Annotated in this window: 51 protein-coding genes, 1 tRNA gene, 3 pseudogenes and 1 riboswitch (2 of these 56 running past the window's edge); of the genes and pseudogenes, 32 read left to right on the top strand and 23 right to left on the bottom strand. The window is 73.0% G+C overall.

What is annotated here, in order from left to right; translation table 11 throughout:
* From ACZ4MU_RS24090 to ACZ4MU_RS24015, 16 genes and pseudogenes are all read left to right on the top strand, one after another.
* Window positions 1-560: the 3' portion of a CDP-alcohol phosphatidyltransferase family protein gene (locus ACZ4MU_RS24090; RefSeq protein WP_467880098.1), read on the top strand. It extends 220 nt beyond the left edge of the window; the window shows 560 of its 780 coding nt (coding positions 221-780); its start codon lies beyond the left edge, outside the window; the stop codon is at window positions 558-560.
* Window positions 557-1,441 (top strand): glycosyltransferase family 2 protein, encoded by an 885-nt coding sequence (locus tag ACZ4MU_RS24085; RefSeq protein WP_467880096.1) that lies wholly within the window; start codon window positions 557-559, stop codon window positions 1,439-1,441. The genes ACZ4MU_RS24090 and ACZ4MU_RS24085 overlap by 4 nt, the downstream gene beginning before the upstream one ends.
* A 99-nt stretch (window positions 1,442-1,540) precedes the next feature.
* Window positions 1,541-2,422 carry an ABC transporter permease gene (locus ACZ4MU_RS24080; RefSeq protein WP_467880093.1) on the top strand — a complete coding sequence of 294 codons (882 nt, stop codon included), beginning with the start codon at window positions 1,541-1,543 and terminating at the stop codon, window positions 2,420-2,422.
* Window positions 2,415-3,218 carry an ABC transporter ATP-binding protein gene (locus tag ACZ4MU_RS24075; RefSeq protein WP_467880090.1) on the top strand — a complete coding sequence of 268 codons (804 nt, stop codon included), beginning with the start codon at window positions 2,415-2,417 and terminating at the stop codon, window positions 3,216-3,218. The genes ACZ4MU_RS24080 and ACZ4MU_RS24075 overlap by 8 nt, the downstream gene beginning before the upstream one ends.
* A 429-nt stretch (window positions 3,219-3,647) precedes the next feature.
* Complete coding sequence (gene hpnC / locus ACZ4MU_RS24070) at window positions 3,648-4,541, top strand: squalene synthase HpnC (RefSeq protein ID WP_467880088.1); 894 nt, start codon at window positions 3,648-3,650, stop codon at window positions 4,539-4,541.
* Window positions 4,538-5,488, top strand: a complete 951-nt coding sequence (gene hpnD / locus ACZ4MU_RS24065) for a presqualene diphosphate synthase HpnD (protein ID WP_467880085.1) — start codon at window positions 4,538-4,540, stop codon at window positions 5,486-5,488. The genes hpnC and hpnD overlap by 4 nt, the downstream gene beginning before the upstream one ends.
* A gap of 136 nt (window positions 5,489-5,624) precedes the next feature.
* Window positions 5,625-7,007 (top strand): hydroxysqualene dehydroxylase HpnE, encoded by a 1,383-nt coding sequence (gene hpnE, locus ACZ4MU_RS24060; protein WP_467880083.1) that lies wholly within the window; start codon window positions 5,625-5,627, stop codon window positions 7,005-7,007.
* A 41-nt stretch (window positions 7,008-7,048) separates the two neighbouring features.
* Window positions 7,049-8,107 (top strand): polyprenyl synthetase family protein, encoded by a 1,059-nt coding sequence (locus ACZ4MU_RS24055; protein ID WP_467880434.1) that lies wholly within the window; start codon window positions 7,049-7,051, stop codon window positions 8,105-8,107.
* Between the two features lie 111 nt (window positions 8,108-8,218).
* On the top strand, window positions 8,219-10,213 hold the full coding sequence (gene shc / locus ACZ4MU_RS24050; RefSeq protein ID WP_467880080.1) for a squalene--hopene cyclase: 1,995 nt from the start codon (window positions 8,219-8,221) through the stop codon (window positions 10,211-10,213).
* Window positions 10,213-10,869 carry a phosphorylase family protein gene (locus ACZ4MU_RS24045; RefSeq protein ID WP_467880078.1) on the top strand — a complete coding sequence of 219 codons (657 nt, stop codon included), beginning with the start codon at window positions 10,213-10,215 and terminating at the stop codon, window positions 10,867-10,869. Before shc ends, ACZ4MU_RS24045 begins: the two co-directional genes overlap by 1 nt.
* A 5-nt stretch (window positions 10,870-10,874) precedes the next feature.
* Window positions 10,875-11,897: an adenosyl-hopene transferase HpnH gene (gene hpnH, locus ACZ4MU_RS24040; RefSeq protein ID WP_406551138.1), complete on the top strand. Its 1,023-nt coding sequence runs from the start codon at window positions 10,875-10,877 to the stop codon at window positions 11,895-11,897.
* Window positions 11,898-11,997: 100 nt separating this feature from the next.
* Window positions 11,998-12,204: pseudogene (locus ACZ4MU_RS24035) on the top strand (flavodoxin-dependent (E)-4-hydroxy-3-methylbut-2-enyl-diphosphate synthase); the annotation flags it as partial.
* Window positions 12,205-12,248: 44 nt separating this feature from the next.
* Window positions 12,249-14,156, top strand: a complete 1,908-nt coding sequence (dxs, locus tag ACZ4MU_RS24030; RefSeq protein ID WP_467880075.1) for a 1-deoxy-D-xylulose-5-phosphate synthase — start codon at window positions 12,249-12,251, stop codon at window positions 14,154-14,156.
* Window positions 14,153-15,550: an aspartate aminotransferase family protein gene (locus ACZ4MU_RS24025; protein WP_467880072.1), complete on the top strand. Its 1,398-nt coding sequence runs from the start codon at window positions 14,153-14,155 to the stop codon at window positions 15,548-15,550. The genes dxs and ACZ4MU_RS24025 overlap by 4 nt, the downstream gene beginning before the upstream one ends.
* 62 nt (window positions 15,551-15,612) lie before the next feature.
* A complete protein-coding gene (locus tag ACZ4MU_RS24020) occupies window positions 15,613-16,221 on the top strand; it encodes a helix-turn-helix domain-containing protein (RefSeq protein ID WP_467880069.1) in 609 nt (202 codons plus the stop codon).
* A 10-nt stretch (window positions 16,222-16,231) separates the two neighbouring features.
* On the top strand, window positions 16,232-16,375 hold the full coding sequence (locus ACZ4MU_RS24015; RefSeq protein WP_467880066.1) for a DUF6126 family protein: 144 nt from the start codon (window positions 16,232-16,234) through the stop codon (window positions 16,373-16,375).
* A gap of 10 nt (window positions 16,376-16,385) precedes the next feature.
* Here the strand turns inward: ACZ4MU_RS24015 and ACZ4MU_RS24010 are convergent, their stop codons facing one another.
* Window positions 16,386-17,204, bottom strand: a complete 819-nt coding sequence (locus ACZ4MU_RS24010) for a tyrosine-protein phosphatase (protein ID WP_467880064.1) — start codon at window positions 17,202-17,204, stop codon at window positions 16,386-16,388.
* Between the two features lie 548 nt (window positions 17,205-17,752).
* A riboswitch (cyclic di-AMP (ydaO/yuaA leader) is annotated at window positions 17,753-17,919 on the top strand.
* Between the two features lie 4 nt (window positions 17,920-17,923).
* On the opposite strand from ACZ4MU_RS24010, the gene ACZ4MU_RS24005 reads away from it, so the two are divergent.
* Both ACZ4MU_RS24005 and ACZ4MU_RS24000 read left to right on the top strand, forming a co-directional pair.
* Window positions 17,924-18,862: a LysM peptidoglycan-binding domain-containing M23 family metallopeptidase gene (locus ACZ4MU_RS24005; RefSeq protein ID WP_467880061.1), complete on the top strand. Its 939-nt coding sequence runs from the start codon at window positions 17,924-17,926 to the stop codon at window positions 18,860-18,862.
* 171 nt (window positions 18,863-19,033) lie between these two features.
* A complete protein-coding gene (locus ACZ4MU_RS24000; RefSeq protein ID WP_467880058.1) occupies window positions 19,034-19,825 on the top strand; it encodes an SGNH/GDSL hydrolase family protein in 792 nt (263 codons plus the stop codon).
* A 76-nt stretch (window positions 19,826-19,901) separates the two neighbouring features.
* On the opposite strand, the gene ACZ4MU_RS23995 is transcribed toward ACZ4MU_RS24000, so the two are convergent.
* The 4 genes from ACZ4MU_RS23995 to ACZ4MU_RS23980 form a co-directional block, all read right to left on the bottom strand.
* Entirely contained in the window at window positions 19,902-20,894 is a 993-nt protein-coding gene (locus tag ACZ4MU_RS23995; RefSeq protein WP_467880056.1) for an NAD-dependent epimerase/dehydratase family protein, read from the bottom strand.
* 114 nt (window positions 20,895-21,008) lie between these two features.
* Entirely contained in the window at window positions 21,009-21,806 is a 798-nt protein-coding gene (locus ACZ4MU_RS23990) for a polysaccharide deacetylase family protein (RefSeq protein ID WP_467880053.1), read from the bottom strand.
* A gap of 127 nt (window positions 21,807-21,933) precedes the next feature.
* Complete coding sequence (locus ACZ4MU_RS23985; protein ID WP_467880050.1) at window positions 21,934-22,932, bottom strand: pentapeptide repeat-containing protein; 999 nt, start codon at window positions 22,930-22,932, stop codon at window positions 21,934-21,936.
* Window positions 22,933-23,204: 272 nt separating this feature from the next.
* Entirely contained in the window at window positions 23,205-23,384 is a 180-nt protein-coding gene (locus ACZ4MU_RS23980; protein ID WP_467880047.1) for a hypothetical protein, read from the bottom strand.
* A gap of 148 nt (window positions 23,385-23,532) precedes the next feature.
* Between ACZ4MU_RS23980 and ACZ4MU_RS23975 the strand changes: the two genes are divergently transcribed.
* From ACZ4MU_RS23975 to ACZ4MU_RS23945, 7 genes are all read left to right on the top strand, one after another.
* Window positions 23,533-23,973, top strand: coding sequence for a TIGR03618 family F420-dependent PPOX class oxidoreductase (locus tag ACZ4MU_RS23975; RefSeq protein ID WP_467880044.1), 441 nt, complete (start codon window positions 23,533-23,535; stop codon window positions 23,971-23,973).
* A gap of 96 nt (window positions 23,974-24,069) precedes the next feature.
* Complete coding sequence (locus ACZ4MU_RS23970) at window positions 24,070-25,263, top strand: MBL fold metallo-hydrolase (protein ID WP_467880041.1); 1,194 nt, start codon at window positions 24,070-24,072, stop codon at window positions 25,261-25,263.
* Window positions 25,264-25,529: 266 nt separating this feature from the next.
* Window positions 25,530-27,404 carry a sensor histidine kinase gene (locus tag ACZ4MU_RS23965; protein ID WP_467880038.1) on the top strand — a complete coding sequence of 625 codons (1,875 nt, stop codon included), beginning with the start codon at window positions 25,530-25,532 and terminating at the stop codon, window positions 27,402-27,404.
* A gap of 7 nt (window positions 27,405-27,411) precedes the next feature.
* Window positions 27,412-27,846 carry a roadblock/LC7 domain-containing protein gene (locus ACZ4MU_RS23960; protein ID WP_067166122.1) on the top strand — a complete coding sequence of 145 codons (435 nt, stop codon included), beginning with the start codon at window positions 27,412-27,414 and terminating at the stop codon, window positions 27,844-27,846.
* Between the two features lie 2 nt (window positions 27,847-27,848).
* Window positions 27,849-28,220 (top strand): DUF742 domain-containing protein, encoded by a 372-nt coding sequence (locus ACZ4MU_RS23955; RefSeq protein WP_467880035.1) that lies wholly within the window; start codon window positions 27,849-27,851, stop codon window positions 28,218-28,220.
* Entirely contained in the window at window positions 28,198-28,812 is a 615-nt protein-coding gene (locus tag ACZ4MU_RS23950; RefSeq protein ID WP_467880032.1) for a GTP-binding protein, read from the top strand. The genes ACZ4MU_RS23955 and ACZ4MU_RS23950 overlap by 23 nt, the downstream gene beginning before the upstream one ends.
* Entirely contained in the window at window positions 28,809-29,378 is a 570-nt protein-coding gene (locus ACZ4MU_RS23945) for a GAF domain-containing protein (protein ID WP_467880029.1), read from the top strand. Before ACZ4MU_RS23950 ends, ACZ4MU_RS23945 begins: the two co-directional genes overlap by 4 nt.
* Before the next feature lie 24 nt (window positions 29,379-29,402).
* Here the strand turns inward: ACZ4MU_RS23945 and ACZ4MU_RS23940 are convergent, their stop codons facing one another.
* Window positions 29,403-30,608 (bottom strand): acyl-CoA dehydrogenase family protein, encoded by a 1,206-nt coding sequence (locus tag ACZ4MU_RS23940; protein WP_467880026.1) that lies wholly within the window; start codon window positions 30,606-30,608, stop codon window positions 29,403-29,405.
* A 608-nt stretch (window positions 30,609-31,216) separates the two neighbouring features.
* Between ACZ4MU_RS23940 and ACZ4MU_RS23935 the strand changes: the two genes are divergently transcribed.
* From ACZ4MU_RS23935 to ACZ4MU_RS23925, 3 genes are all read left to right on the top strand, one after another.
* Window positions 31,217-32,440, top strand: a complete 1,224-nt coding sequence (locus ACZ4MU_RS23935; protein WP_467880023.1) for a Gfo/Idh/MocA family protein — start codon at window positions 31,217-31,219, stop codon at window positions 32,438-32,440.
* A gap of 69 nt (window positions 32,441-32,509) precedes the next feature.
* Window positions 32,510-32,586: transfer RNA gene (locus tag ACZ4MU_RS23930), tRNA-Pro, on the top strand.
* 179 nt (window positions 32,587-32,765) lie between these two features.
* Complete coding sequence (locus ACZ4MU_RS23925) at window positions 32,766-34,985, top strand: NADP-dependent isocitrate dehydrogenase (RefSeq protein WP_467880020.1); 2,220 nt, start codon at window positions 32,766-32,768, stop codon at window positions 34,983-34,985.
* 105 nt (window positions 34,986-35,090) lie between these two features.
* On the opposite strand, the gene ACZ4MU_RS23920 is transcribed toward ACZ4MU_RS23925, so the two are convergent.
* From ACZ4MU_RS23920 to ACZ4MU_RS23870, 11 genes are all read right to left on the bottom strand, one after another.
* Window positions 35,091-36,341, bottom strand: coding sequence for an MFS transporter (locus ACZ4MU_RS23920; protein WP_467880017.1), 1,251 nt, complete (start codon window positions 36,339-36,341; stop codon window positions 35,091-35,093).
* 112 nt (window positions 36,342-36,453) lie between these two features.
* Entirely contained in the window at window positions 36,454-36,816 is a 363-nt protein-coding gene (locus tag ACZ4MU_RS23915; RefSeq protein WP_467880013.1) for an ArsR/SmtB family transcription factor, read from the bottom strand.
* Window positions 36,817-36,891: 75 nt separating this feature from the next.
* Window positions 36,892-37,617, bottom strand: coding sequence for an SDR family NAD(P)-dependent oxidoreductase (locus tag ACZ4MU_RS23910; RefSeq protein ID WP_467880011.1), 726 nt, complete (start codon window positions 37,615-37,617; stop codon window positions 36,892-36,894).
* Between the two features lie 69 nt (window positions 37,618-37,686).
* The gene (locus ACZ4MU_RS23905; RefSeq protein WP_467880008.1) at window positions 37,687-39,063 is read right to left on the bottom strand and encodes an aldehyde dehydrogenase family protein; all 1,377 of its coding nucleotides are present in this window, start codon (window positions 39,061-39,063) and stop codon (window positions 37,687-37,689) included.
* Window positions 39,063-40,160, bottom strand: a complete 1,098-nt coding sequence (locus ACZ4MU_RS23900) for a phenazine biosynthesis protein (protein WP_467880005.1) — start codon at window positions 40,158-40,160, stop codon at window positions 39,063-39,065. Before ACZ4MU_RS23900 ends, ACZ4MU_RS23905 begins: the two co-directional genes overlap by 1 nt.
* A 215-nt stretch (window positions 40,161-40,375) precedes the next feature.
* On the bottom strand, window positions 40,376-41,257 hold the full coding sequence (locus ACZ4MU_RS23895) for an inositol monophosphatase family protein (RefSeq protein ID WP_467880002.1): 882 nt from the start codon (window positions 41,255-41,257) through the stop codon (window positions 40,376-40,378).
* Window positions 41,258-41,261: 4 nt separating this feature from the next.
* A complete protein-coding gene (locus ACZ4MU_RS23890) occupies window positions 41,262-42,119 on the bottom strand; it encodes an NAD(P)H-binding protein (protein WP_467880000.1) in 858 nt (285 codons plus the stop codon).
* Between the two features lie 44 nt (window positions 42,120-42,163).
* A complete protein-coding gene (locus tag ACZ4MU_RS23885) occupies window positions 42,164-42,850 on the bottom strand; it encodes an FmdE family protein (RefSeq protein ID WP_467879997.1) in 687 nt (228 codons plus the stop codon).
* 68 nt (window positions 42,851-42,918) lie between these two features.
* Window positions 42,919-43,536, bottom strand: a complete 618-nt coding sequence (locus ACZ4MU_RS23880) for an MPN domain-containing protein (RefSeq protein ID WP_467879995.1) — start codon at window positions 43,534-43,536, stop codon at window positions 42,919-42,921.
* Entirely contained in the window at window positions 43,533-45,002 is a 1,470-nt protein-coding gene (locus tag ACZ4MU_RS23875; protein WP_467879993.1) for a class-II fumarase/aspartase family protein, read from the bottom strand. Before ACZ4MU_RS23875 ends, ACZ4MU_RS23880 begins: the two co-directional genes overlap by 4 nt.
* Window positions 44,999-46,279: a Glu/Leu/Phe/Val dehydrogenase dimerization domain-containing protein gene (locus tag ACZ4MU_RS23870; protein WP_467879991.1), complete on the bottom strand. Its 1,281-nt coding sequence runs from the start codon at window positions 46,277-46,279 to the stop codon at window positions 44,999-45,001. Before ACZ4MU_RS23870 ends, ACZ4MU_RS23875 begins: the two co-directional genes overlap by 4 nt.
* A 174-nt stretch (window positions 46,280-46,453) precedes the next feature.
* Here ACZ4MU_RS23870 and ACZ4MU_RS23865 point away from each other — a divergent pair, with 174 nt between their 5' ends.
* Window positions 46,454-46,888 carry a MarR family winged helix-turn-helix transcriptional regulator gene (locus ACZ4MU_RS23865; protein ID WP_467879989.1) on the top strand — a complete coding sequence of 145 codons (435 nt, stop codon included), beginning with the start codon at window positions 46,454-46,456 and terminating at the stop codon, window positions 46,886-46,888.
* 362 nt (window positions 46,889-47,250) lie between these two features.
* Here the strand turns inward: ACZ4MU_RS23865 and ACZ4MU_RS23860 are convergent, their stop codons facing one another.
* Both ACZ4MU_RS23860 and ACZ4MU_RS23855 read right to left on the bottom strand, forming a co-directional pair.
* Window positions 47,251-48,426, bottom strand: coding sequence for a nitric oxide synthase oxygenase (locus tag ACZ4MU_RS23860; protein WP_467880431.1), 1,176 nt, complete (start codon window positions 48,424-48,426; stop codon window positions 47,251-47,253).
* Window positions 48,427-48,670: 244 nt separating this feature from the next.
* The gene (locus ACZ4MU_RS23855) at window positions 48,671-49,480 is read right to left on the bottom strand and encodes a helix-turn-helix transcriptional regulator (protein ID WP_467879986.1); all 810 of its coding nucleotides are present in this window, start codon (window positions 49,478-49,480) and stop codon (window positions 48,671-48,673) included.
* 54 nt (window positions 49,481-49,534) lie between these two features.
* Between ACZ4MU_RS23855 and ACZ4MU_RS23850 the strand changes: the two genes are divergently transcribed.
* On the top strand, window positions 49,535-50,776 hold the full coding sequence (locus ACZ4MU_RS23850) for an MFS transporter (RefSeq protein WP_467879984.1): 1,242 nt from the start codon (window positions 49,535-49,537) through the stop codon (window positions 50,774-50,776).
* 368 nt (window positions 50,777-51,144) lie between these two features.
* Here the strand turns inward: ACZ4MU_RS23850 and ACZ4MU_RS23845 are convergent.
* A pseudogene (locus ACZ4MU_RS23845) lies at window positions 51,145-51,239 on the bottom strand.
* Window positions 51,240-51,472: 233 nt separating this feature from the next.
* Between ACZ4MU_RS23845 and ACZ4MU_RS23840 the strand changes: the two are divergent.
* Window positions 51,473-52,144, top strand: a complete 672-nt coding sequence (locus tag ACZ4MU_RS23840; protein WP_467879981.1) for a GDSL-type esterase/lipase family protein — start codon at window positions 51,473-51,475, stop codon at window positions 52,142-52,144.
* 112 nt (window positions 52,145-52,256) lie between these two features.
* A complete protein-coding gene (locus ACZ4MU_RS23835; RefSeq protein ID WP_467879978.1) occupies window positions 52,257-53,186 on the top strand; it encodes a phosphatidylglycerol lysyltransferase domain-containing protein in 930 nt (309 codons plus the stop codon).
* A gap of 14 nt (window positions 53,187-53,200) precedes the next feature.
* Here ACZ4MU_RS23835 and ACZ4MU_RS23830 read toward each other — a convergent pair whose 3' ends face one another.
* From ACZ4MU_RS23830 to ACZ4MU_RS23820, 3 genes and pseudogenes are all read right to left on the bottom strand, one after another.
* Window positions 53,201-53,938, bottom strand: coding sequence for an AfsR/SARP family transcriptional regulator (locus ACZ4MU_RS23830; protein WP_467879975.1), 738 nt, complete (start codon window positions 53,936-53,938; stop codon window positions 53,201-53,203).
* 257 nt (window positions 53,939-54,195) lie between these two features.
* Window positions 54,196-55,088: pseudogene (locus ACZ4MU_RS23825) on the bottom strand (hypothetical protein).
* Window positions 55,085-55,920, bottom strand: the 3' portion of a protein-coding gene (locus ACZ4MU_RS23820; RefSeq protein ID WP_467879973.1) for an SPFH domain-containing protein. 175 nt of this gene lie beyond the right edge of the window; only the last 836 of its 1,011 coding nucleotides appear in the window; the start codon falls outside the window, past its right edge — the gene reads right to left on this strand; its stop codon occupies window positions 55,085-55,087. Before ACZ4MU_RS23820 ends, ACZ4MU_RS23825 begins: the two are co-directional and overlap by 4 nt.

Here is a 55,920-nt window from a genome sequence, read left to right as displayed (position 1 = left end):
TCTGGGGCGCCGTGCTCGGCGTGGTGATGGTCCAGCTGTACCTGCTGCTCGACTGCGTCGACGGCGAGGTCGCGCGCTGGAAGAAGCAGTACTCGATGACCGGCGTCTACGTGGACCGGGTCGCCGCCTATGTGTGCGACGCGGCGGTCCTGGTCGGCTTCGGTCTGCGGGCGGCCGACATCTGGGGCTCGGGCCGGATCGACTGGCTCTGGGCCTTCCTCGGCACCCTCGCGGCCCTCGGCGCCGTCATGATCAAGTCGGAGACCGACCTGGTCGGCGTCGCCCGCCACCAGCAGGGCAAGCCGCCGGTCAAGGAGACGGCCTCCGAGCCGCGCTCCTCCGGCATGGCGCTGGCCCGCCGGGCCGCCGGGGCGCTCAAGTTCCACCGGCTGATCCTCGGCATCGAGGCGTCCCTGCTGATCCTGGTCCTGGCGCTGGTCGACCACGCCCGCGGCGACCTGTACTTCTCCCGGCTGGGCGTCGCGGTCCTCGCGGGCATCGCGCTGCTCCAGAGCGTGCTGCACCTGGTGTCCATCCTCGCCTCCAGCAGGCTCAAATGAGTGCCCCGCTGAAGGTCGGCGCGGTCGTCATCACCATGGGCAACCGCCCCGACGAGCTGCGCGCGCTGCTCGACTCGGTCGCCAAGCAGGACGGCGACCCGGTCCAGGTCGTGGTGGTGGGCAACGGCGCCCCGGTCCCGGACGTCCCCGAGGGCGTACGGACCGTGGAGCTGCCCGAGAACCTGGGCATCCCCGGCGGGCGCAACGTCGGCATCGAGGCGTTCGGCCCGTCCGGCGCCGAGGTCGACATCCTGCTCTTCCTCGACGACGACGGGCTGCTGGCCAACAGCGACACGGCCGAGCTGTGCCGCCGCGCGTTCGCCGAGGACCCGAAGCTCGGCATCGTCAGCTTCCGCATCGCGGACCCGGAGACCGGGGTCACCCAGCGCCGCCACGTCCCGCGGCTGCGCGCCTCCGACCCGATGCGCTCCTCGCGCGTGACGACCTTCCTGGGCGGCGCCAACGCCGTACGGACGAGGGTCCTCGCGGAGGTCGGCGCCCTGCCCGACGAGTTCTTCTACGCCCACGAGGAGACCGATCTGGCCTGGCGGGCGCTGGACGCCGGCTGGATGATCGACTACCGCGCGGACATGGTCCTGTACCACCCGACGACGGCGCCCTCCCGGCACGCGGTCTACCACCGGATGGTGGCCCGCAACCGGGTCTGGCTGGCCCGGCGCAACCTGCCGGCCCTCTTGGTCCCGGTCTATCTGGGGGTCTGGATGCTGCTCACGCTCGCCCGCAAGCCCTCCGGGCCCGCCCTCAAGGCGTGGTTCGGCGGCTTCAAGGAGGGCTGGACCACTCCCTGCGGCCCGCGCCGCCCCATGAAGTGGCGCACGGTCTGGCGGCTGACCCGGCTGGGCCGGCCGCCCGTCATCTGACACTCTCGGGTCGGAGCACATCGGGCGTGGCCGTCCGGCCCCGGGCACTTCGGTCAACGGCCATCGGGCGTACTTCTTTGAAAGCGAAAGTTTCCTCTTGTGAGTGACACAACTCTGTCCCCGGCGGAACTCGCCGCCAAGCACGGCCTGGCGGTGAGCGGCGCCCGGCCGGGGCTGCCCGAGTACTGCCGCCAGCTCTGGGGGCGGCGCCACTTCATCCTGTCGTTCTCGCAGGCGAAGCTGACCGCCCAGTACAGCCAGGCGAAGCTCGGCCAGATCTGGCAGGTGGCCACCCCGCTGCTCAACGCGCTGGTCTACTACTTCATCTTCGGCGTGCTGATGAACGCCAAACGGGGCATCCCCTCGGACGTCTACATCCCGTTCCTGGTGACGGGCATCTTCGTCTTCACCTTCACGCAGAACTCGGTGATGGCGGGCGTCCGGGCGATCTCGGGCAACCTCGGCCTGGTGCGCGCGCTGCACTTCCCGCGCGCCTCGCTGCCGATCTCCTTCGCCCTCCAGCAGCTCCAGCAGCTGCTGTTCTCGATGATCGTCCTGGTGCTCGTGGTGGTCGCGTCGGGCACCATGCCGATGGCGTCGTGGCTGCTGATGGTGCCGGTCCTGGCGTGCCAGTTCGTCTTCAACACCGGCCTGGCGCTGATCATGGCCAGGCTCGGCAGCAAGACCCCGGACCTCGCCCAGCTGATGCCGTTCGTCCTGCGGACCTGGATGTACGCCTCCGGCGTCATGTTCAGCATCAAGGTGGTCCTCCAGGGCAAGCCGCACTGGCTCGCCCAGGTGCTCCAGGTCAATCCCGCCGCGGTCTACATGGACCTGGCGCGGTACTCCATGATCGACGGCTACGGGGCCCACAACCTGCCGCCGCACGTGTGGGCGCTGGCGGTCGGCTGGGCCCTCGCGGTGGGCGCCGCGGGCTTCGTGTACTTCTGGAAGGCAGAGGAGCAGTACGGCCGTGGCTGAGGACAACATCCGTATCGCCGACGCGAGCGGCGAGCGCATCCCGACCGTCATCGCCGACGATGTGCACATCGTGTACACGGTCAACGGCGCGGGCGGCGGACGCGGCAGCGCCACCGCCGCGCTCAGCCGGATCGTGCGCCGGGACACCGGCGAGTCGCGCGGCATGCGCAAGGTGCACGCGGTGCGGGGCGTCTCCTTCACCGCCTACCGCGGCGAGGCGATCGGCCTGATCGGCACCAACGGCTCGGGCAAGTCGACCCTGCTGCGGGCGATCGCCGGCCTGCTGCCGCCCGCCAGGGGCAAGGTGTACACCAACGGCCAGCCCTCGCTGCTCGGCGTCAACGCCGCGCTGATGAACGAGCTGACCGGCGAGCGCAACGTGATCCTGGGCGGCCTGGCCATGGGCATGTCCCGGGAGGAGATCAAGGAGCGGTACCAGGAGATCGTCGACTTCTCCGGCATCAACGAGAAGGGCGACTTCATCACCCTGCCGATGCGGACGTACTCCTCCGGCATGGCGGCCCGGCTGCGGTTCTCCATCGCCGCCGCCAAGGACCACGACGTCCTGATGATCGACGAGGCGCTGGCCACCGGTGACCGCAAGTTCCAGATCCGCTCCGAGGAGCGCATCCGCGAGCTGCGCAAGCACGCGGGCACGGTCTTCCTGGTCAGCCACAGCATCGGTTCCATCCGGGACACCTGCAACCGCGTGCTCTGGCTGGAGCGGGGCGAGCTGCTGATGGACGGGCCCACCGACGAGGTCGTCAAGGCCTACCAGAAGGAGACGGGCCGCTGACACCCGGTCACCGCCCGTACGCCGTCGAAGGCCTCCGTCGATCAACCCCGGCGGGGGCTTTCGCGTCCTTCGGGGCGGTGCTCGGGACGGCCCGGAACGTCAAGACCGCGTCAAGTCGCCCGGGCCCGGGGAAGGTTGGCGCGGATTGAAGTGTTCTTGTGATGCGCTCAACACCCCGACGTGTTGTCAGGCGTTGTACAACGTAAGCTGTACCGGTGTTGATCGTGACGGATGGGCGGTACCACCCCGGGCGCCGCGCGCGGGAGCCGTTCTCCACTCGGGAGGCTCGGCGGCGTGTCCGAAATGGGATGTTTTGGGTCGGCGGTGTAGAACGGGAGATGTGACGGCAATGGCTACGGGAAATCTCCACCTGCGCGAGACTTCCGCCGTTCCCGTACCGGGCGGCCCCCGGTGACAGGTGTCCGGGACGTGCGCACCGACTCCCCCTCGCGCACCACGCTCGACAAGGCCACGGCGGAGAACTTCCCGGTGGCCCCCTTCTTTCTGCCGCGCGCCTGGCGCGACGACCTGATGGCCGTGTACGGCTACGCGCGCCTGGTCGACGACATCGGCGACGGCGACCTCGCGCCCGGCGGCGCCGACGCCCGCCACCTCGGCCTCGCCCCCGCCGACGCGGACGACCGGCTCGTGATGCTCGACGCCTTCGAGGCCGATCTGCGCCGCGTCTTCGACTCCACCCCGCGCCACCCGCTGCTCGGGGCGCTGCAGCCGACCGTCCGCCGCCGCTCGCTCACCCCCGACCCCTTCCTCGCCCTGATCGCGGCGAACCGGCAGGACCAGCGGGTCCGGCGGTACGAGACCTACGAGGACCTGGTCGCGTACTGCGAACTGTCCGCCAACCCCGTGGGCCGCCTGGTGCTGGCGATCACCGGCACCGAGAGCCCCGAGCGCGTCCGCCGCTCGGACGCCGTCTGCACCGCGCTCCAGATCGTCGAACACCTCCAGGACGTCGCCGAGGACCTCGGCCGGGACCGGATCTACCTCCCCGCCGAGGACATGAAGCGGTTCCACGTCACCGAGGCCGAGCTGGCCGCCCCGCGCGGGGGCGCGTCGGTGCGCGCCCTGGTCGCGTTCGAAGCGGAACGCGCCGCGCGGCTCCTGAATGAAGGCACCTCCCTGGTGGGTAGCGTCCACGGCAGACTCAGGCTGCTGCTGGCCGGATTCGTGGCCGGGGGCCGTGCCGCGCTCGACGCGGTGGCGGCCGCCGGCCACGACGTACTCCCTGGACCGCCCAAACCCACCAAGACCAGTCTGCTGCGCGAAGTGGGAGCCGTGTTGCGCAGAGCGCGTAGAGAGGGGTGAGCCGGACCGTGGATCCACACGCACACGCGTCCGCGCCGGTACAGGCCGCGTACAGCTACTGCGAGGCGGTGACCGGACAGCAGGCGCGCAACTTCGCGTACGGCATCCGGCTGCTGCCGACCGACAAGCGCCAGGCGATGTCCGCGCTCTACGCGTTCTCGCGGCGCGTCGACGACATCGGCGACGGAGCGCTGGCCGCCGGGGCCAAGAAGCAGCGCCTGGAGGACACCCGCGCGCTGCTCGGCCGGATCGCCGAGGGCGCGGTCGAGGAGGACGACACCGACCCGGTCGCCGTGGCGCTCGCGGACGCGGCGCGCCGCTTCCCCATCCCGCTGGACGGGCTCGACGAGCTCATCGACGGCGTCCTGATGGACGTGCACGGCGAGACCTACGAGACCTGGGACGACCTGAAGGTCTACTGCCGGTGTGTCGCCGGTGCGATCGGCCGGCTCTCCCTGGGCGTGTTCGGTACACAACCGGGCGCACCGGGCGCCGAGCGCGCCGCGGAGTACGCCGACACGCTGGGCCTGGCCCTGCAACTCACCAACATCCTCAGAGACGTTCGCGAGGACGCGGGCAACGGACGCACCTATCTTCCCGCCGACGACCTGGCGAAGTTCGGGTGCGCCGAGGGCTTCCGCACCCCGGTCCCACCCGCCGGCTCCGACTTCGCGGGCCTGGTCCACTTCGAAGTGCGCCGGGCCCGCGCCCTGTTCGCCGAGGGCTACCGGCTGCTGCCCATGCTCGACCGGCGCAGCGGCGCCTGCGTCGCCGCGATGGCCGGAATCTACCGCCGGCTGCTCGACCGCATCGAGCGCGACCCGGAGGCCGTGCTGCGCGGCCGGGTCTCCCTGCCCGGCAGGGAGAAGGCGTACGTGGCGGTACGCGGGCTGTCCGGGCTCGACACCCGTACCGTCTCGCGACAGACCGCCAGGAGGCGCGCCTGATGGCCCATGGGCACCTGGAGGTGCGGCCGAGGAGCATTACGTGCCCAGGGCGTGCAACCCCGGCCCCTGCCGGGGCGTCCCTGACTGCGACGGCCGGCCGTGCGCACGACGCCGGCCCTGCCGAAGGGAAGGGCGCATGACAACCCCGCAGCGTGAACGCGCGGTGGTCGTCGGCGGAGGTCTGGCCGGCGTCACCGCCGCGCTGGAACTGGCCGGCGCGGGTCTGGCCGTGACCCTGGTCGAGGGCCGTCCCCGGCTGGGCGGCCTCGCCTTCTCCTTCCGGCGCGGCGAACTCTCCGTCGACAACGGCCAGCACGTCTATCTGCGCTGCTGCACGGCCTACCGCTGGTTCCTGGAGCGGATCGGCGGCGCCCACCTCGCGCGGCTGCAGCGCCGGCTCGACGTGCCCGTCCTGGACGTCGCCCACCCGCGCGGGCCCCGGCTCGGCAGACTGCGCCGCACCGCGCTGCCGGTGCCGCTGCACCTGGCCGCCGGCCTCGCCACCTATCCGCACCTCTCCCTGGCCGAGCGGGCCTCCGTCGGGCGCGCCGCACTCGCGCTCAAGGACCTCGACCCGGCCGACCCGGCGCTCGACGGAGTGGATTTCGCCACCTGGCTCGGCCGCCACGGCCAGTCCGCCCGTACCGTCGAGGCCCTGTGGGACCTGGTGGGCGTGGCGACCCTGAACGCGACCGCGCCGCACGCCTCCCTGGGGCTCGCCGCGATGGTCTTCAAGACCGGGCTGCTCTCCGAGCCGGGCGCCGCCGACATCGGCTGGGCGCGCGTACCGCTGGGCGACCTCCACGACACGCTGGCCCGCAAGGCGCTCGCCTCGGCCGGGGTCCGCGTCGAGACCCGTACCAAGGCCGACTCCCTCTCCCGTACCGAGAGCGGCGCGTGGCGGGTCGAGGTGAGCGGCGAGACGCTGGACGCCGAGGTGGTCGTCCTCGCCGTCCCACAGCGCGAGGCGCACGACCTGCTGCCCCACGGCGCCCTCGACGACCCCGGCAAGCTGCTCGACATCGGCACCGCGCCCATCCTCAACCTCCATGTCGTCTACGACCGCAAGGTGCTGCGCCAGCCGTTCTTCGCCGCGCTCGGCTCACCCGTGCAGTGGGTCTTCGACCGCACCGAGTCCTCCGGGCTCACCGGCGGCGGCCAGTACCTGGCGGTCTCCCAGTCGGCCGCGGAGGACGAGATCGACGAGCCGGTGGCCGCGCTGCGCGCGCGCTATCTGCCCGAGCTCGAACGGCTGCTGCCCGCCGCGCGCGGCGCGGGCGTACGGGACTTCTTCGTGACCCGGGAGCGCACCGCGACGTTCGCCCCCACCCCCGGCGTCGGACGGCTGCGTCCGGGCTCGCACACCCGTGCGCCCGGTCTCTACCTGGCCGGCGCGTGGACCGCCACCGGCTGGCCCGCGACGATGGAGAGCGCCGTACGCAGCGGACTCAGTGCCGCGGGCGCGGCCCTCGGCGTACTCGGCCGCTCCCACGTCCATCCGCTTCAGGAGGCGGCATGACCCTCAGCAGTACTGGAACAAGAGGAGAGACCGTGGCGACTGTGCCTTCGGCGAACCCGGCTGTCGACACCGTGGACGTCGCCGCACTTCTGGAGCGCGGACGGACGCTGTCCACGCCGGTGCTGCGCACGGCCGTGGAGCGGCTGGCCGCTCCCATGGACACCGTCGCCGCCTACCACTTCGGATGGATCGACGCCCAGGGCAACCCGGCGGACGGCGACGGCGGCAAGGCCGTCCGGCCCGCCCTCGCCCTGCTCTCCGCCGAGGCGGCCGGGGCCCGCCCCGAAGTCGGCGTGCCCGGCGCGGTCGCGGTCGAGCTGGTGCACAACTTCTCCCTGCTCCACGACGACCTGATGGACGGCGACGAGCAGCGCCGCCACCGCGACACGGTCTGGAAGGTGCACGGCCCGGCGCAGGCGATCCTCGTCGGCGACGCGCTGTTCGCGCTGGCCAACGAGGTCCTCCTGGAACTCGGCACGGTCGAGGCCGGGCGCGCCACGCGCCGGCTGACCACCGCGACCCGCAAGCTCATCGACGGCCAGGCCCAGGACATCTCCTACGAGCACCGCGAGCGGGTCACCGTCGAGGAGTGCCTGGAGATGGAGGGCAACAAGACGGGCGCGCTGCTCGCCTGCGCCTGCTCCATCGGCGCGGTCCTCGGCGGCGCGGACGACCGCACGGCCGACACGCTGGAGGCGTACGGCTACCACCTCGGCCTCGCCTTCCAGGCCGTCGACGACCTCCTCGGCATCTGGGGCGACCCGGAGGCCACCGGCAAGCAGACCTGGAGCGACCTGCGCCAGCGCAAGAAGTCCCTGCCGGTGGTGGCGGCCCTCGCGGCGGGCGGCCCGGCCTCCGAGCGCCTGGGCGAGCTGCTCGCCGCCGACGCCAAGAGCAACGACTTCGACAGCTTCTCCGAGGAGGAGTTCGCCACCCGGGCCGCGCTGATCGAGGAGGCCGGCGGCCGGGAGTGGACCTCGCAGGAGGCCCGCAGGCAGCACGCCGTGGCGATCGAGGCGCTGGGCACCGTGGACATGCCCGAGCGGGTGCGGGCGCAGCTGACCGCCCTGGCCGACTTCGTCGTCGTACGGAAGAGATGATCACCATTCGCATATGACGTGACGTCGCCGGAGCGGGCCCGCCGCCGGGCCGCCTCCGACGGAAACCCCAGCACAGCAGAAGTAGCACTGCACTTGCATTAAGGGGAAGCCATGACAGCGACGACCGACGGAAGCGCCGGGGCCACGCGGCCCCCCGCCACCGCGGCCAGAGGGACGACCGCGCCGCCGCCCGGCGCGGACGAGGGGCTCGAAGCCGCCCGGCGGGCGATGGACCGGGCGGTGGAGCACCTGCTCGCCGGGCAGGACGACCTCGGCTGGTGGAAGGGCGACCTGGAGACCAACGTCACCATGGACGCCGAGGACCTGCTGCTGCGTCAGTTCCTCGGCATCCAGGACGAGAAGACGGTCGCGGCGGCCGCGCTCCACATCCGGGGCGAGCAGCGCGAGGACGGCACCTGGGCCACCTTCTACGGCGGCCCGCCCGAGCTCTCCGCCACCGTCGAGGCGTATGTGGCGCTGCGGCTCGCCGGGGACCGGCCGGACGACCCGCACATGGCGCGGGCCTCGGCCTGGGTCAGGGGCCAGGGCGGCATCGCCGCCTGCCGGGTCTTCACCCGGATCTGGCTGGCCCTGTTCGGCTGGTGGAAGTGGGACGACCTGCCCGAGCTGCCGCCGGAGCTGATCTTCCTGCCCGCCTGGTTCCCGCTGAACATCTACGACTTCGGCTGCTGGGCCCGGCAGACGATCGTGCCGCTCACGGTGGTCTCCGCCAAGCGGCCGGTGCGGCCCGCGCCCTTCGCGCTCGACGAGCTGCACACCGACGCGCGCGACCCCAACCCCGCCAAGCCGCTCGCCCCCCTCGCCAGCTGGGACGGCGCCTTCCAGCGGCTCGACAGGGCGCTGCACCTCTACCACCGCCTCGCCCCGCGCCGGCTGCGCCGGGCCGCGATGAACGCGGCCGCCCGCTGGATCGTCGAGCGCCAGGAGAACGACGGCTGCTGGGGCGGCATCCAGCCGCCCGCCGTCTACTCGGTGATCGCCCTCCATCTGCTCGGCTACGACCTCCGGCACCCGGTGATGCGGGCCGGTCTGGAATCCCTCGACCGGTTCGCGGTGTGGCGCGAGGACGGCTCCCGGATGATCGAGGCGTGCCAGTCCCCGGTGTGGGACACCTGCCTGGCCACCATCGCGCTCGCCGACGCGGGGCTGGCCGCCGACCACCCGGCCCTGGTCAAGGCCGTCGACTGGATGCTCGGCGAGGAGATCGTCCGGCCGGGCGACTGGTCGGTGAAGAAGCCGCAACTGGCCCCGGGTGGCTGGGCGTTCGAGTTCCACAACGACAACTACCCCGACATCGACGACACCGCCGAGGTGATCCTCGCGCTGCGCCGGGTGCGCCACCCCGACCCCGAGCGGGTCGAGGGGGCGATCCGCCGGGCCGCGCGCTGGACGCTGGGGATGCAGTCGAAGAACGGGGCGTGGGGCGCCTTCGACGCCGACAACACCAGCCCGTTCCCCAACCGCCTGCCGTTCTGCGACTTCGGCGAGGTCATCGACCCGCCGTCGGCCGACGTCACCGCGCACGTCGTGGAGATGCTGGCCGTCGAGGGCCGCGCCCACGAGCCGCGCGCCCGGCGCGGCATCGCTTGGCTGCTGGCCGAACAGGAGGCGAACGGGGCCTGGTTCGGGCGCTGGGGCGTCAACTACGTCTACGGCACCGGCTCGGTGGTCCCGGCGCTCACCGCCGCCGGGCTTCCCGTGACGCACCCCGCGATCCGCCGGGCCGTGACCTGGCTGGAGTCGGTGCAGAACGAGGACGGCGGCTGGGGCGAGGACCTGCGCTCCTACCGGGAGCAGGAGTGGATCGGGCACGGCGTCTCGACCGCCTCCCAGACCGCCTGGGCGCTGCTGGCGCTCCTCGCGGCGGGGGAGCGGGAGAGTACGGCGGTCGAGCGGGGCGTGGCCTGGCTCGCCCGGACCCAGCGGGTGGACGGCTCCTGGGACGAGCCGTACTTCACCGGCACCGGTTTCCCCTGGGACTTCTCCATCAACTACCACCTCTACCGCCAGGTCTTCCCGCTCACCGCGCTCGGCCGCTATGTCCATGGAGAACCGTTCTCCCTCAACGGCCGCAAGGGGAAGTGATGGACGTACACCCCGCCGCCGTCCCGGAACCCCTGCCGCTGCTCGTCGCCTGCGCGCTCACCATCGAGGAGCTCGCGCTGCGCAGCGGCGGCCGGGGCCGGACGCCCGGCCAGGTGGTGACCGTGCTGCGCAGCGGCATGGGGCCCAGGGCCGCCGAACGGGCCGTGCTGCGCGGTCTGGGCACGACGGCCAACCGGGAGGCGGCCGTGATCGCCTCCGGGTTCTGCGCCGGCCTGTCCCCGGGGATGCACCCCGGGGACCTGGTCGTCGCCGAAGAGACCCGCGACCCGCGCGGCACGACCGCTTGCGTGGGTACGGAGGTGCTGGCCAAGGCGCTGAGCGTGGCGCTGCCCGGCCGCACCGTGCACACCGGTCCACTCCTCGGCTCCGACCACGTGGTACGTGGTCACGAACGGGCCGAGCTGCGAGCGACCGGGGCGATCGCCGTGGACATGGAGTCCGCGGCGACGCTGTGGAGCGCCGTCGGGGCCGGAGAGCGTCCGGTTGCGGCCGTACGGGTGGTCGTGGACGCTCCGGAACATGAACTCGTCCGTATCGGCACGGTGCGCGGTGGAATATCGGCTTTCCGTGTTCTCCGTGCCGTCCTTCCCGCTTTCTTTGAATGGCACCGTTCTTTGCCGCTCCCCAGGAGGTGAGCCAGATGGCCATGCCGCTTCGCCAGTCCATCAGGGTCGGGACCTATCTTTTTGAACAGAAGCTCCGCAAGCGCGAGAAGTTCCCGCTGATCGTCGAGCTGGAACCGCTCTTCGCGTGCAATCTGAAGTGCGAGGGCTGCGGGAAGATCCAGCACCCGGCCGGGGTCCTGAAGCAGCGCATGCCGGTGGCCCAGGCCGTGGGCGCCGTCCTGGAGTCGGGTGCCCCCATGGTCTCCATCGCGGGCGGCGAGCCCCTGATGCACCCTCAGATCGATGAGATCGTGCGGCAGTTGGTGGCGAAGAGGAAATACGTCTTCCTCTGCACCAACGCCCTGCTGCTGCGCAAGAAGCTGGAGAAGTTCACCCCGTCGCCGTACTTCGCGTTCGCCGTGCACATCGACGGGCTGCGCGAGCGGCACGACGAGTCGGTGGCGAAGGAGGGCGTCTTCGACGAGGCGGTGGCGGCGATCAAGGAGGCCAAGCGGCGCGGCTTCCGGGTCACCACCAACTCCACCTTCTTCAACACCGACACCCCGCAGACGATCATCGAGGTGCTCAACTTCCTCAATGACGACCTCCAGGTCGACGAGATGATGATCTCGCCCGCGTACGCCTACGAGAAGGCGCCCGACCAGGAGCACTTCCTGGGCGTCGAGCAGACCCGCGAGCTCTTCAAGAAGGCGTTCTCCGGCGGCAACCGCCGCCGCTGGCGGCTCAACCACTCGCCGCTCTTCCTGGACTTCCTGGAGGGCAAGGCGGACTTCCCGTGCACGGCCTGGGCGATCCCCAACTACTCGCTCTTCGGCTGGCAGCGGCCCTGCTACCTGATGAGCGACGGGTACGTACCGACCTACCGGGAGCTCGTGGAGGAGACCGACTGGGACAAGTACGGCCGGGGCAAGGACGACCGGTGCGCCAACTGCATGGCGCACTGCGGCTACGAGCCCACCGCCGTCCTCGCGACCATGGGCTCGCTCAAGGAGTCGCTGCGCGCGGTCCGCGAGACCGTGCAGGGGAACCGCGGGTGACGTGATGAGGGCCCCGGAGCCCGTCGCACCGGGCCTCCCCGCCCCGCCGGCCCGGCCCTGGCCGAGCGCCGCCCCTCGGCGGCGCATCCAGGCCGGGTCGGACGGGCCTGGTGAGGCGCGTGAGGCGGATCCGGGGGTGGCCTCCGGCCGGGGCAAGGGGCGGATCTCGGTGAAGGGGGAGGTCATCAAGACGTTCCCGGAGTCGGAGATCGTGGAGACGCCGACCGAGGAGGCGATGAAGGCCGCGGAGCGGAGGGAAGGAGCGGGCGTCGCCGCCGGCGTCCCGGGCGTCACCGCACGGGTCTGACCGCAACCACCGAGAGCTGAACGGGATCCGAAGGGGGCTCCAGCGTGACGATCTTGGAGAATGTTCGGGGGCCGCACGACCTGAAGGCGCTGGACGGCGCCGAACTCGCCGCGCTGGCGCAGGAGATCAGGGAGTTCCTGATCCAGGCGGTGGCGCGCACCGGAGGCCATCTCGGGCCCAACCTGGGGGTGGTGGAGCTCTCCATCGCCCTCCACCGCGTCTTCGACTCACCCGTCGACCGCGTCCTGTGGGACACCGGGCACCAGAGCTACGTACACAAGCTGCTCACCGGGCGGCAGGACTTCTCGAAGCTGCGCTCCAAGGGCGGCCTCTCGGGTTACCCCTCGCGCGCCGAGTCCGAGCACGACGTCATCGAGAACAGCCACGCCTCCACCGTGCTGGGCTGGGCCGACGGCCTGGCGAAGGCCAACGAGGTCCTCGGGAGGGACGACCACGTCGTCGCGGTCATCGGCGACGGCGCCCTGACCGGCGGCATGGCCTGGGAGGCGCTGAACAACATCGCCGCCGCCCGCGACCGGCCGCTGATCATCGTCGTCAACGACAACGAGCGCTCCTACGCGCCGACCATCGGCGGCCTCGCCACCCACCTGGCCACCTTGCGCACCACCGACGGCTACGAGCGCTTCCTGGCCTGGGGCAAACAGGTGCTCCAGCAGACGCCGGTGGTCGGACGGCCGCTGTACGAGTCGCTGCACGGCGCCAAGAAGGGGTTCAAGGACGCGTTCGCGCCGCAGGGGATGTTCGAGGACCTGGGGCTGAAGTACGTGGGACCCATCGACGGGCACGACATCGAGGCCGTCGAGTCGGCGCTGCGGCGCGCCGGGCGCTTCCACGGACCCGTCCTGGTGCACTGCCTCACCGAGAAGGGCCGCGGCTACCAGCCCGCCCTCGACGACGAGGCCGACCGCTTCCACGCCGTCGGCGCCATGGACCCGCTGACCTGCGTCCCGCTCACCCCCGCCGGCGGCCCCTCCTGGACCTCGGTGTTCGGCACGGAGCTGGCCGCGCTCGGGGAGGAGCGCGAGGACATTGTGGCGATCACCGCCGCGATGCTCCACCCCACCGGGCTCACCGAGTTCGCCGCGCGCTTCCCCGACCGGGTCTGGGACGTCGGGATCGCCGAGCAGCACGCCGCCGCCTCCGCCGCCGGGCTCGCCACCGGTGGCCTGCACCCGGTCGTCGCCGTCTACGCCACCTTCCTCAACAGGGCCTTCGACCAAGTCCTGATGGACGTGGCGCTGCACAAGTGCGGCGTGACGTTCGTCCTCGACCGGGCCGGGATCACCGGCGTCGACGGCGCCTCGCACAACGGCATGTGGGACCTCTCCGTCCTCCAGGTGGTGCCCGGGCTGCGCATCGCCGCCCCGCGCGACGCGGCCCAGCTGCGGGCCCAGCTGCGCGAGGCGGTCGATGTGGACGACGCCCCGACCGTGCTGCGCTTCCCCAAGGAGTCGGTCGGCCCGGACATCGCGGCCCTCGAGCGGATCGGCTCGATGGACGTGCTGCGCCGGGACGAGGACGCCGACGTGCTGCTGGTGGCGGTCGGGGTGCTCGCGCCCGTCTGCCTCCAGGCCGCCGATCTGCTCGCCGGGCGCGGCATCCGGTGCACGGTGGTGGACCCCCGCTGGGTCAAGCCCGTCGACGAGCACCTGGCGCCGCTGGCCGAGCGGCACGCGCTGGTCGCGGTCGTGGAGGACAACTGCCGTACCGGGGGCGTCGGCTGGGCCGTCGCGCAGGCGCTGCGGGACGCCGGGGTGGACACTCCGCTGCGCGCCTTCGGCATCCCCGACCAGTTCCTCGCGCACGCCAAGCGCGCCGAGGTCCTCGCCGACATCGGGCTCACCCCGGTGGAGATCGCGGGACGCATCAGCGCCGCCCTCGCGGCGCGCCAGGACGCCGCCGCTGCGGCCGAGAAGGGACACGACGGATGACCGACGGCGAACCCAAGGGCTTCGACCTGGCCCGGCTCCTCGCCGAACGCGGCGGCGAGCGCTACGAGCTGCACGCCAGGTACCTCAACCACCAGCTGCCGCGCATGCTGCACACCATCGGCTTCGACAAGGTCTACGAGCGGGCCGAGGGCGCGTACTTCTGGGACGCGGAAGGCCGGGACTACCTGGACATGCTCGCCGGGTTCGGGGTGATGGGCCTGGGCCGCCACCACCCCGTGGTGCGCAAGGCGCTCCATGACGTCCTCGACGCCTCGCTCGCCGACCTCACCCGCTTCGACTGCCAGCCGCTGCCCGGCCTGCTCGCCGAGAGGCTGCTCACCCACAGCCCGCACCTGGACCGGGTCTTCTTCGGCAACAGCGGTACGGAGGCGGTGGAGACCGCCCTGAAGTTCGCCCGGTACGCCACCGGCAGGCCCAGGGTCCTGTACTGCTCCCACGCCTTCCACGGGCTGACCACCGGCTCCCTCTCGGTCAACGGCGAGTCCGGCTTCCGCGACGGCTTCGCCCCGCTGCTGCCCGACACGGCCGTCCCCCTCGGTGATCTCGCCGCTCTGGAGAGGGAGCTGAAGCGCGGGGACGTGGCCGCGCTGATCGTCGAGCCCATCCAGGGCAAGGGCGTCCACGAGGCGCCCCCCGGCTATCTGCTCGCCGCCCAGGAGCTGCTGCACCGGCACAAGGCGCTGCTGATCGCGGACGAGGTGCAGACCGGTCTCGGCAGGACCGGCGACTTCTACGCGTACCAGCACGAGCAGGGCGTCGAGCCGGACCTGGTCTGTGTCGCCAAGGCGCTCTCCGGCGGATATGTGCCCGTCGGGGCGACGCTCGGCAAGGACTGGATCTTCAAGAAGGTCTACTCGTCGATGGACCGGGTCCTGGTCCACTCCGCGAGCTTCGGCTCCAACGCCCAGGCGATGGCGGCGGGCCTCGCGGTGCTCGCGGTGATGGAGGACGAGGAGGTCGTCGCCAACGCGCGCGCCACCGGCGAACTCCTGAAGTCCAGACTGGCCGCGCTGGTCGGCCGCTACGAGCTGCTGCACGACGTGCGCGGGCGCGGGCTGATGGTCGGCATCGAGTTCGGCAAGCCCTCCTCGATCCGGCTGCGCGGGCGCTGGACCATGCTCCAGGCCGCCCGCAAGGGCCTGTTCGCCCAGATGGTCGTGGTGCCGCTGCTTCAGAAGCACCGCATCCTCACCCAGGTCTCCGGGGACCACCTGGAGGTGATCAAGCTGATCCCGCCGCTGACCATCGGCGAGCGCGAGGTGGACCGCTTCGTGGAGGCGTTCACGGCCGTGATGGACGACGCGCACGGCGGAGGCGGCCTGATGTGGGACTTCGGGCGCACCCTCGTCAAGCAGGCGGTCGCCAACCGATAAGGGTTTTTGCCTCTGGGGCAAAAAAGTTGCCCCAGAGGCAAGCCGCTGACTGAATGGGGTGCATGAGCACTCCCTCCGCGGGCGCCGGGGAGCCGTCGGACCCCGCGCTCCCCGGTGTCGCCCCGCGCCTGCGCGACCTGCGCCGGCGCCGGGGTCTCACCCTGGAGGCCGCCGCCCCGCGGGCCGGTCTCTCACCGGCGCACCTCTCCCGTCTGGAGACGGGCGCCCGCCAGCCCTCGCTGCCGATGCTGCTCGCGCTCGCCCGCACCTACGGTACGACGGTCTCGGAGCTGCTGGGCGAGATGCCGCCCGAGCGCGAGCCCGTCATCCGGGGTGGCCGGGCCGGGCCCGCCGAGGCCGACGGCTGGACCTACCACCGGGCCGGGCACCCCGGCCGCGCCATGCAGGCCCTGCGCGTCGAGGTCCCGTACGGCACCCAGCGCGAGCTGGTCCGCGTCCACCCGGGCGAGGAGTGGCTGCACGTCCTGTCCGGGCGGCTGCGGCTCACCCTGGGCGACGCCACGCACGAGCTGGACCCGGGCGACAGCGCGCACTTCGACTCGCTCACCCCGCACCGGATCTCCGCCGTCTCACGTGGCGGGGCCGCGTTCCTGTTCGTCCACACCCTGCTCCAGAGCCCCGACCCGCATCCGCACCATCCGCACGGCTGAGAGGTACGACATGTCGCAGAACCAGGGACGGTCCGGCGTCGACACCCGGGAGACGAAGTTCCCCCGGGGTCTCGTGGTCCGGCTGTTCGCCTACTTGGTCGCGGGCCACATCTTCGCGGCCTTCCTCTACCTGCTGTTCACGGTCGGCAAATGAGCCGGCGCGTTCACCGCGCGGCGTCCTCGACCAGCCGCTCGCGCAGCCGCTCACGGGTCTCGGGGGAGAGCCCGAGGCCGTCGGAGAGGTAGCGCTCGGTGGTGCCCCAGGTCTCCTCGATCGTGTCGAAGGCGGCGTGGAGATAGTCGGCGCGGGCGTCGAAGAGCGGGTTGAGCAGCTCCACGACCTCGGTGCTCAGCCCGGCGGGGGAGCTGTCGCTGCGGTGCATCCTGTAACGGCGGTGCGGGTCGTTGGACTTGAGGTAGTCGGCCTCGATGGCGTCGCGCTCGACCCCGACCGCGAGCAGCGCCACCGCGATGGACAGACCCGCGCGGTCCTTGCCCGCCGCACAGTGCATCAGGGCCGGGACGCTGTCCTCGGCGAGCGCGTGCAGCACCCGGCTGTGCTCGGCCGTGCGCTGCCGGATGATCGTGCGGTACGAGTGCGCCATCCGGTCGGCGCCCCGCCCGTCGGAGAGCACCGACCGCAGCTGGGTGAGGTCGCCGTCGCGGACCATCTTCCAGAACTCCGCCCCGTCCGCCGGGTCCGTCAGCGGTATGTTCACGTTGCGCACCCCGGGCAGCTCCACGTCCGGGCCCTCCAGCTTCTGGTCCGCCGCGTTGCGGAAGTCGAAGATGGTGTGCAGGCCGAGCGTGGCGAGGAAGGCCGCGTCCTGCGCGGTCGCGTGGGCGAGGTGGCCGCTGCGGAAGAGCCGTCCGTACCGCAGCCGCCGGCCGTCCACGGTCGGCAGTCCCCCCACGTCACGGAAGTTGCGGACGCCGGACAGCTCGGGCTCGGTCGAAGGGATCTGCGGAGTCTGCTGGGTCACGTTGGCTCCTGATGGGGGTCGAAAGAAAGATCACGCCGCCTCGGTCCCGACGATACGACATGGGTTCCCGGGGCAATCATCTCGACCGCTTGACCGGAATGCGACCCCTTCGCATCCATTGCCCTGCGCGATGTCCCGCCCCGCTGCCGGTGCCACTGCTCGCGCCGGTGCGTATATGCCTATGGATGCGAGTAAACCGGGCAGATCGGGGCGATGGCGAGGGAGAGGGGCGAACGGGGTGAAGGCGGAGGAAGGGATGCGGAACTTTCGTCCTTATTGGGCGATTTGGTGGCTCCTGTCCATCTCCCGCTCGGGAAGGGCGGGTTACCCGTGAGCAGCGTCATATCCGTGACGTTCCGTGGTGGCGGTGCCGGAGGAATTACCCCGTCCGGCCAAGCCTGTTGGGAATGACGGTCCACGCAGGGTGACCGCAATTCCCGCGTGCATTCCCGGCCGGGAATGCCGAAAGGGAATCGGCACTTGTCGTGGCCCGCACGGCTCGCTTACGGTCACCGCAATCCGAGTGGACCGCCGAATCCTGCCACCGCTCGGAATCCGCACCCATCCACGTGTGGCAGGAGCGGGGGACCCAGGTAAGCGCCGTCCGGAATTCCGGCACGGCTCGGGGTGAAGCCGGAGCACCGTGACGCGGTGCCCGGCCGGGCAGCTCCAGCCCGAACCCGACAGCTCACCTCGCAGGCGCCGGAGAGGAATCCGCCATGCCCGCGAAGGGTAAGCACCGCCGTCCCAAGTCCAGCCCGATATCCCGGGGCATGGTCGCCGCCGGTACGGGTGGCGCCGCACTCGCCATCCCCCTGCTCGGCGCCACCGGCGCGCACGCCGCGGTGCAGACCGCCGCCCCCGCCACCGCGCCCCAGCAGGCCGCCCGCACCACCGCGACCGCCGCAGCCGCCGCGCCCCAGGCCGCCCCCACCACGTACAAGGTCAAGAGCGGCGACTGCCTCTCGCGGATCGCCGAGGAGCACCGGCTCGGCAGCTGGCAGCGGCTCTACCGGGACAACCGCGAGGTCGTCGGCTCCGACCCGTCGCTGATCCGCCCGGGCATGAAGCTGGTTCTGGGCGCCAAGGCCAAGACCGGCGCGCCGCACGGCTCCGGCACGGCGAGCACGCACGCGTCCGGCGAGAAGACGTCTTCCCCCGCGCCCCGCACCCCCGCGCCGCGCACCCAGGCGCCGTCCTCGCCCGCCCCCGCCACGAACACCTCCACCAGCGCGGACCAGGGCTCCTCCACCGGCTTCCGCGCGCCGCTCGACAGCGTGAGCATCGGCACCCCGTACCGCATGGCCGGGTCCATGTGGTCCAGCGGCTACCACACGGGCGTCGACTTCGCGGCCGAGACCGGCACCACGGTCAGGGCCGTCGGCGCGGGCACGGTCGTCTCGGCCGGCTGGGGCGGCGCCTACGGCAACCAGGTCGTGATCCGGCACGCCGACGGCATGTACTCCCAGTACGCCCACCTCTCGCAGCTCTCCGTCTCGGCCGGGCAGAGCGTGACCGCGGGCCGGCAGCTCGGACTCTCCGGCGCCACCGGCAACGTCACCGGCCCGCATCTGCACTTCGAGATCCGCACCACGCCCGACTACGGCTCGGACGTCGACCCGATCGCCTACCTCAGGCAGCGGGGCGCGAGCCTCTGACGGCCCGACCGGGGCCCGGGCCGGGCCCGGTCGGACCGGATTCTGTCCGGCGGGCCGGAGGTATTCGGCGTATTCCCGCTGAGGGAAACTGACCGGGTGGTCTATATCACCTACCGTCAACCCCCCCTTACGGTCGCGTAGGTCACACCGGTAAGGGAAAGATATGGTCCCGTGGCAGACGATTCGAGATCATTCAACAGCGGTACGTTCGGGTCGTACACGGCGATCGGCGACAGCTTCACGGAAGGCGTCGGCGACCCCGGCCCGGACGGGGCGTTCGTCGGCTGGGCGGACAGGTTCGCCGTGCTACTGGCAGACCAGCGACCGGAGGGGGCCTTTCGCTACGCCAATCTCGCGGTCCGCGGCAGGCTCCTCGACCAGATCGTCGAGGAGCAGGTGCCGCGGGCCAAGGAGCTCGCGCCCGACCTCGTGACCTTCTGCGCGGGGGGCAACGACATCATCCGGCCGGGCAGCGACCCGGACGACGTGGCCGAGCGCTTCGAGCGCGCCGTCGCGGACCTGAAGAGCACGATCCCGACGGTGATGGTGACCACCGGGTTCGACACGCGCGGGGTGCCGGTCTTCAAGCATCTGCGCGGCAAGGTGGCGACCTACACCGCGCATGTGCGCTCCATCGCGGACCGCTACGGGTGCCCGGTGCTCGACCTGTGGTCGCTGAGGTCCGTGCAGGACAGGCGGGCGTGGGACGGCGACCGGCTGCACCTGTCGCCCGAGGGTCACACCCGGGTCGCGCTGCGAGCCGCCCAGGTGCTCGGGCTCGCGGTGCCGGCCGACCCGGACCAGCCGTGGCCCCCGCAGCCGCCGCGCGGCACCCTGGAGGTGCGGCGCGACGACATCCAGTGGGCGCGCGAGCACCTGGCGCCGTGGATCGGACGACGGCTGCGGGGCGAGAGCTCGGGCGACCATGTGGAGCCCAAGCGTCCCGACCTGCTGCCTCTCTGACGGGTCATCAGCCCCGCTGCCCCTCCGGGGGCCGGGGGCGTCACTGGCGGAACGCCCCGAGTGCGGCGCCCACGGCTCAGCCGTGCAGCAGCTTCCGCTCCGTCTCCGGGTCCAGTCCGACCCGGGGGCGGTCCGGCCGCTGCGGCGCCTCGCCGCCGAGCGACCCGAGCCACGCCCAGGTGTCGGCGACCGTCTCCTCGACGGGGCGGCAGCTCAGCCCCGCGAGCACGGCCTTCCACACGTTCGAGCCGTGCATCGTGTCGTGCAGCTCACCCGGCGGAATCCACACCGGCAGATGGTTCCACGGCTCCACCCCGGCGGCCAGGATCGGCTCCGGGTCCGTCCAGCGCAGCTCCGCACCGCCGCCGGTGACCCGCGCACACGCGTCGAGCAGCGCGCCCATGGTGGTGTGGTCCGGCGGGCAGGCCAAGTTGTAGGGCCCGCAGAGCCCGAAGTCGGCGGCGCTGACGATCCACTCCGCCAGGTCCCGGACGTCGATGAATCGCACCGGAAGATCGCGCGGCCCCGGCGCGAGCACCTCACCGCCGCGCGCCATGCGCCCCAGCCACCAGGGCAGCCGGCCGATGTTCTCGTACGGGCCGAGGATCAGCCCGGCGCGCACCAGGAGCGAGCGGTCGGGCCCGAACTCCCGGACGGCGGCCAGCTCGCCGCCGCGCTTGGCCTGCGCGTAGGCCACCTCGCCCTCGGCGTCCGGCGAGCCGTCGACCAGCGGCGCGCTCTCGTCCGCCCCGGCCGGGACCGGGTGCTCGTAGACGGAACGGCTCGACACGTACACGTACCGGGCGACGCGTCCTCGCGCGAGCAGCCGCGCGGCGTCACGCACCGCGCAGGGCGCCCCGGACCAGGTGTCCACCACCACGTCCCAGCGCCCGCCGGCGAGCGCCGCCAGACCGTCCTCGGCCGTCCGGTCGCCGAGCAGCGCCCGCACGCCCGCCGACGGCTCATGGCGGCCCCGGTGGAAGACCGTCACCTCGTGCCCGCGCGCCACGGCGGCCTCGGCCACCGCGCGTCCCACGAACTCCGTACCACCCAGTATCAACAGCTTCATGGCCGCAACTCTGCCCGCCGGGAGGGCCCTTGAGAACAGGTCCATGCCCAGGGCGGAATCGCGGCCCCCGTCCCGGCGCCCGTGCGGGCGGCGGCAGAGCGGGGGCCCGGCGGGTCAGGGGCGGTAGAGCCGGCCCGGCTCGGGGGCGGCGGGGGCGAGGAGCTGGGGCACGGTCACGAAGGTGAACCCGCGCGCCTTCAGCGCGTCGATGATCCCGGGCACGGCGGGCACGGTCCCGTCGTAGATGTCGTGCAGCAGGATGATGCCGTCGCGGTCGGCCTGGTCGAGGATCCGCTCGGTGATCAGGGCCGAGTCGTTGGTGGAGTAGTCCTTCGCGGTCGCGCTCCACAGGATCTGCGAGAGCCCGAGCTCCTTGCTGACCTTGGTGACCTCCTTGTTGGTGCGGCCCTGGGGCGGTCGCATCAGGACGGGCTTGCGGCCGGTCAGCGCGGCCACCGCCTCCTGGGTGCGGTTGAGCTCGGCGCGTATCGCGGCGGGCTTGAGCTTGTCCAGGCGCTCGTGCGACCAGGTGTGGTTGGCGACCTCGTGCCCCTCGGCGGCGATGCGGCGCACGGTGTCGGGGTACTTCTCGACGTGGTTGGCGCCGAGCAGGAAGAAGGTGGCGGGCACCTTCTTCTCCTTGAGCGTGTCGAGCAGTCGGGGCGTCTTCGCGCCCGGCCCGGCGTCGAAGGTCAGGGCTATGCACTTGGCCTTGCGGCAGTCGACCCCGGCGGCGGTCCCCGCGTCGGCGCCGGCCGCCGCCTTGCTGTCGAACGCCTTGTCGCGGGCCGAGCGCGGCGAGACGGCGCCGTCGGAGCAGCCGGTCAGCGTCAGCCCGAGCGCGGCCACCGTCACCAGTGCGGCCGCGGCCCGCCCCCGGGCACGGCGGACTCCGGAATTGCTGCTGCGCATGAGGCGACTCCCCTTCGGCCTGGACCAGAACATGAAGAGGACTATAAGCGAGGTGTATACACGTAATGCATAGTGGGGTGGGGTGTGGGGCGAAAGCGTGTGGCGGGGGTGGCCGGGGCCGGGCCGACTACCTGCGGCGCGACCCGGCGGGGCCGGGGCCCCCGCGACGGGCGCCGCCGGGCTTTCGGGACGGGCCGCCCCGGCGGGCAGAGGTGGCCGGGGCCGTCTCGCCGCTGGACCGCGCCGCCGGACCCGTCGTCCCCGCGCGCCAGTGCGAGGGGCGGTCGAGCCCGCTCGGCAGGACGGTGGCGTCGTCGCCCCGCGCCGCGTTGACCTGCGTCTGGGTGAGGAAGAGGCAGTCCGTCAGGTCCGCCCCGGAGAGGTCGGTGTCCCGGAAGTCCGCGCCGATCACATCGGCGAGCCGCAGATCGGCCCCGCTGAGATCGGCCGCGATGAGGTACGCCCCGCGCAGGTCCGCGCCGCGCAGATCGGCGCCCCGCAGCCTGGCCCCGAACAGATCGGCGCCCCTGCGGTCCTTCTTCCTGCCCCCGACCTCGGCGCGCACGAGTTCGCTGGTGCGCAGCAGCAGGGTGTTCACCTCGCCACGGAGGGCCGCGACGTCCAGCTCCAGGAGCGTGTCCACATCACTGAGGGTCAGTCGCTCGATCCGCTCGCGCTCCGCCGCCACCCGCCGGTGGACCGGACGCGCGGCCGGGCGGCTCCCCGCCTCGGCGAGGTACCAGAGCAGCTCGTGCAGCTGGCGCATCACCGGGAGGGCCGCGAACATCTGCCGCGATCCGTCCGGCGAATCGCGCCAGTTCCGGCCGGCCAACGTGATCTGGGAGATCTTCTGGCCCGCGCCGAAACAGTCGTACACCGTGCACCCCTGGAAGCCCTGGGGGCGCAGCTTGTCGTGGATGCCGCAGCGGAAGTCCTGCTGGAGGTTGGCGCAGGGATCCCCGGCGGCCTTGTCGACGGCGAAGTCCGTGGAACGCGAGAACGCCAGTGCCACACAGCACAGGCCGAAGCAGTTCGCGCAGTCGGCCCGCAGCCCGGAGCGGTCGTCCGCCGGCCCGGGCGTCACGGCTGCCCGCTCCCGTACGCGGTTCTCGGATGTCTCGGACACGGCGGACGCTCTCCTGCGGTGTGCTGGCGGCCGCCGGGGGCACCGGGCGGCGGGCGGGACGCGGGCCCGGGGCGGGCGCGAAGGGAGGCCGAGCTTACCGCCGCAAGGTCATGCGGACCGAAACGCCGCAAGGTCCGCGGACGAAACGACGCAAGGTCGCGCGGACCGAAACGGAACACCAAGCACCGCGACGTCACCGGACGGGCGGGGACGGCGGCCAAGACCGCCGGGCCGCGGCCGGGGGCCGCCCCGGCCAGTCGGCAGGACCGGCGCTACGCGGCCTCGTCGAGATCGGCCGTCGTGGCCTGCGCCCACACCGTAAGCAGCCGTTCGTACTCCTCCGATGGCCAGCCGCCCTCGGGGTCCGCGCTCTCGACGAGGTCGCGGATCGCCGCGTTGGCGGCTTCCGCGTCGGGAAGTACGGAACCAGGCCGGTCGGAGGAAGTGGACATGTGTCCAGACTAGGGCCCCGGTCCGCCCATCCGCTCCGCACAGTCATGCCAGGTCCATCACACAGTCATCGGCCGCTCCCCACACGACCTTCACCACGCGGGCGCGCGGCCGGGAATCCGGAGCCGCCCGCGCGCTGTTTCCCTGGCCATGACGGCATTCGACGCACACGAGGAAGCCCTGCTCAGGCTGGTCGCGCAGGAGAAGGGCGGCGTTCTCGCCACCCTCAAGCGCGACGGCCGGCCCCAGATGTCCAACGTGAACCACGCGTACTACCCGGACGAGGGCGTGATCAAGGTCTCCCTCACCGACGACCGCGCCAAGACCCGGAACCTGCGCCGCGACCCGCGCGCCGGTTACCACGTCACCAGCGCCGACCGCTGGGCCTGGACCGTGGCCGAGGCGCTGGCGGACCTCTCCCCGGTGGCCGCCGATCCCTACGACGCGACCGTCGAGGAACTGGTCCGGCTCTACCGGGACGTCCAGGGCGAGCACCCGGACTGGGAGGAGTACCGGCGGGCCATGGTCCGCGACCGGCGTGTCGTGCTCCGGCTGCGGGTCGAGCGCGTCTACGGACAGCCGCGCGCCTGAGCCGTCCCCCACGGGCCACCGCCGCGTCACGGCGCGGCTCCCGCGTTGTCGTACCCGCCGCACATAATGGAATGACCCCGAGCCCCAGGAGGTGCCGTGACCGGCGCTGGTTCTCTGCTCCCACTCCGCTCCCGGCTGCGCGAGCTGCGCACCGCCGCGTTCGGGGCCGACCCGGCGGGGGACCGCCTGGAGCGGATCCGCCGCTCGCCGAACTTCGCGGACGGGGTCTTCCAGAACCCCGAGGGCGCGCGCACCCGCCCCTCGGGCTCGATGGTGGAGTTCGCCAAGATCTACTTCCAGAAGGAGCAGCGGGCCCTGCGCGCCCCGACGGGCAACGTCCCGGTGCACGCGACGACGCTCGCCGACCTCGCCAAGCCGCCCGTCACGGGCCTGCGGCTCACCTGGATGGGGCACTCCAGCGTCCTCGCCGAGATCGACGGCCGCCGGGTGCTCTTCGACCCGGTGTGGGGCGAGCGCTGCTCCCCCTTCTCCTTCGCCGGACCCAAGCGGCTGCACCCGGTGCCCGTCCCGCTGGCCTCGCTCGGCCCGGTCGACGTGGTGGTCATCTCGCACGACCACTACGACCACCTGGACCTGCCGACCATCCGCGCCCTGGCGGGTACGGGGACGGTCTTCGCGGTCCCGCTCGGGGTCGGCGCCCACCTGGAGCACTGGGGGGTCCCCGCCGACCGCCTCCACGAGCTCGACTGGAACGAGTCGACGAAGGTCAACGGCCTCACCCTCACCGCCACCCCCGCGCGCCACTTCTGCGGCCGCGGCCTGCGCAACCCGCAGCACACGCTCTGGGCGTCCTGGGCCGTCGCGGGCCCCGAGCACCGGATCTACCACAGCGGTGACACCGGGTACTTCGACGGTTTCCGCGACATCGGCGCCGAGCACGGCCCGTTCGACGCCACGATGATCCAGATCGGCGCCTACAGCGAGTTCTGGCCGGACATCCACATGACACCGGCCGAAGGCATGCGCGCCCACCTCGACCTCCAGGGGGGCCGCCCGCACGGCGTGATGCTCCCCATCCACTGGGGCACCTTCAACCTCGCCCCGCACCCGTGGTCCGAGCCGGGCGAGGGCACGATGGCCGCCGCCGCGGCGGCGGACGCCACGATCGCGCTGCCGATCCCGGGCGAGCCCTTCGAGCCCGCCTCGCGGACCGTGCCGTCCGCCCCCTGGTGGCGCCCGGTCGCACCGCCCCCGGCGGACGGCTGGCCCACCCACACCCGCAGGCCCGCCAAGGCGGGGGAGCAGGAGGCGGCGCCCGTCGTCTCCTAGGGCGGATCCCTTCGGATCGCGCCCGGTCCGCAGGACACGCCACGGGCCCGTGCCCCCGGTCTTCGCCGGGCGCGGGCCCGGTATTTCGTGCTGCCGTACGAGGCGTCATACCAGAGCGGGACACGTAAGGGGGGACTTTTCCAACTGCGCGCCGAGGGTGAGGGGTTGGCCCCTACTGTGAGTGGCCGACGATCAACGCGGGCCCTCATGGAACGAGCGGGGGCCCGGGACCACGATCTCTGGGACCCCACGTACCGAGGACGCAGATGTCTCATCTTCGCGCACCCGCCGCGCGGTCCGACCGCCGCGAGGGCGGGCGGCACGGACGTACGGCACACCGGGCGACCCCCCCGGCCGCACCCGCGGGCGCCCCGGCGGGACGTCCGCCGAGCGGGCAGCGCCCGTCCACCGAGAGCCGGATACGGCCCCAGCTGCTGCGCAGCGCGGTGCTGCCCGCCGTGGCCGCCGTGCTCTGCGGCGCGGCCGCCGTCGTCGCCACCCTCCACTCCACCCACGCCCACCCCTCGCGGACGCTCTGGGCCGCGCTCGCGGGCATGGCGCTGCTCGCCCTCGCGGCCGTGGCGGCCGCCGCCGTGGGCGCCGACCGGGCCGCCAGGACCGTGCTCGCACGCGCCAACGGACTGCGCCGGAGCAGTGCCCGCTCGGCCGCCGACCTGCGTACGGTGGTCGACGGACTGCGCCGCGGCGAGGGCCCGCCCGCCCGCCGCGCGCCCGCCCAACTGCCGCCGGACGCGGACGATTTCGCCCTCCTCGCGCACGAGCTGACCCGCTCCCACGAGGCGGCCGTCGCCGCCGTGGTGCAGGCGTCCCAGCTCTCCAGCAGCGTCGGCAACGAACAGAAGGTCGAGGTCTTCGTCAACCTCGCCCGCCGCCTCCAGTCCCTGGTGCACCGCGAGATCCAGCTCCTGGACGAGCTGGAGAACGAGGTCGAGGACCCCGAGCTGCTCAAGGGCCTCTTCCACGTCGACCACCTCGCCACCCGCATCCGCCGGCACGCGGAGAACCTCGCCGTCCTCGGCGGCGCCATCGCCCGCCGCCAGTGGTCCCACCCGGTGACCATGACCGAGGTGCTGCGCTCCTCGATCGCCGAGGTCGAGCAGTACCCCCGGGTCAAGCTGGTGCCGCCGATCGACGGCACCCTGCGCGGCCACGCGGTCGCCGACGTCATCCACCTGCTCGCCGAACTCGTCGAGAACGCCACCGTGTTCTCCGCCCCGCACACCCAGGTGCTGCTCCGTGCCCAGCTGGTGACCGCCGGGCTCGCCGTCGAGGTCGAGGACCGGGGGCTGGGCATGCCGGTCACCGAGCAGAACAAGATGAACGCGCTGCTCTCCGACCCCGATCAGGTGAATGTCGCCCACCTCCTCCAGGACGGCCGGATCGGCCTGTTCGTGGTCTCGGCGCTGGCCCGCAGGCACGGCATCGCGGTCCGACTCCAGACCAACATCTACGGCGGCGTCCAGGCCGTACTGGTGCTTCCGCGCGGCCTGCTCGGCGCCGACTCCGAGGCCCCCAAGGAGGGGCAGACGAACGAGCGGCAGCCGCTGCCCGAGCCCGCCCGCACCCCCCTCCCGGCCCCGTCCCAGCCCCCCGCGGTCCCCCCGCGCACCCCCCCGCCCGCCCCGGTCGCGGCCCCCATGACCGCGCCCGCGCCCCGCGCGCCCGAGCACGGCGACCCGCTGCTGCCGCCCCGCCCGCAGCACGGCGAGACCGTGTCGACCCGGGGCAGCGGACCGCTTCCGGTGCGCGCCGCCCACGAGGAGCGGCCCAACCCGGCCGCCGCCGTCCCCGGCGCCCACCGGGGCACGGGTGAGACCGCGGCGCCTCCCATACCCCCGGCGAACGGTACGGTGCGCGGCGCGGGCCGCCCGGACCTGCCTCGGCGGCGCAGCCAGGAGCACCTCGTCCCGCAGCTGCGCGACGCTCCGGCCGCCCGCAAGGAGGAGGAGCACGCGGTGCACGACCCGGGGCTGATGGCGGCGTTCCAGCGGGGCATCGGCCTCGCCGAGTCGCAGCCCGCCCCGCACGACCTCACCGCCGTACCGCAGCCGCACCCGCCCCACCCCGCCCAGTCGTTACAGCACCCGGCAGAAACTGACGCCGAACACTCCAAGGAGTAGATGCACCATGGCGAGCGATGCGCCGACCGGACACGTCTCGGACCTCGACTGGCTGCTCAGCGGACTGGTCCAGCGGGTGCCCTACACACGCAACGCGGTCCTGCTCTCCTCCGACGGGCTGGTGAAGTCCGTGCACGGTCTCGACGTCGACAGCGCCGACCACATGGCGGCCCTCGCCTCCGGGCTCTACTCGCTGGGCCGCAGCGCGGGCGCGCGTTTCGGTGACGGCGGTGAGGTCCGCCAGGTGGTGGTGGAACTCGACTCCACGCTGCTCTTCGTCTCCACGGCCGGCTCGGGCACCTGTCTCGCCGTGCTCGCCGGGCGCGAGGCGGACGCCGCGGTGCTCGGATACGAGATGGCGATGCTGGTCAAAAGCGTACGGCCCTACCTTGTGACGCCGGCCCGGCAAGGCGCCGGTACGCCGAGCGGCACGAGGCGCTGAGCGTGCCGGCCCCGCAGGACGGCCCATGGCTCGACGACGCGGCCGGGCGGCTGATCCGGCCGTACACCGTCAGCAACGGCCGCACCCGGCCGACCGCCACGCTGGACCTGCTCTCCCAGGTGATGGCGACCGGGCAGCCGCCCCAGACGCCGCTGGGGCCCGAGCACTCGCAGGCGCTCGGGCTCTGCGAGGGGCCCACCTCGGTGGCGGAGATCGCGGCCCATCTGCGGCTGCCCGCCGTCGTCACCAAGGTGCTGCTGTCCGACCTGGTGGACTGCGGAGCGGTGACGGCCCGCGCGCCCCGCTTCCACCACACCCCGACCGACCGTTCTCTGCTGGAGGCAGTGCTCGATGGCCTACGACGACGGCTCTGACGTCAGCCCCGCCGTGGATCTCTTCCCCACCGCGCTGAAGATCCTCGTCGCCGGCGGCTTCGGGGTCGGCAAGACGACCTTCGTGGGCGCGGTCAGCGAGATCGAACCGCTCTCCACCGAGGAGCTGCTCACCACGGTCAGCGTGGCGCACGACAGCCTCGAAGGGGTGGAGTCCAAGACCACCACGACGGTCGCCATGGACTTCGGGCGCATCACGCTCGACGAGCGGCATGTGCTGTACCTGTTCGGCACGCCCGGGCAGGAGCGGTTCTGGTTCATGTGGGACGAGCTCTCCGAGGGCGCGCTCGGCGCGGTGATCCTCGCCGACACCCGGCGCCTGGAGGACTGCTTCTCCGCCGTGGACTTCTTCGAGCGGCGCGGGATCGGCTTCCTCGTCGCGGTCAACGAGTTCGACGGTGCCTACCGCTACAGCCCGGACGAGGTCCGCTCCGCCATAGACCTCAAGCCGGAGGTTCCCGTCGTGCTGTGCGACGCCCGTATCGGCAGCTCCGGGATCGGGACCCTGGTCACCCTGGTCCAGCACCTGCTGTCCATCTTTCCGGCCGCCACCAGCCATGGAGCCCACACATGACGTACGACCCCACCGGCCATCTGCTGCTCACCCCGGTCGACCGGGAGGCGCCCGTCCGCGTCCAGCGGCTGCGCCAGCTAGGTATCGGGGAGCATGCCGACCCGGCCTTCGACGAGTTCGCGCACAAACTCGCGGAGGTCACCGGGGCGCCCTATTCGATGGTCAACTTCATCGACGAGCACCAGCAGTTCTTCGCCGGGCTGCACACCCCCGAGGGGGCCCACGCGGGCACCGATCTGAACGCGGTGGCCGCGTCCGGCGGAGTGAGCCGGTTCATGGCCCGCGACCACGGCTACTGCCCGCACGTCGTGGTGCGCCGCAAGGCCCTGGTCCTGGAGGACGTCTGCGACTACCCGAGGTTCGCGGGCAACCCGGTGGTCGACGAGATCGGCATCCGCTCCTATCTGGGCGCGCCGCTGATCGACCGCACCGGTATCGCGCTCGGCACGATCTGCGTCGTGGACACCGAGCCCCGGCCGTGGGGCCGGGCCGGTCTTGAGACGATCAAGTCGATGGCGGCCGAGCTGATCGAGCAGATCCACCACCGGGAGGACGGCGGCTTCTGACCGCCGCCCCCGTCGTCCGCGCGGTCAGTGGGCCGCCGCGAACTCGTCCGTGCGTACGACGTCGGAGAGCCGCTGGGACCACTGGCCCTTCGCCGTGCCCAGCGCCACCTCCGCCAGCCGCAGCAGCTGGACGTCCGTGGTGCCGGCCGGGGCGAAGATGTGGTGCGCGTCGCGCAGATACCGCTCGATGGGGCAGTCGGTGAAGAGACCGGCCGCCGCGTGGATCTCCATGGCGCCGCGGGCCGAGTCGAGCGTGGACTCGACGTTGACCACCTTGGCGTTCATCAGCTCGGCGTCGCAGGGCAGGCCCTGGTCGAGCAGATGCACCGCGTGGTACGCGGCGAGCCGGGCCGTCATCAGCCGGGACTGGAGCTGGCCCAGCTTGATCTTGATGTTGGGCAGTTCGTACAGCGGTTTTCCGTAGCGGACGCGCTCCGCGCAGAACCTGCTGGTCTCCTCCAGGATCGCCCGGTGGATGCCCAGCGACACGGCCGTCAGATTGGCCCGGCCGTACAGGACGCTGGAGGAGTAGGCCACGGCGAGCCCGTCGCCCTCCACGCCCAGGCGGCTCTCCACCGGCACCCGGCAGTTGTCGAAGCGGAGCTCCCCGAAGCTGAAGCCGTGCAGGCCCATCGTGTCGCGCTCGGGACCGAGGGAGAACCCGGGCCGGTCGGACTCCACGAGGAAGGCGGTCAGCCCCCGCGAGCCGGGGCCGGTGCGGACGACCACGCCGTGCACATCCCCGACATGGCTGTTCCCCACGTACACCTTGCGGCCGTTGAGGACATAGCTGTCGCCGTCGCGGACCGCGCTCGCCGTCATTCCGAGCACATGCCCGCCGGACTCGGGCTCGGTGACCGCGATGGTGGGCAGGCAGTCACCGGCGGCGATCGCGGGCAGCCAGTGCTTCTTCTGCTCCTCGCTGCCGAAGTGGACTATCTTGGCCACCCCCAGCTGGGAGGCCTGCGCCATCGCGCCCATGGCGCCGCTGACCCGGGACAGTTCCTCGATGATGATCGTCTTCCCGAGGTGTCCGACTCCCATCCCTCCGTACGACGGGCTGACGGTGGCCCCTATCCAGCCCTGCCGGGCGATGAGGCGAGACAGGTCGTACTGGACGGAGCGCGCCGCCTCCATCGCCGCTATCCGGGGCCGGATCTCGTGTTCCGCGAACTGCCGTACACGCTCCCGTAGTTGATGGTGCGGGCGGCTGCTGAAGTATCCGTCCAAGGCGAGCCCTCCTCCGCGAAACGCCTGCTCGTCACGGTGTCCGAGCAGGTGGTGCATCGGCAGTGGTCCCCGTCCCGAAGAGGCCGACTCCCTCATGCTGTTGATCATTCGGTGGCGCTACAACGTGCTTGTCAACTTTGGCTGAAACTCAGCGCGTTGACGTTTGACTACTGGTGTGTTCTGTGAGGTTGGCCTCCCCGGTTCCACTCGGTTGGCATTCCCCGGTCTCGACTTCCTGCCACATGCCAACGGCAAAGGTTTCGTGGGCATACGGCACTGAGGGACAGGTTCTGGTCCCGGACGGGCGCGGAAATGGCATCGAGGAACCCCCGGGAGGGCGCGGGAAGGCCGCGCGCGAAGGCGTGAGGGGGCCCTTCGGCCATCCGCCGCAAGGCCCGCGCCTGTGCGAACCTGATCGCTTCACCCGGCGGCCGTCGGGCAGAGCCGTGGACCGGCGCCTTGGGGTGGGAGCCGGCGGAGATGGCGCGAAAGCGTTGTCGCAGGCGCGCGCTCCGGCGCGCGGCACCGGGTCGGGCGCCGATGCCGTCACCGGGCACCGGACTACCCTCTTGAAGGGCCATCCCGCCCGCACCTCAGGGAAGTTGACCATGACCGACCTCCGTATCGGCGTCCTCGGCTACGGCCTGCGCGGCAGCCTCGCCCGCGTCGCCCACCGCCCCGGCCGCGGCTCCGTCGTCACCGCGCTCGCCGACCCCGACCAGCGGGCCCGCGAGAAGGCGGCCGGTGCCTTCCCCGACGCCGCCCTGACCGGCGACCACCGCAAGGTCGTCGAGGACCCCGACATCGACGCCCTGCTCGTCCTCACCCCCGACCACACCCACGCCGACCTCGCCTGCGCGGCCCTGCGCACCGGCAAGTCCGTCCTGGTGGAGAAGCCCCTGGACATCTCGGTCGAGCGCTGCGACACGATCCTGCGGACGGCCTACGAGACCGGGTCGCGGCTGTACGTCGGCCACAACATGCGCCACATGCCGGTGGTCCGCCTGATGCGCGACCTCGTCGAGCGCGGGACGATCGGGGCGGTCAAGACGGTGTGGATCCGCCATTTCGTCGGCTACGGCGGCGACTGGTACTTCAAGGACTGGCACGCCGAGCGCGCCCGCACCACCGGTCTGCTGCTCCAGAAGGCCGCCCACGACATCGACGTGCTGCACTGGCTGGCCGGCGGCTACGCGCGCGACGTCCAGGCGATGGGTGACCTCATGGTCTACGGGGACAACCCGCACCGCCGCGCGGCGGGGGAGCCCAAGGCGGACGACTGGTACACCAAGGACGGCCACTGGCCGCCGCACACCCAGCGGGCGCTCAACCCGGTGATCGACATCGAGGACGTCTCCCTGCTGAACATGCGTCTGGACAACGGTGTGCTCGCCGCCTACCAGCAGTGCCACTTCACTCCCGACTACTGGCGCAACTACACCGTCATCGGGGACGCGGGCCGCCTGGAGAACTTCGGCGACGGGCCGGGCAGCCGGGTCAAGGTGTGGAACGCCCGGCGCTCCCACTTCCGGGACGAGCCCGACGAGATCCACGAGGTGCCGCGTGCCCGGGACGACTCGGGGCACGGCGGGGCGGACCCGCTGCTGATGGACGAGTTCCTGCGGTTCGCCCGCGAGGGCGGCCCCACCGACACCTCGCCGGTCGCCGCGCGGATGGCGGTGGCGGCGGGCTACGAGGCGACCATGTCCCTGCGCGACGGCGGCGCGCCCCGCCGGGTGGAGCCGCCGTCCCCGGATCTCGTGGCGTATTTCGCGGGCGGCCAGCGGCGCGGGACCCCGGCGCCGGACCCGAAGGCCGAAAGCGGTTCGTGACCACCGGTCGAAGTGCGGTATTGTTCTCGTGCACGTTCGGCCCGGGGAAACCCCAGGTCAGACGGGCATCGGGACGTGGCGCAGCTTGGTAGCGCACTTGACTGGGGGTCAAGGGGTCGCAGGTTCAAATCCTGTCGTCCCGACCAGCGTTTTCGCAGGTCGGAAGCCGTCTTCTCCATCGGAGAAGGCGGCTTTCCGTGTGTTTTCACCCCGTTCGCGGTCCCCTCCCGCCGCCGCCACCCCGGGGCAGGGCCCTGTCCGGCCCGGGCCCGCCACGAGATATCTTGATGTCGAGCAATGTTGCATACGTGGAGTGGAGCACCCGGTGACTGACTCGACCATCATCTACACCCACACTGACGAGGCGCCCGCGCTGGCGACGTACTCGTTCCTGCCTGTGGTCCAGGCGTATGCCTCGACGGCCGGGGTCACTGTGGAGACGCGGGACATCTCGCTGGCCGGGCGGATCATCGCCCTCTTCCCGGAGTACCTCCAGGAGGGGCAGCGCATCGACGACGCCCTCGCCGAGCTCGGCGAGCTGGCGAAGACGCCCGATGCCAACATCATCAAGCTGCCGAACATCTCGGCCTCGATCCCGCAGCTCAAGGCCGCCATCGCCGAGCTGCAGGCGCAGGGCTACGCGCTGCCGGCCTACCCGGACGACCCGCGGACCGACGAGGAGCGCGACATCCGCGCCCGCTACGACAAGGTCAAGGGCAGCGCCGTGAACCCGGTGCTGCGCGAGGGCAACTCCGACCGCCGCGCCCCCGCCTCGGTGAAGAACTACGCCAAGGCCCACCCGCACCGCATGGGCGCCTGGACCGCCGAGTCCAAGACGAACGTGGCGACGATGGGCGAGAACGACTTCCGCTCCACGGAGAAGTCCGCGGTCATGCCGGCCGACGGCACGCTGCGCATCGAGCTCAAGGGCGACGACGGCTCGACCACCGTGCTGCGCGAGTCGGTACCGGTCCTGGCCGGCGAGGTCGTCGACGCCTCGGTGATGCGCGTCGCCGCGCTGCGCGAGTTCCTGACCGCGCAGATCGCCCGTGCCAAGCAGGAGGACGTGCTGTTCTCCGTGCACCTCAAGGCCACGATGATGAAGGTCTCCGACCCGATCGTCTTCGGTCACGTCGTGCGCGCCTTCTTCCCGGGCACCTTCGCCAAGTACGGCGAGGCGCTCGCCGCCGCGGGCCTGACGCCCAACGACGGCCTGGGCGGCATCCTCGCGGGCCTCTCGGCCCTGCCGAACGGCGACGAGATCAAGGCCTCCTTCGACGCCGAGCTGGCCGAGGGCCCCGCGCTCGCCATGGTCGACTCCGACAAGGGCATCACCAACCTGCACGTGCCGTCCGACGTCATCGTGGACGCCTCCATGCCGGCCATGATCCGCACCTCCGGCCACATGTGGGGCCCGGACGGCCAGGAGGCCGACACCCTCGCGGTGCTCCCGGACTCCTCCTACTCCGGCGTCTACCAGGCCGTGATCGAGGACTGCCGCGCCCACGGCGCCTACGACCCGGCGACCATGGGCTCGGTGCCGAACGTCGGCCTCATGGCGCAGAAGGCCGAGGAGTACGGCAGCCACGACAAGACCTTCGAGATCGCCACCACCGGCACCGTCCGCCTGGTCGACCAGAACGGCGACGTGGTCCTGGAGCAGGCCGTCTCGGCCGGCGACATCTTCCGCGCCTGCCAGACCAAGGACGCGCCGATCAAGGACTGGGTGAAGCTCGCCGTCACCCGCGCCCGTGCCACCGGTGACCCGGCCGTCTTCTGGCTCGACGAGACCCGCGCCCACGACGCCAACCTGATCGCCAAGGTCCGGCAGTACCTGGGCGAGCACGACACCGACGGCCTGGACATCCGGATCCTCGCCCCGGTCGAGGCCACCAAGCTGTCGGTGGAGCGCATCCGCCGCGGCGAGAACACGATCTCCGTCACCGGCAACGTGCTGCGCGACTACCTCACCGACCTGTTCCCGATCCTGGAGCTGGGCACCAGCGCCAAGATGCTCTCGGTGGTCCCGCTGATGAACGGCGGCGGCCTCTTCGAGACGGGCGCCGGCGGCTCCGCGCCCAAGCACGTCCAGCAGCTGGTCAAGGAGAACTACCTGCGCTGGGACAGCCTGGGCGAGTTCCTGGCGCTCGCGGTCAGCTTCGAGCACCTGGCCACGACCAAGGGCAACGCGCGGGCCCAGGTCCTCGCCGACACGCTCGACCGCGCCACGGGTGCCTTCCTCAACGAGGACAAGTCCCCCAGCCGCAAGCTCGGCGGCATCGACAACCGCGGCAGCCACTTCTACCTGGCCCTGTACTGGGCCCAGGAGCTGGCCAAGCAGACCGACGACGCCCAGCTCGCGCAGGCCTTCGCGCCGCTGGCCAAGACGCTGGCCGAGCAGGAGGAGACCATCGTCTCCGAGCTGATCGCCGTCCAGGGCTCCCCGGCCGAGATCGGCGGCTACTACCAGCCCGACCCGGCGAAGGCGGCGGCGGTCATGCGTCCGTCGAAGACCTTCAACGAGGCCCTCGCGCTGCTGGCCTGACCGCCGGTGGCACCCCGACCGCCCCGACCGGCCACCACGCCCGGCCGGGGCGGTCCCCTTTTCCCGGGAGGGACAGGAGAGGACCGGACAGGACAGGACGTGCTGTCAGCGTACGGCGGCCGTCGCACGGCGTACGGCGGCGTGCTCCGGCGCGCGTTCGGATGGCCACACCACCGTCGCCGCCCCCGCCGCCCCCAGCGAGAGCACCCCCAGCACCCCGGCCGTCACCGGCACTCCGGCCCCCGCCGCCAGCCATCCCGCCAGCGGATACGTCAGCAGCCAGCAGCCGTGGGAGAGCGAGAACTGGGCGGCGAACGCGGCCGGCAGTTCGGCCGCGGGCGCGCAGCGCCGGATCAGCCGCCCGCCGGGGGTCAGCACCGCCGAACTCGCCGCGCCGATCGCCGCCCAGGTCGCCAGCATTCCCGCCCAGCTCCACCTCCCCGCCGGGGCCAGGGTGGTGAGCGCCACCGCTACCAGGACGCCCGGCAGGGCGTAGGCGGCCCGGAGCATCACCGCGCGGTCGCTCGCCCGGCCCAGCAGACGGGGCAGCCACAGGGCGGCGGCGATGGAGCCCGCGCCGTAGGCGCCGAGGGCCAGCGAGACCGCGCCCGCGGGCTCGTGGAAGTGGCCGCGCACCACGACCACCGTGTTGACGAACACCATCGCGCCCGCCGCCGCCACCGCGAGGTCGAGGGCGATCAGCGCTCGCAGCCGCGGCTCCGCCCAGAACAGTCGCGTCCCCGAGGCCGCCTTGGCGTACGCGCCGCCGGTGCGCGCCACCGGTGCCGGTCGGGGCAGCAAGGCCGACACCACCAGGGCCGCGGAGGCCAGGAAGCCCAGGGTCGTGCCCGCGAAGAGCCAGTGGTAGGAGACCGCCGTCAGCAGCAGGGCCGCGAGCGCGGGGCTCAGCAGGCTCTCCAGGTCGTAGGCGAGGCGGGACATGGACAGGGCGTGGGTGTAGTCGCGCTCGGCGGGCAGCACCTCGGGCACGGTCGCCTGGAAGACCGGTGTGAAGGCGGCCGAGGCCGCCTGGAGCAGGAAGATCAGGACGTACACCTGCCAGACCTGGGAGACGAACGGCAGCGTGAGGGCCACGCCCGCGCGGATCAGGTCGCTCGCCACGAGCAGGGCCCGGCGCGGGACGCGATGGGCGAAGGCGCCGACGAGCGGGGCGACGCCCACGTACGCCACCATCTTGATCGCCAGCGCGGTGCCGAGGACGGCCGAGGCGCGGCCGCCCGCCATGTCGTACGCGAGCAGGCCGAGCGCGACGGTGGCGAGGCCGGTGCCGAGGAGCGCGACGACCTGTGCGGTGAACAGGTGGCGGTAGGTGCGGTTGCGCAGTACGGACAGCATGGGACCGTCCCGGGGGCACGAGAAGGTGCGGGCACCACCATCGTAACCAATGCGTGCGTACTTATGCACATGTTGACCGGGTCCTCACCCCGGGGCGCGGGGGGCGGGCGGGTCAGTCGTGCGGTGGGAGGGCGCCGAGCTGGTGGTCGGCGACGTTCATGGCCTCGTCGACCAGGCGGCGCAGATGGCCGTGGCGCAGCGAGTAGACCACCCGCCGGCCGTCCTTGCGGGTCGCCACCAGACCGGCCAGACGCAGCTTGGCCAGGTGCTGGCTGACCGAGGGGCGGGCGGCCCCGCAGGCCTCGGTGAGGGTGGTGACATCGGCCTCGCCCGCGCCCAGCTCCTTGAGCAGGGCGAGCCGGGTGCGGTCCGCGAGCAGCGTCAGTACGGCGACCGCGACGTCCAGGCGCTCGTCCTCGCCGGTGGTGCGCGGGTGCGGGGAGTGCGCATCCGTCAGGTGCTTGCTCGCGCTCATGCGCCCATCGTAGAGGTCCGGTACGGGCTCGCCGGGTGGCCGGCCCGCACCGGTCCGCCGCTCAGCGACGGGCTCTCACCGGGTGGGGATCACGCCGCCGTCGACCCGGACGACCTGCCCGGTGATGTGGCGGGCGGCGGGCGAGGCGAGGAAGCGGACGACCGCCGCCATGTCCTCGGGCTGTCCGGCCCGGCCCAGCATGGTCTCCGCCACCCGGGCCTCGTGGAACTGCTCCGAGCGGCGGTCGCGGAAGAACTCCGTCTTGTCCACGTAGCCCGGCGCGACCACGTTGCAGGTCACCCCGCGCGGCCCGAGCTGGCGGGCGGCGAAGATGTTCCAGCTGTTCATGGCCGCCTTGGCGGCGCCGTACGAGCCCGCGCCCCGGTCGGCCGCGAAGGAGCTGATGTTGATCACGGCGCCGCCGGAGGCGAGCTGTTTGTCGACGGCGGCCGTGGTCAGCACGGCGCCCAGCAGGTTCGCCTCCAGGTTCGCCCGCCACCGTTCGGCCAGCGTGCGCAGATCGCCCGGGGGCGGGGCGTCGAACTCCCGGTTGCCGCCGGCGTTGTTGACCAGGACGTGCAGTACGTCGGGCAGCCGCTCGCGGAAGCCCTCCAGCTGCTCGGGGTCGGTGACGTCGCAGGCCAGCGCCGTCACCTGGCCCTCCAACTCCTCGGCGGCACGCAGCAGTACGTCCTCGCGGCGGCCGCTGATGACGACGTGGTCGCCGTCGGCGAGGAAGGCCGCGGCTATCGCCTTGCCGATGCCGGTGCCGCCGCCGGTCACCAGGACGGTTCGAGTCATCTCCACACACTCCAGGGGTCGTTGCAACGAGGTGGGGCGGGGTCGCGCGGGCGGCTCGCGGGCCGCGTCTCAGGCCGAGGTGCCGAAGGCCCGGGCCTCCATCAGGTCGTGGCTCAGATAGCCGTCGTGCGGACTGGTCCGGCCCGCCTGGTACGTGGGGATCGGGCCCAGCAGGACCTTGCGGATCGACCGCTCCCGCAGCGCCTCGCGCGCCAGCGGCTCGTCGCCGCCGAGGATGGTGAGGGCGAGGGTGTCCCGCAGCGGGCCGAACCCCTCCTCGCGCCGCCACGGCAGGATCCACACGCACGGGAACGAGAGCTCGATCCGGGCGCCGGGGTGGTCCGGGCGGTCGCAGAGCAGGACGGCGGGGCGCAGCGCGGCCGACCCGTCCCCGAGGTCCGCCACCGGCCCTTCGGGATACAGCGCGGCGGCCACGTCGACCGCCCCGTCGAGCCGCGCCGTCAGATGCTCCCGCAGCGCTCGGGCCTGCGCCAGCGGCAGCACCGGCACCTGCGCCTCGGGCGACTGGGGCGGCGCCGCGGTCAGCCGGGCGAGCCGCTCGGCCACGGCCGCGGCCAGCGCCGCCGGGTCGGCGTCGGTGAACACGGCGGTCGCGTTGGTGCAGCGCATCCCCGCGTCGTAGCCCACCGAGCGGCAGATCACGTCGACGGTCTGCTCGGTGATCTCCCCGGTGTGCAGCAGCTTGGAGCGGCCCGGGCCGCGCAGGATGACCCGGCGGTCCTCGCCGTAGCGCCGGGCCGCCGCGTCCCCGCCGAAGACCAGGCTCAGATCGGCCGCCTCCACCAGCGCGTCCCCGGTGGCGTGGCTGCCGGGCAGCAGGGAGAGGTAGTGCGGGGCGACGCCCGCGTCCAGGAGCGCGGCGATCATCCGGGCCGGGGTGAACGGATCGCGCGTCCCCGGCCGCACCACCAGCCGGTACCCGCAGGCCAGCGCGGTGAGCCACTGGGTGTGCGTCCCGGGGTTGTTGCTGGGCGCGATCACGGCGAGGACGTCGCCGCGCCGCGTCCACACCGTGGAGATCTCGCCGGGGACGGTCGCGGCCGCGATGCCGGCCGGGCGCTCGGCGAGGAACTTCGCCCCCACGTTCGCGAACGTCTCCGCGACGTCGTGCAGCGAGTGCCGGGCCACCGCGATGGGCACCCCCGCGACCCGGGACTGGAGTTCGCAGTAGGCCCGCGGGCTCAGCCCGCCCAGGGCCGCGCTCGCGAAGAGCTCGCCCGCCGCCGCGATGCGCTCTGGCTCCGGTGTCCGCTCGGCCCCGGCCCGCGCGTCCGCCACCGTCAGCCGGGCGAGCAGCGGCGGGGCGAGGTGGACCAGCGCCAGCGGGGTGCCGTCGACGCCCGCGAGTTCGGCGCGCTCGGCCGACTGCCGGGGCAGGCCCGCCCGGATCAGCGGTATCTCGTGCAGGTCCTTGGCCTCGGCCATCAGTACACCCCTTCGACCACGGAGGTGTCCGCCGACTCGTACGGGCGCACTCCGGAGAGCTCGATGCCGCCGAAGCCGTCGGCCGAGGCGCGGCGGGTCGCCAGGTCCCGCTCCAGGGTCGGCGGGGTGAAGTAGTCCCGGGTCAGCACGGTGATGACGACCCGGCCGTCCTCGTCGTCGCGGACGATCCGGTCGGGCCGGGCGGGGTCGACGAGTTCGACGACGGTGTACGGATAGAAGGGGCGGAAGACGCACGGCGCCGCGTCGCCGGGGCGCGGGGTGCGCTGGGGCGCCACGCCCATCATGGTGTTGCCGTACGCGCCGGCGAGCCTGGCCCGGGGGAACATCTCCTCGTCCAGCAGGCGCAGGGTCTCGCCGTCCATGCTGGTGCCGCCCCAGATGATGCCGCGCACGCTCTCGCGCAGCAGGGCGTACACGTCCTCGCGCGCGCTGATGGACTCCAGGATGCGCGGGGTGGTGGAGATGCCCCGGATGTCCTGGGTGCGCAGGACGTCCTTGACCTGGTCGAGGATGTGGTCGACATAGCGGCGGAACTCGCTCGGGCGTCCCTCGCCGACACAGCGGCGCACCCAGCGCGGGTCGAGGTCGACGAAGTAGCAGAGCATGCCGCGCAGTTCGGAGAGGGTGCCGATGTTCTTGGCCATGACGTGCGGTCCGGTGGGGCCGATGTGCAGCCAGTTGCCGTCGCCGGAGGGGAACCCCTGCTCGTCGAGCATCAGGCTCTGCCACTGGACGTTGCGGCGCCGCGAGGTGGCGTCCACGATCCGCTTGGGCGCGCCGGTGGCCCCGCCCGACTCGTAGATCCCGTACCGCGTGCCCGGCGCGCTGCCGCGCGGCACCAGCCGGTCGGCGGGTATCGCGCTCCAGTCGACCGGCACGTCCGCGAACAGGCGCAGGTCCGCCAGGCACTGGACGTCGGTGCGCGGATCGAAGGAGAAGCCCTTGGCGCGTTCGACCCAGTACGGGCTGCCGGTCAGCGGCGAGAAGTGCCACTCCATGGTCGCGCGGACGAGGTCGTCGATGTCGGGCAGCTGGTCAAGTGGGGGCTCGAACACGGAAGTGAAGTCGTCGGCCATCTCGGTTCGGTCCTGTCCGTTCTCAAGGGATCGGCGACCCGGCGTCTCGACACGCGGCGGGCGTAGAACAGGTGGCTGATTGTCAGAGGTGCTGATTGTTGGCAGTATGTTGAGTGCGGGAAGGGGCGTCAAGACTGCCCGCGCCGCCGGTGGGGAGTCGGCCGCGCGGAGGCGGCGCCCCGATCGGCCGGGGGGCCGGGCCCGGCCCCCCGGCCTCACCCCGCGGCCGCCGGCCCCGGGCGGGCCCGGGGCGCGGGCAGCGCCCCGGCGGGGCGGATGCCGTGGACCGCGAAGGCCGTCAGGAGCGCCCGGGTGAGCGCCGGGCGGCAGATCACCGCCAGGGGCGCGCGCCGGCCGGGCTCCGCCGGACCGGGCCGCTCCTCCTGCGGCGGGTGCAGCCTGCTCACCTGGAGCCCGGCCGCCCGCGCCACCCGGAACAGCGCCTCGTCGCCCCACTCCCAGGCGCCCGCGGTGTGGATGTAGGCGTCGGCCTCGCCCTGGACCACCGCCAGGACCTTGGCGCCGGGCGAGCCCATCGGGACCAGCTCGGCCCCGGTCTGGCGCACCACCGTACGGGCGAACGCGGCCGGATTGCGGGTGTCGACCACCACCCTGGGCCGCCGGCGGGGGACCGGCCGGGGACGGCGCCACCCCGCGTCCCGGTCCGCCGTGCACACCACCTCGCACAGCGCGGGGACCGCGACGGCCGCGGCCACCACTCCCCGCTCCCGCTCCCAGAGCGCCAGCTGCACCGACCAGTGCGGATCGCCGCCCGCGTGGTACTCCTCGGCCGAGTCCAGCGGCTCCACCAGCCACACCCGGCGTCTGCGCAGGGACTCCGGCGCCCGGTCGGCCGGGCCGGTGAGCATCCCGTCACGCGGATAGCGGGCGCGGATCCGGTTGCGCAGCAGCAGGCCGGACCAGGTCCGGCCGAGCTGCGCCATCTTGGCGCCGCCGGGGGCCAGGCCGTCCTCGTGCTGCATCCGCAGATCGAGGAGGAGCCGTCCGGCCGCGACCGCCGAGCGGGCGGCGAAGCCCGCGGCGAAGAAGTCGTCGGCGACGACCGTCCGCTCGGCGGCGCGCGGGGTCACGGACATCGGCTCAGCCCTCCGGGTCCGGCAGGAAGTGCTGGAGGTGGGCCTTGAGGAAGTCCGCGACCGGGCGCGGCTCGTGCCCGGTGAGCCGGCGCACGTCGTCGGTGACCGGCTCGCCCGCGCCCTGGCGGAACTGCCCGAAGAGCGCGTCCAGTTCGGCCTCCCACGGCCGGTGCTCCCGCGCCAGCCAGGCCGCGAGCTCCGCCCCGGCGAGCTCCCGCGCCGAGACCGGCGCCGACCTCAGCCCCGCCAGCACCTCGGCGAGCTCGGCGAAGGTGGGCGCGGCCGGGCCGGTCAGGGCGTAGGTGCAGCCCTCGTGCCCCGGCTCGGTCAGTACCCGCGCCGCGGCCTGCGCCACGTCGTGCTCGTCGACGACGCTCACCCCGCGCCCGCCCGCCGGGTCCACCAGCACCCCGCGCCGCCGCACCTCGGGCGCGTAGTGCCGGATCAGCTCCTGCATCGGGTAGCTGGGGGAGAGGATCGTGTACGGCAGGTCCCGCTTGGCCAGATACCGCTCGGTGATCCAGTGGTGGCGGGCCCCGGGCGCCGGGCTGTCCTCCCGTACCGCCGCCTGCCACGGAGACATCTTCACCAGCCGCGCGCCGACGTCGGCGGCGACGTCCACCGCGGCGCTCTGGCACTCCACGTCGCAGGCGGCCGAGAGGAACACACTCGCGCAGCCCTCGGCCGCCGCCCTGACCGGGTCCGGGTCCGAGAGGTCCCCGGCCACCACCCGCACGCCCGGCCCGGCCGGGACCCGCTCGGGGTCCCGCGCCAGGACGGCCACCTCCACCTCACGCTCCCGCAGCGCCCGGACCACCAGCTGCCCCAGTCCGCCCGCCGCGCCGATCACGAACACTGTCACGGCCGCAGGGCCCCTTCCGCACGTACGCGCTCGGTCGGCATCGGTCAGTGCTTGTGCTCGTGCTGGTGGCCGTGGTGGTGCTTGTGGCTCTGCGGGTGGTGGCCGTGGTCGCCGTGGCCCTCGGGCAGCACCCCGCCGTGCGCGGCCAGATGGCAGGCCGGGCAGACCATGCGGCCCCGGTGGTCGTGCAGCGTCTCCACGCTGGTGGGCTCACCGCAGTCCACACAGAGGTCGGTGCGGGCCAGGTGCTTGACGCCCGGCGCCGGGGTCTGCACCTTCTCGACCGCGAGGATCTCCTCGTCCGCCACGCTCAACAGCTTCGAGATCCGCTCGCCCTGGAGCCGGGCGAAGGCCGCCTCGTCCTCCAGGGTCGCGGTGCCGTCGTCGATCCGGCCGGCCAGCGCCCAGATCTCCTCGGTGCGGAAGACGATGCTGTCCGCCTTCGCCCGTATCCGCACCCCCTGGGAGCCGTCGCGCTCCCAGAGCGTGAAGACGTTGCGGCCCGCGTCCTGGTGGATCAGGTTGCGCTTGCCGTACGTACAGCCCGTGAGCACCTGGAGCGCGTCGACCGCGCACGCGTCGGTCTCGGAGACCAGGACCAGGGGCGTGCCCGGGTCCTTGAGGTCCAGCGAGGCGAGGGCGGCCTCGGCGACGCGGACGCCGAAGGCGGCGCCGGGGCACTCGTGGCCGTGGAAGCGGATGACGTCGTTGTATGCCTGGGTGCGATCCATGACGACCTCTTTACGGATGTACGGATGGGACGCGGAAGGGTTCGGTACGGCGCGGGGGACCGGGCGGTTCAGTCGCGGGCCGCGCGCATGCCGGGCAGCGGCGGGACGATGCGGACGGTCGCCTCGCGGTCGTTGTCGCCCTCGAAGAACGCCCGCAGCAGGGGCCGGTGCAGATCGACGACGGAGAGGATGAACGTCCACTGGCCCGACTCGGCTGCCAGCACCCGGTCCAGATGGGTGCAGGTGTCCCGCAGCGGATCGTGCGGCCACGGCACCCGGTGGGTGTGGTAGTTGCCGAACAGGATCCAGCCGGCGTCGTCGCAGGCGTCGTCGATGGCCATCAGCTCGCGCGGGTCGGCGATCCAGCCGCGCTGCTCCATCGGGGTCTCGGACGGGATGGCGTGCTCCTCGACCACCTCGTCCATCCGGGCCCGGTGGCCGCTGTCGTGGCGCATGTTGACGATGAGCGGGAAGACGGAGCCCACCTGGATGCCGCCCGGCACCGGACGGCCCGCGAGCATCCCGAACGCCTTGCGCTCCTCGGTCTCGCCCGCCAGGTAGTGGCCGGTGAACTTCCGTACGGCGTGGGCCACCAGGCTGGAGTAGAGCGGACGCGGGAAGACGATCTCGCGCGCCCGGGATATCTCCACGGTGCCGGACTCGGCCGGGGCGAGCGCGGCGCTCACCGCGCGTCGCCGCCTTCCGTGTGGAGCGCGGGCCGGGCCAGGACCTCGCGCGCCCCGGCCACCGCCCGGCCGGTCAGCGCCACCGACTGGCCCAGATAGGTCGCCGGGTCGAAGATCTCGTCGAGGGCGGCGGCGTCCAGCGGCGCGCCCGCGAGGCCGTCGCGGCCGGTCACCTCGCGCATGGACGTGCCGTTGTCCCGCGCGGCCTGCACGAGTTCGTACACGTACTCGTGGGCGGTCTGCTTCCCTATGTGCTTGCCGAGCGCGAGCATCAGCTTCTCGGTGGCGATCTGCTCGGCGACCGCGGCGACATTGGTCCGCAGCCGCTCCGGGCGCACCGCGAGGCCGCTCACCAGGTGCGTGACGATCTCGCACGCCGACAGCGCGTAGTGCGAGGCGTCGGGCACGCAGGCCCATTCGATGCGCAGCGCCCGCGAGTCGCGTTCGTGGTCGCCGCCCATGCAGGCCAGGGCGTTCGCCATCTGGGCCGCCGCGAGGCGGGCCATGACCACGGCCTGCTCGCAGGCCTCCGGGTTGCGCTTGTGCGGCATGGTGCTGCTGCCGACCTGGCCGTGCCGCCAGCCGATCTCCAGCTCGCCGAACTCGGGCCGGGACAGGACGCGCACCTCGTCGCCGATCCGGCCCATCGTCCCCGCCACCATCGCCAGCGTGGACACGAACTCCACGATCCGGTCCCGTGACACGTGCCAGCCGACCGCCGGAGCCGCCAGGCCGAGCCGGGCGGCGAACGCGTCCAGGAGCGGCAGCGCCCGGTCGCCGAACCCGGCCATGGTGCCGACTCCGCCGAAGAGCTGCGCCGCCAGCACCCGGGGCCGCAGCTGCTCGATGCGCTCCAGATGCCGGACGATCTCGTCCAGCCAGCTGGCGATCTTGATCCCGAAGCCCATCGGCAGGGCGGGCTGGGCGTGGGTGCGGCCCAGGGCCACGGTGGCGCCGTTGGTCTCGGCCAGCTCGGCGAGCCGGCCGGCGAGTCCCCGCAGCAGGTTCTCCATCTCGTCCAGGACGTCCCGCATCTCCAGGACCTGCGCGGTGTCCTGGATGTCCTGGGTGGTGGCGCCGTAGTGCACGTACTCACCCGCGCCGCCCTCGCAGGAGGCCTGGAAGACGCGGAGGAAGCCGACGAGGGAGTGGCTGGTGCGGCGGATCTCCGCCTGGATCGCGGCCAGGTCGAGCCGGTCCACGTCGGCGGCCTCCGCGATCATCCGGGCGGCCGCCGCCGGGATGATGCCCAGTTCGCCCTGGCTCAGGGCGAGCGCCGCCTCGACGTCGAGCCACCGTTGGTAGCGACATCGGTCACAGAAGATGCGGTGGCTGGCCTGGGTGCTGTACCGGTGCCCGTAGAAGCGCGAGTCGGTGATGTGGCTGCGTAAGTGGGCGCACTCGGTGGCCTCGGGGGCGGGGGCGGGACGGGTGGCCGGGGTCTCGGGCGAGGGTGCGGTGGTCATGACGGTCGCCTCTCGGACTTCTGCGGAGTACGGACGGAACGCCCCCGGCTGCCCCGCGGAGCGGGGCGGACCGGGCGGTACGGACTTGCGCCATACGGCTTCTCGCCGGGCGAGACGATCGCCGACGCGGCGATTCCGGCGGCCACCTGACGGGGGCTCACCCGCCGGTCGCGCGCTCCGCAGAGGATGTCCCCGACGAGCTCGCGCATCATCGCCCCGATGGTGTCGAGCACCTCGGGCGCCGTCGGTGTGGCGGGCGGGCCGAAGAGCGCCTCCATCGACGCCGAGCCGCCGATCCCGCCGATGAAGTCGGGGACGACCACGACCCCGCGGTCCAGGAGCAGCCGCTCGGCGGTGGGGCTCAGCCCGCAGTTGGCGCCCACGGCCACGATCGGCACCGGCAGCACCGCCGCGCGCTCGGCCGTGACCGCGTCCTCGCCGCCCGCGAGGACCAGGACGTCGGCGGGCAGCTCGAACAGGGCCTCGCGGGGCAGCCGCATCGGCTCGGCCAGCAGGCTCTGGACCGGGCGGCGCTGGTCGAGGGTGAGCATCCGGGCGATGTCCAGACCGCGCGGGTCGACCGCGCAGCCGTACTCGTCGGCGACGACCGTGATGCGGACGCCCGCCTCCAGCAGGGCGAGCGCGGCGGCCCGCCCCAGGTTGCCGAAGCCCTGGAGGGCGACGCTGACCCGGCTGTCGCGGTGGCCGGTGTGGGCGGTGGCGGCGAGCGCGGAGTGGGCGAGGGCCTGGCCCGCCCGGCGCTGGCCGAGGGTGAGCAGACCGACGCGGGTGTCGAGCAGCCCCATCCGGGCGCGGAACTCGCGGTCGGTGATCCGCTGCGCCCGCCGGACGGCGATCTTGGCGGAGCCGATCCCGAGCGCCCCGGCCATCCGGTCGAGCTCCTCGAACCGGGTGCCCATGTCGCACCCCATGCTGAAGCGGGTGCTCAGCTCCTCGGCCAGGAAGCCGACGAAGCGGCGCAGCACCTCCACGCGGTGCGGTCCGTGCGGGACGTAGGCGATGCCGCACTTGGCGCCGTCGACGTTGACCCCGAGCACGCGCTGCTTGAGCGTCATGCGTCCCGCGAGGGTCCGGAGGGTTTCGGCGGTGAGTCCGGCCTGCATACGGCACCCGCCCGCCGCGAGGCGGCAGTCGGTGGCGTCGTACACCAGGTAACCGGGGCAGTGCTCGACCGGATCGACATACTCGATGACGCTGACCATGGTTCCCCCGTAGGTCATGAAGATCGCGCGGATGAGGGCGCGCGGATTGAGCAAGATAGATTGTCTGCTACAGTGACAATCAGGTGCTCTGTCAGATCGGGAGCATGGCCGACCGGTGACTGGAGAGTCAAGGGCCCCGTTGCGCGGCCCTCATGATGGACCGTCACCACTGGAGGGTGAACCGAAAAAGTGGTGGCGAAGAGGGAACCGAACAGTGGGACACAGCCGTTGTTCCCAGGGTTGCAGGGCTGGCACGGGTTCCTTCTCCGCAAGGCCGGCCAGCGCTTCACCGAGCAGGCCGAGCAGGCCCTGGGTCACCTGGACATCACGCTGCGTCAGTTCGGCGTGCTGAACGTGGTGGACTCCGAGCCCGGGATCAACCAGCGGATGGTCGGCCAGACCCTGCGCATCGACCGCACGACCATCGTCGGGCTCGTCGACGACCTGGAGCGCAAGGATCTCCTGGAGCGCCGTCGCGGTTCCGACCGCAGGACCTTCGCGCTCTATCTGACCGACCGGGGCACCGTGTGTCTGCGGGATGCGGGAGACCTGATGGTCAAGGTCCATGAATCGTTCCTGCAGCCCCTGTCGGCGGCGGAGCGCGACGTACTGCGCGAACTGCTGCAGCGGCTCGCGGTCGCGGACGAGTCGACAGCTCTGTAGCGGTCGCGGGCCCTGCCGGATCGCCCGGCTCCCGTGCGGGCCGGCCGATGTGATCCTTCGTCGGCCCATTGCGGTGCGTCACTCTTGCGCATCGTGTGCAATTACGCCAGTCTGGCAATGCTCCCTTCGTCATGCCGCCCGTGCCGCCTCCAGCCCGCCGGGCCCCCGCGGACGGCGCCCGGAGCGGCCCCGCCCCCTGAGGGGGCCGGGGCGGCCGCCCACATCAAGGGGTTCGGGCCGACGGCCGGACGGCACCGGCAGACGGAAGTACCAGAGCATCTCAGTCCCGCGGGGGACACCGCGGTACGCCCGCGGCCCCGCGCCCCCCTACGCACCTCCTCCGCCGGTGGCCGGGAAGAGCATCACGACATGCGCGGAATCGATTCGCCGCGGGCTCGGGCGGCCGCTTCGGGATGGTGCGCGAACCCCGGCCGCAGCTCCGCCGTGTCGTAGGTGCGGTGGAAGACCTCGGTGGTCGCGCCGGACATCGGGGGCACGATCCAGGACCAGTCGGCGGGCACCGAACGCCCCTTGTGCTCCTCGCGCTCCAGATGGCGTAAGAAGCGCCGGGACTCGGTGTGGTGGTCGGCCATGGTCACACCGGCCCGGTCGAAGGAGTGCAGCACCGCCCGGTTGAGCTCGACCAGGGCCCGGTCCTTCCACAGCGAGCGGTCGTCCGCGGTGTCGAGACCCAGCCGTTCGGCGACGCGCGGCAGCAGGTCGTAGCGGTCGGTGTCGGCGAGGTTGCGGGCGCCGATCTCGGTGCCCATGTACCAGCCGTTGAACGGCGCCGCCGGATAGTGGATGCCGCCGATCTCCAGGCACATCCCGGAGATCGCGGGCACGGCGTGCCAGCGCAGCCCCCACGCGCGGCCCCAGTCGTCCTCGGGGTGGTCGAGGGGCACTTCGAGGACCGCGTCGGCGGGCAGCTCGAAGGTCCGCGGCTTGTCGTCGACGCCCTCGACGATCAGCGGCAGTACGTCGAAGGCGGTGCGCGGCCCGCCCGGCCAGCCCAGGCGCAGCGCCAGGTCCGTGAGCCCGGTGTTGCGCGGGTCGCCCAGGACGCGGCCGTCGGGGGTGCGGTAGCCCGCGTACCGGATGAGCTGCTCGTTCCAGATGCGCGGCGCCGGGCGGCCCGGCGCCTCGGGGGCGAAGACGGTGATCAGGGGCCGGATCCGGCCGCCGTTGGTGGCCTCGCGCAGATGTCCGGCGCACGCCGCGGCGATCGGTTCGGCGTCGGTGAGGTGGCGCAGGTCGCGCACCCGCAGCGAACGCCAGTACAGGCGCCCTATGCAGCGGTTGCTGTTGCGCCAGGCCACCCGGGCGCCGAACTCCAGCTCCTCGGTGGTGTGCCGGTAGGTCCCGGTGGCCCGGATCTCGTCGCGTATCTCCGCGAGCCGGCGCTCCGGCGTGCCGGACGCGGGCTCCTCCGCGCGGTGCAGACGGACGAACTCGGCGGCCTCCCCCCACAGCGCCGCCTCGGCCGGGCCCGGGCCGCCGCTCGCGGGGTGCCTCGGCCTGGCGAGGAATTTCCGTATCACGCGCACCTCCGGGCCCAACGACGATCGGTGGGCCGATGATGCCCGCGAACCGTGGGCGCAGGGCGGCCGTTGCGGAGCAGTGATGGGCAATGGCGTGTTCGGATCGCGCGATGACTGTTTTTGATCGGGCCCAGGCCCAAGTGCGGGGGACCGGGGGCACCCCCGTGACCCCCGGTCCCTGCCGACCCCCCGGCCCCCAGGGGCCTGCCCCCATGGTGGCAAGGGCCGCATGTGCTCGGCGTCAACCGACCGTTGGGCCCGGGGTAAACCTGTGCGGTACAACGGTGCCGGGCGCGGTGGGCCCCGGCCCCGCCCGCCGTGCCCCCGGTGTGTGCCCGAACGCCCGGCGGAAGACGTCGATGAACGCGCTCGTCGAGGACCAGCCGCACCGCCGGGCCACCGAGGTCACCGTGGCGTCCCCCGAGAGCAGCACCAGCGCGTGGTGGAGCCGCAGTTGGGTGCGCCACTGCGGAAACGTCATGCCCATCTCGGCGCGGAAGAGCCGGGCCAGGGTGCGTGCGCTCGCCCCCACCGCCGCGCCGAGCTCTGCCAGCGGCCGGGGGTCGGCCGGGTCCTCGTCCAGGATCGCGCAGAGCGCCGCGAGCCGGGGGTCGCGGGCCGTGGGCAGGTGCAGCGGCTGCTCCGGCGCGTGCCGCAGCTGGTCCAGGACGACCGCCAGCATCCGGTCGGCCTCGGGCGTCCCCCTCGGCCCCGGCGCGCTGTACGCGATGACCAGCTCCCGCAGCAGCGGCCCCACCGCCAGGACCGCGGGCCGGGCGAGCCCGAGCGGATCCCGGTCCACCGGGACGCCGACGGTGTGCAGATCGGTCTCGCCGTACGCCCGGTGCTCGTGCGGCGTCCCGGCGGGCACCCAGATCGCGCGGGTGGCCGGGGCCACCCAGGTGCCCGCCTCCGTCGTCACCGACAGCACGCCCCGGCCCGCGTAGACGACCTGGTGCACCTCGTGACGGTGCGCCCGCACGCCCGTCCCCGGGGCGAGATACCGGGTGGTGGTGGGGATGTGCGGCGGTCCGTGGCGGAATATCGGCACAGCTCGGCACTTTATCGGAAGCCCGCCGACCGGCCGTGCCCGCAGGATCGGGGGATGACGACGACAGCGCCGCCCGCCGGTCCCAGCACGAACCGGTCCGCCGTGGCCGTACTGGCCCTCGGCCACGCCACGGTCGACTTCTCCCAGGGGGCGGTGCCCGCCCTCGTCCCCTTCCTGGTCGCCGGACGCGGCTACGGCTATACGGCGGCCTCCGGCATCGTGCTCGCCGCGACCCTGCTCTCCTCCGTCGTCCAGCCCCTGTTCGGGGCGCTCACCGACCGCTGGACGATGCCGTGGCTGATCCCCCTGAGCAGCCTCTGCGCGGGCGTGGGCATCGCGCTGTCCGGCCTGGGCGACTCCTACCCGCTCACCTGGCTCGCCGTCGCGCTCGCCGGGACCGGCGTCGCCGCCTACCACCCGGAGTCCGCGCGGCTGGCCCGTGCCGCCGGGCGGGGCAGTCATGCCGCCATGAGCTGGTACTCGCTGGGCGGCACCCTCGGCTTCGCCCTCGCGCCGGTCGTGGTGGGACCGGTGCTGGCCGCCGGGGGACTGGGCGCGACGCCGTGGCTGGTGGTGCCCGCGGTGGCCGGGGTGGTGTGCACGGCGCCGACCGTGCGGGGGCTGGCGCGGCGGACGGCGGCGGCCGGGCGCGCGGACGCCGTCCACCCCGCCGCGCCGGACAACTGGCCGGTGTTCCTGCGGCTCTCGGCGATCGTGGTGTGCCGCTCGGTGGTCTTCGTCGGCCTGAGCGCCTTCGTCGGCCTCTACGCCCAGGAGCGCGTCGGGGGCGGCCCCGCGACCGGCTCGGCCGCGCTGTTCACCCTCTTCGCGGGCGGCGCCGCCGGGACCGTCGCGGGGGGACGGCTCGCGGCGCGGTGTGGCCGGGTCCGTACCGTACGCAGGGCGTACGCGGCCTCGGTCCCGGCCGTGGCGGGCGTGATCCTGGTGCCGGGCCCCGCGTTCTTCGTCTGCGCCGCGCTGGCTGCGGCCGTGCTGTACGTGCCGTTCTCCCTCCACGTCACCCTCGGGCAGGACTTCCTGCCGAGCCGGGTCGGCACGGCGAGCGGGGTCACGCTCGGGCTCGCGGTGAGCGCCGGGGGAGTGGTCTCGCCCGGGATCGGCGCCCTGGCGGAGGCGACCGGGCTCGGCGTGGCGCTCGCCCCGCTGACAGCGCTGTGCGCGCTCGCCTGGTGGCTGGCGCGCGGGCTGCCTGAGCCGGAGGTGCCGGGGGGTTACGGGACGGGGGGCTACGCGGCGAGTACGGGCGGCGCGCGCGGGACCGTGTCCGGGGGGTAGCCGGGGAGTGCGCGGGACCGTGTCCGGGGGGTAGCCGGTGGCGCGGCCCCCGGCACGGCGGAGCGGCCCGGCGGCCCGGCACACACCAGAACCTCCGGCCCGCCCGGCATACCCCGGAACGGCGGCCCCCGCCACACCAGAACGGCCGGGCCGCCCGGCCCGCCCGTGGTGCGGGCGAGCTGCTGGGTGGGACCCGGCCGCTCTGTCACAGCCCGCCCGACGGGCGTACCGGCCCCCGCGATCCGTCGCGCGACCTCGTGACCCGCCTCCCGCGTCCCGCTCCCGTGGCTGGACTGGCCACCACCGGAGGCGACTGGGGGGACGGACACATCGACGGACATCTCGGCGCGCCCGACGCGGCAGTGCTGTGGCGGAGAGGGCAGGACTCGAACCTGCGCGGGCGGCTCGCGCCCAATGTGGCGCACACCCGCAACCCCCGTCGGACCCCTTCGGGTACCTCTCCCGGCCTCGTACGGATGGATCCTCGCCGGGGCCGCTGAGACTCCGCTGAGACGGCGCTGAGACGCGTGCTTCCCCGGCCGGCGCCCCCCGCCCGCCCGCCGCCCGCCCGCCGGGGAGCGGCCGGGTGGCCGGATCCGGTCCGCTCCACCGGCGCGGGCTCCGCGCCCGGTTGACCACCGGCGCCGCGGTCGTTACGACGGCAGCGCGGGGACGAGCGAAAGGCTGGGCTGTTCGATGGAGGAAGACGACCCGCGCTGTCTGCGCCCGGGCGAGGCCCGGACCCTGCTCGGCGGCTTCCCGTGGCGGCGCGCGGTGGTGCTCAGCGGGCAGGAGGGCCGGCTCGCCCGGGCCGCCGCGGTCCCCGGCTACCGGCCGCGGGTCTGGCCCGACCGGGTGGCCCGGGCGCTGCGCGAGGCCCGCCCGGGCCTGGCCTGTCTGCTCGTACAGGCCCGGCGCGAACTCGTCATCGCCGAGGTGCGCTCGCGCCAGCTGGCCCAGGCGCTCGCCTTCCGGTCCGACCTCGCCGTGATCGCGTGCGGCGGGCCCGATGTGCGGGCGCGCCGGTTCGACGCCGATGCGGTGGAGAGTGAACTCAGCCGAATCGTGGCCTCGTTGAAGGAGACGGCCTGCCGCCACACGGTGGTGGTCAGCCCGTTCGACTGGTCCGCCTCCGGCCAGGTGGCCCCCTCCCACCGCGACCGGATGCGCTCCCGCCAGCGCCTCCTGGTGGAACGGCTGGCCATAGTGACGCTCCGTCATGGGGCCCTGCACATCGACCTGATGGAGCAGGCGGACCTCGACCCCCGGACGCTGTGGGGCCCGCAGCCGGGCCGCCTGAACGCCCGGGGGCACGCGGTGGCCGCGGCGGCGGTGGTACGGACCCTGGCGGGCTGCCCGGCGCCCTAGGTGCTCGGCTTTTCCCGCGCCCGCCGTACGGACTCTGATACCCGACTGAGACGCGCGTGTCAGGGAATTGGGGCCCGCGGCTGCGACGATGCTCATGACAGGGGGGAATGTCATGAGTACCGATACCTTCGCCGTGGGCAGCGGCGACACGGTTCTTGGGATCTTACGCGCCCATGGCGACAATCCCGGCGCGTTTCTGGCGATGAGTGGGGGAGAGGAGTTCTTCACCGTGGCGGGCAGGACCGGAGTGATCCCTTTTCGGGATACCGGCCGCCATCTGCTCCAGAGCGGCGGAGTGATCGCTCCGCATGACGGCCGGGAACCGCTGCTGCGCGCTTTCACGGAATGCGCCGCCGAACGCGGCAGGAAAGTCGTGGCCACCCGGCTGCGGCGCCCGGAGGCCGCGCTCTTCGCCCGCTGCGGCTTCACGGTGAACCAGGCCGGCTCGTCCTACGCGGTCTACCTTCCCGAATTCCGCCTCGGCGGCCCGCGCCCGGCCGAGCTGCGCCTGGCGGTCACCCGGGCGTGGCTCGCGGGGGTCGTGGCGGCCGAAGTGGCGTACGGGGACATCGCGGGCGGCCCCGGCACGGCCGAGGCGGGCGACGGGAGGCGGGTCTTCGCCGGGCGGGTCGGGAGCCGGACCGTCGCGTCCGTCACCTGTGTGCCGGTCTTCGGCTCCCGCCCGGGCTGGCTGCACCACACCGCGCACCGGGCGCCGGACGCGCCGAGGGGCGCCGTGGAGGCGGTCGGCCTCGCGGCCGTACGGGCGTTCGCCGCCGAAGGGGCGCAGTGGCTGCACCTCGGCTTCACCGCGCTCGCCGGGCTCTGCGCGCAGTACGAACTCGGGACCGCGAGCGCGACGGCGGGGCGGCTGCTGCGGCTGGCCGCCGCGCGCGGCCCGTGGCGGCACGCGGCGGCCCAGCACCTTGCCCACCAGCGGATCTGGGACCCGCATCTGGTGGAGCCCGGCTATCTGGCCTGGCAGGGCCGGGCGGCCGGTAGGGCGCTGGGGCGGCTGCTGCGGTCGGCCGCGTCGCCCTGACGGCCGCCCTTGCGTCAGAGGGCGGCGGGCTCCCTTCGCAGGATGTCCTGGAAGCGGGCGCGCAGCGCGTCCCCCGGCTCCAGGCCGAGGCTGTGCGAGAGCCGCTGGCGGGTGCGGTGGTAGGCGTCGAGCGCCTCGGCCTGGCGCCCCGAGCGGTAGAGCGCGGTGATGAGCTGCTCGCAGAACCGTTCGCGCAGCGGGTACTGGGCGTGCAGCTGCTGGAGTTCGGTGACGGCCTCGCGGTGTCTGCCGAGTTCCAGCTCCGCGTCGAAGAGGTGCTCGTACGCCATCAGCCGCACCTCGGTCAGCCGGGTGTAGGCGAGCCGGCTGATCATGCCCTGGCCGGTGTCGAGGAGCGCGGGCCCGCGCCACAGGGCCAGGGCCTCGGTGAGCAGCTTGACCACGCGCTCGGGCGAGGCCCGGCGCGCGGCGGTCGCCTGGCGCACCAGGGCGGTGAACAGCGAGGCGTCGACGTCCCGTTCGGGCAGCGAGAGCGCGTAGCCGAAGCTGGACGTCTGGATGAGTCCGCGCAGCCCGTCGCGCCCCGTGCGGGACTCGATGATGCGGCGCAGCCGGGCGACATGGCCCTGGAGCGAGTTCTCGGCGTTGCGCGGGAGTTCCTCTCCCCACAACTCGTCGATGAGATCGTGCCGTGAGACCGGCCGGCCCGGCGACAGGGCGAGGGCCGCCACGATCGCCCGTAACTTCTCGCCGGGAATCCGGAACGTGAGATGGCCGTCGGTTATTTCCAATGATCCGAGCAGACGAACTTTCACCGTGCTTCCCCCGTGCTTCGTGCTGGAATCCCCTGACTCCGCCGACGCCCTGAAGGGATCTTCCGGCAGCGCCGGTGGATATGAATGATCTCCGCTTCGAAGAGCGGTGATCCTACCCCGTAACGAACATGGATGAAGCGTATTTCTCCCCCCTGACAGGGTCAACGCGATAGAAAGTCGAGCAACCCACTGTGAGGGGCCTCACGCGGGAACGCGTCCACGGCCCGGCGCGCCTATCCGACGAGCCGCAGCGCCGTGTCGGACCGCCCCAGCCGCACCGTCTGACCCCACGTCAGCTCCAGTGCTTCGACTCGATTCCGTCACCGAAGGCCACCAGGCGGTCCGACTCGACGGTGACCCGCAGGCGCTCCGCTCCCTCCAGCACCCCTTCCACCCGGCTCGTCCCGGTCGTGGGGGAGGGCCACGCCTCCCGTACGAACCACACGAGCCGGGGATCGGCCTGCCCGGGCAGCGCGAGCCGGCTGCCGCGCTGCTGCCAGAGCGAGCGCAGCCAGCCCGTGGCCCCCGTGCCGGTGCCCACCAGCAGACCGGAGGAGGCCTGGGGCTCGGGGGCGGCGGCGGGGTCGTCCGGGCCCAGGCGGTAGCGAGCGGTCTGGTGGCCGGGCGGGCCCAGATAGATCTCGTTGAGCGCGAGCAGCCGCTGGGTGTCGTCCGCCACCGCCTCCACCATGGTCAGCTCCTCGGCGCGACACGTTGCGGCGGACGCCAGCAACGTGGCCGCGTCGGACGGGCGGTGGCGGACCAGCACGCCCGGGTTGCGGCCCGGGTCGGTGTCGATGCCGACCACGGGCTGGCCCGACAGGTACTTCGCCGCGTTGGCCACCAGCCCGTCCTGGCCGACCACCACGACCACGTCCTCCGGCGCGAACAGGAACCGGTCCAGGTCGGCGCGTTCCACCCGCGACCGGCGCCAGCGCAGCGGCACCGCGGCCGCCACCTCGGTGAGCGCCCGCCGCGCGCGGTGGTGGCGCTCGGCCACCTCGTCGAGGCTGCGCCCGCGCGAGGCGAGGAAGAACGCGGCCTGGCCGTGCGTGCCGTGCCGGGCGAGCAACTCCTCGTACTCGGTGGTGCGGTGGACCAGCACCGCGCGCGGCGCGAGGCTCACCGCTCCTCACCGTGCGGGCGGCCCAGCTTGGCGAGCAGACCGGTGAGGACGTCGGGGGAGAGGGTGAGGCTGTCGATCCGGGGCAGGTTCTCGGCCAGCCGGGTCGCGGTCAGCGCGTGCAGCGTCGCGCTGTCGGTGTCGGTGTGCACCCGCAGCCAGGCGGCCTGCGCCTGGGCGCGTGCCTCACCGGTCGTGCGGGCGGCCTCGGCCTCGGCGCGGGCGAGCCGGACCGTACGGGCGGCCTCGGCCTCGGCGCGCACACCGTCGGCGGCGGCGTTCTCCTCGGCCTCGCGGCGGGCGTTGGTGCCGCGCTGCTCGACCAACCGCTCCTCCCTGCGGGCGAGTTCGATTCTGCTGGCGAGCTCGTTCTCCGCGATCGCGCGTTCGCGCTCGACCGCCACGGCCCGCCGCTCGTACGTCGCCCGGTCGGCCTCCTGCTGGATCTGCTCGCGGGCCGGGGTGCGCAGCGCCCGCTCCACCTCGGGCTCGGGGCGGATGGCGACCACGCGCACCGCCACCACGTCGATCCCGGTGGCGGGCAGCCGGGGCTCGGCCGCGAGGCCGTCCGAGATCCGTACGCGCACCGAGGCCACCCCGTCGACCAGGGCCGCCGCCAGCGGGGTGCGGGCGAGGACGTCGAGCGCGTGCTGCTGGGCGGTCTCGGTGAGCAGGGTGGACAGCTGCTCCAGCGGCGCGCCGCGCCAGACACCGCTGTCGGGGTCGACGGAGAAGTCCAGCCGGGCCGCCGCGACGGCCGGGTCGCTGATCCGGTAGGTGACGGTGGCCTGCACGGTGACGTCCTGGAAGTCCGCGGTACGGGCGTGGAAGGCCA

The sequence above is a fragment of the Streptomyces sp. NPDC026377 genome (assembly GCF_055567715.1).
This window is presented reverse-complemented; position numbering and strand designations above follow the sequence as displayed.

Excerpts from the sequence above, each read along its gene's own strand:
- ACZ4MU_RS23895 (WP_467880002.1), bottom strand. The coding sequence starts at position 41,257 with ATGTCCGTGACCCCGCGCGCCGCCGAGCGGACGGTCGTCGCCGACGAC.
- ACZ4MU_RS23905 (WP_467880008.1), bottom strand. The coding sequence starts at position 39,063 with ATGGCCGAGGCCAAGGACCTGCACGAGATACCGCTGATCCGGGCGGGC.
- ACZ4MU_RS23885 (WP_467879997.1), bottom strand. The coding sequence starts at position 42,850 with ATGGATCGCACCCAGGCATACAACGACGTCATCCGCTTCCACGGCCAC.
- ACZ4MU_RS23995 (WP_467880056.1), bottom strand. The coding sequence starts at position 20,894 with ATGAAGCTGTTGATACTGGGTGGTACGGAGTTCGTGGGACGCGCGGTG.
- ACZ4MU_RS23850 (WP_467879984.1), top strand. The coding sequence starts at position 49,535 with ATGACGACGACAGCGCCGCCCGCCGGTCCCAGCACGAACCGGTCCGCC.
- ACZ4MU_RS23915 (WP_467880013.1), bottom strand. The coding sequence starts at position 36,816 with ATGAGCGCGAGCAAGCACCTGACGGATGCGCACTCCCCGCACCCGCGC.
- ACZ4MU_RS24045 (WP_467880078.1), top strand. The coding sequence starts at position 10,213 with ATGGACGTACACCCCGCCGCCGTCCCGGAACCCCTGCCGCTGCTCGTC.
- ACZ4MU_RS23965 (WP_467880038.1), top strand. The coding sequence starts at position 25,530 with ATGTCTCATCTTCGCGCACCCGCCGCGCGGTCCGACCGCCGCGAGGGC.
- ACZ4MU_RS23975 (WP_467880044.1), top strand. The coding sequence starts at position 23,533 with ATGACGGCATTCGACGCACACGAGGAAGCCCTGCTCAGGCTGGTCGCG.
- ACZ4MU_RS24015 (WP_467880066.1), top strand. The coding sequence starts at position 16,232 with ATGTCGCAGAACCAGGGACGGTCCGGCGTCGACACCCGGGAGACGAAG.
- hpnE (WP_467880083.1), top strand. The coding sequence starts at position 5,625 with ATGACAACCCCGCAGCGTGAACGCGCGGTGGTCGTCGGCGGAGGTCTG.
- hpnH (WP_406551138.1), top strand. The coding sequence starts at position 10,875 with ATGGCCATGCCGCTTCGCCAGTCCATCAGGGTCGGGACCTATCTTTTT.
- ACZ4MU_RS23900 (WP_467880005.1), bottom strand. The coding sequence starts at position 40,160 with ATGGCCGACGACTTCACTTCCGTGTTCGAGCCCCCACTTGACCAGCTG.
- ACZ4MU_RS23910 (WP_467880011.1), bottom strand. The coding sequence starts at position 37,617 with ATGACTCGAACCGTCCTGGTGACCGGCGGCGGCACCGGCATCGGCAAG.
- ACZ4MU_RS24085 (WP_467880096.1), top strand. The coding sequence starts at position 557 with ATGAGTGCCCCGCTGAAGGTCGGCGCGGTCGTCATCACCATGGGCAAC.
- shc (WP_467880080.1), top strand. The coding sequence starts at position 8,219 with ATGACAGCGACGACCGACGGAAGCGCCGGGGCCACGCGGCCCCCCGCC.
- ACZ4MU_RS23990 (WP_467880053.1), bottom strand. The coding sequence starts at position 21,806 with ATGCGCAGCAGCAATTCCGGAGTCCGCCGTGCCCGGGGGCGGGCCGCG.
- ACZ4MU_RS23960 (WP_067166122.1), top strand. The coding sequence starts at position 27,412 with ATGGCGAGCGATGCGCCGACCGGACACGTCTCGGACCTCGACTGGCTG.
- ACZ4MU_RS23950 (WP_467880032.1), top strand. The coding sequence starts at position 28,198 with ATGGCCTACGACGACGGCTCTGACGTCAGCCCCGCCGTGGATCTCTTC.
- ACZ4MU_RS23840 (WP_467879981.1), top strand. The coding sequence starts at position 51,473 with ATGGAGGAAGACGACCCGCGCTGTCTGCGCCCGGGCGAGGCCCGGACC.
- ACZ4MU_RS23980 (WP_467880047.1), bottom strand. The coding sequence starts at position 23,384 with ATGTCCACTTCCTCCGACCGGCCTGGTTCCGTACTTCCCGACGCGGAA.
- ACZ4MU_RS23920 (WP_467880017.1), bottom strand. The coding sequence starts at position 36,341 with ATGCTGTCCGTACTGCGCAACCGCACCTACCGCCACCTGTTCACCGCA.
- ACZ4MU_RS23835 (WP_467879978.1), top strand. The coding sequence starts at position 52,257 with ATGAGTACCGATACCTTCGCCGTGGGCAGCGGCGACACGGTTCTTGGG.
- ACZ4MU_RS24020 (WP_467880069.1), top strand. The coding sequence starts at position 15,613 with ATGAGCACTCCCTCCGCGGGCGCCGGGGAGCCGTCGGACCCCGCGCTC.
- ACZ4MU_RS23945 (WP_467880029.1), top strand. The coding sequence starts at position 28,809 with ATGACGTACGACCCCACCGGCCATCTGCTGCTCACCCCGGTCGACCGG.
- ACZ4MU_RS24005 (WP_467880061.1), top strand. The coding sequence starts at position 17,924 with ATGCCCGCGAAGGGTAAGCACCGCCGTCCCAAGTCCAGCCCGATATCC.
- ACZ4MU_RS24025 (WP_467880072.1), top strand. The coding sequence starts at position 14,153 with ATGACCGACGGCGAACCCAAGGGCTTCGACCTGGCCCGGCTCCTCGCC.
- ACZ4MU_RS23935 (WP_467880023.1), top strand. The coding sequence starts at position 31,217 with ATGACCGACCTCCGTATCGGCGTCCTCGGCTACGGCCTGCGCGGCAGC.
- ACZ4MU_RS23875 (WP_467879993.1), bottom strand. The coding sequence starts at position 45,002 with ATGACCACCGCACCCTCGCCCGAGACCCCGGCCACCCGTCCCGCCCCC.